At 70.7% G+C, this 54,623-nt stretch carries 57 protein-coding genes (2 of these 57 only partly in view); 35 read left to right on the top strand and 22 right to left on the bottom strand.

The annotated features are described in order from the left end of the window. The 5 genes from ACFZCY_RS13640 to ACFZCY_RS13620 form a co-directional block, all read left to right on the top strand. Positions 1-594, top strand: the 3' portion of a protein-coding gene (locus ACFZCY_RS13640; RefSeq protein ID WP_391172075.1) for a phosphatase. Its footprint begins 222 nt before the window's first position; 594 of the gene's 816 nt are visible here — the last part of the coding sequence; the start codon falls outside the window, past its left edge; its stop codon occupies positions 592-594. A 131-nt stretch (positions 595-725) separates the two neighbouring features. Then, complete coding sequence (locus tag ACFZCY_RS13635; protein ID WP_014053989.1) at positions 726-935, top strand: helix-turn-helix domain-containing protein; 210 nt, start codon at positions 726-728, stop codon at positions 933-935. 113 nt (positions 936-1,048) lie between these two features. Further along, positions 1,049-1,147 carry a 30S ribosomal protein bS22 gene (locus ACFZCY_RS13630; protein ID WP_003948845.1) on the top strand — a complete coding sequence of 33 codons (99 nt, stop codon included), beginning with the start codon at positions 1,049-1,051 and terminating at the stop codon, positions 1,145-1,147. A 186-nt stretch (positions 1,148-1,333) separates the two neighbouring features. Beyond that, positions 1,334-2,377, top strand: coding sequence for an NAD-dependent epimerase/dehydratase family protein (locus tag ACFZCY_RS13625; protein WP_391172072.1), 1,044 nt, complete (start codon positions 1,334-1,336; stop codon positions 2,375-2,377). A 14-nt stretch (positions 2,378-2,391) separates the two neighbouring features. Then, on the top strand, positions 2,392-3,435 hold the full coding sequence (locus ACFZCY_RS13620; RefSeq protein ID WP_391172070.1) for a 1-acyl-sn-glycerol-3-phosphate acyltransferase: 1,044 nt from the start codon (positions 2,392-2,394) through the stop codon (positions 3,433-3,435). Between the two features lie 46 nt (positions 3,436-3,481). Here the strand turns inward: ACFZCY_RS13620 and ACFZCY_RS13615 are convergent, their stop codons facing one another. The 4 genes from ACFZCY_RS13615 to ACFZCY_RS13600 all read right to left on the bottom strand — a co-directional run bounded on the left by ACFZCY_RS13615 (position 3,482) and on the right by ACFZCY_RS13600 (position 7,611). Next, positions 3,482-4,732, bottom strand: coding sequence for a DUF5667 domain-containing protein (locus ACFZCY_RS13615; RefSeq protein ID WP_391172068.1), 1,251 nt, complete (start codon positions 4,730-4,732; stop codon positions 3,482-3,484). 213 nt (positions 4,733-4,945) lie between these two features. Next, positions 4,946-5,776 (bottom strand): ECF subfamily RNA polymerase sigma factor, BldN family, encoded by an 831-nt coding sequence (locus tag ACFZCY_RS13610; RefSeq protein ID WP_391172065.1) that lies wholly within the window; start codon positions 5,774-5,776, stop codon positions 4,946-4,948. Positions 5,777-6,292: 516 nt separating this feature from the next. After that, positions 6,293-7,216 (bottom strand): HAD family phosphatase, encoded by a 924-nt coding sequence (locus tag ACFZCY_RS13605; RefSeq protein ID WP_055555871.1) that lies wholly within the window; start codon positions 7,214-7,216, stop codon positions 6,293-6,295. A gap of 116 nt (positions 7,217-7,332) precedes the next feature. Beyond that, entirely contained in the window at positions 7,333-7,611 is a 279-nt protein-coding gene (locus ACFZCY_RS13600; protein WP_391172063.1) for a glutaredoxin family protein, read from the bottom strand. Between the two features lie 349 nt (positions 7,612-7,960). Between ACFZCY_RS13600 and ACFZCY_RS13595 the strand changes: the two genes are divergently transcribed. From ACFZCY_RS13595 to hemB, 5 genes are read left to right on the top strand one after another with little or no spacing between them, the layout of a single operon-like run. Further along, a complete protein-coding gene (locus tag ACFZCY_RS13595) occupies positions 7,961-8,788 on the top strand; it encodes a redox-sensing transcriptional repressor Rex (RefSeq protein WP_361485167.1) in 828 nt (275 codons plus the stop codon). Next, the gene (hemA, locus tag ACFZCY_RS13590; protein ID WP_391172060.1) at positions 8,785-10,287 is read left to right on the top strand and encodes a glutamyl-tRNA reductase; all 1,503 of its coding nucleotides are present in this window, start codon (positions 8,785-8,787) and stop codon (positions 10,285-10,287) included. The genes ACFZCY_RS13595 and hemA overlap by 4 nt, the downstream gene beginning before the upstream one ends. Then, the gene (hemC, locus tag ACFZCY_RS13585; RefSeq protein WP_391172058.1) at positions 10,284-11,249 is read left to right on the top strand and encodes a hydroxymethylbilane synthase; all 966 of its coding nucleotides are present in this window, start codon (positions 10,284-10,286) and stop codon (positions 11,247-11,249) included. The genes hemA and hemC overlap by 4 nt, the downstream gene beginning before the upstream one ends. Then, positions 11,246-12,907 carry a uroporphyrinogen-III synthase gene (locus ACFZCY_RS13580; RefSeq protein ID WP_391172056.1) on the top strand — a complete coding sequence of 554 codons (1,662 nt, stop codon included), beginning with the start codon at positions 11,246-11,248 and terminating at the stop codon, positions 12,905-12,907. Before hemC ends, ACFZCY_RS13580 begins: the two co-directional genes overlap by 4 nt. Then, positions 12,904-13,908 carry a porphobilinogen synthase gene (gene hemB / locus ACFZCY_RS13575; RefSeq protein ID WP_391172054.1) on the top strand — a complete coding sequence of 335 codons (1,005 nt, stop codon included), beginning with the start codon at positions 12,904-12,906 and terminating at the stop codon, positions 13,906-13,908. The genes ACFZCY_RS13580 and hemB overlap by 4 nt, the downstream gene beginning before the upstream one ends. Positions 13,909-14,015: 107 nt before the next feature. Here the strand turns inward: hemB and ACFZCY_RS13570 are convergent, their stop codons facing one another. Beyond that, positions 14,016-14,681 (bottom strand): nucleoside/nucleotide kinase family protein, encoded by a 666-nt coding sequence (locus ACFZCY_RS13570; protein WP_391172052.1) that lies wholly within the window; start codon positions 14,679-14,681, stop codon positions 14,016-14,018. Positions 14,682-14,791: 110 nt separating this feature from the next. Continuing rightward, positions 14,792-15,379, bottom strand: a complete 588-nt coding sequence (locus ACFZCY_RS13565) for a hypothetical protein (protein ID WP_391172050.1) — start codon at positions 15,377-15,379, stop codon at positions 14,792-14,794. 196 nt (positions 15,380-15,575) lie between these two features. On the opposite strand from ACFZCY_RS13565, the gene ACFZCY_RS13560 reads away from it, so the two are divergent. Beyond that, entirely contained in the window at positions 15,576-17,087 is a 1,512-nt protein-coding gene (locus ACFZCY_RS13560; protein WP_391172048.1) for an alpha/beta fold hydrolase, read from the top strand. A 63-nt stretch (positions 17,088-17,150) separates the two neighbouring features. On the opposite strand, the gene argS is transcribed toward ACFZCY_RS13560, so the two are convergent. Next, on the bottom strand, positions 17,151-18,938 hold the full coding sequence (gene argS, locus ACFZCY_RS13555; RefSeq protein ID WP_391172046.1) for an arginine--tRNA ligase: 1,788 nt from the start codon (positions 18,936-18,938) through the stop codon (positions 17,151-17,153). Between the two features lie 167 nt (positions 18,939-19,105). On the opposite strand from argS, the gene lysS reads away from it, so the two are divergent. Further along, positions 19,106-20,857 (top strand): lysine--tRNA ligase, encoded by a 1,752-nt coding sequence (gene lysS / locus ACFZCY_RS13550; protein ID WP_391172044.1) that lies wholly within the window; start codon positions 19,106-19,108, stop codon positions 20,855-20,857. A gap of 61 nt (positions 20,858-20,918) precedes the next feature. Here the strand turns inward: lysS and ACFZCY_RS13545 are convergent, their stop codons facing one another. The 3 genes from ACFZCY_RS13545 to ACFZCY_RS13535 all read right to left on the bottom strand — a co-directional run bounded on the left by ACFZCY_RS13545 (position 20,919) and on the right by ACFZCY_RS13535 (position 24,293). Then, on the bottom strand, positions 20,919-22,316 hold the full coding sequence (locus ACFZCY_RS13545) for a DUF2637 domain-containing protein (RefSeq protein ID WP_391172042.1): 1,398 nt from the start codon (positions 22,314-22,316) through the stop codon (positions 20,919-20,921). A 102-nt stretch (positions 22,317-22,418) separates the two neighbouring features. After that, positions 22,419-23,231: a hypothetical protein gene (locus tag ACFZCY_RS13540; RefSeq protein ID WP_391172040.1), complete on the bottom strand. Its 813-nt coding sequence runs from the start codon at positions 23,229-23,231 to the stop codon at positions 22,419-22,421. A gap of 123 nt (positions 23,232-23,354) precedes the next feature. Beyond that, a complete protein-coding gene (locus ACFZCY_RS13535; protein ID WP_391172038.1) occupies positions 23,355-24,293 on the bottom strand; it encodes a DUF3558 domain-containing protein in 939 nt (312 codons plus the stop codon). 160 nt (positions 24,294-24,453) lie between these two features. Between ACFZCY_RS13535 and ACFZCY_RS13530 the strand changes: the two genes are divergently transcribed. Beyond that, the gene (locus tag ACFZCY_RS13530) at positions 24,454-25,647 is read left to right on the top strand and encodes an RtcB family protein (RefSeq protein WP_391172036.1); all 1,194 of its coding nucleotides are present in this window, start codon (positions 24,454-24,456) and stop codon (positions 25,645-25,647) included. A gap of 42 nt (positions 25,648-25,689) precedes the next feature. Here the strand turns inward: ACFZCY_RS13530 and ACFZCY_RS13525 are convergent, their stop codons facing one another. After that, on the bottom strand, positions 25,690-26,445 hold the full coding sequence (locus ACFZCY_RS13525; protein ID WP_391172034.1) for an SDR family NAD(P)-dependent oxidoreductase: 756 nt from the start codon (positions 26,443-26,445) through the stop codon (positions 25,690-25,692). 207 nt (positions 26,446-26,652) lie between these two features. Here ACFZCY_RS13525 and ACFZCY_RS13520 point away from each other — a divergent pair, with 207 nt between their 5' ends. Further along, the gene (locus tag ACFZCY_RS13520; protein ID WP_391172032.1) at positions 26,653-28,062 is read left to right on the top strand and encodes a hypothetical protein; all 1,410 of its coding nucleotides are present in this window, start codon (positions 26,653-26,655) and stop codon (positions 28,060-28,062) included. On the opposite strand, the gene ACFZCY_RS13515 is transcribed toward ACFZCY_RS13520, so the two are convergent. Then, positions 28,052-28,384, bottom strand: coding sequence for a YnfA family protein (locus ACFZCY_RS13515; RefSeq protein WP_391172030.1), 333 nt, complete (start codon positions 28,382-28,384; stop codon positions 28,052-28,054). The genes ACFZCY_RS13520 and ACFZCY_RS13515 overlap by 11 nt on opposite strands. Positions 28,385-28,434: 50 nt before the next feature. Further along, on the bottom strand, positions 28,435-28,983 hold the full coding sequence (locus ACFZCY_RS13510; protein WP_078510346.1) for a hypothetical protein: 549 nt from the start codon (positions 28,981-28,983) through the stop codon (positions 28,435-28,437). 138 nt (positions 28,984-29,121) lie between these two features. Here ACFZCY_RS13510 and hemL point away from each other — a divergent pair, with 138 nt between their 5' ends. The 7 genes from hemL to ccsB all read left to right on the top strand — a co-directional run bounded on the left by hemL (position 29,122) and on the right by ccsB (position 36,872). Then, positions 29,122-30,438 (top strand): glutamate-1-semialdehyde 2,1-aminomutase, encoded by a 1,317-nt coding sequence (gene hemL / locus ACFZCY_RS13505; RefSeq protein ID WP_391172028.1) that lies wholly within the window; start codon positions 29,122-29,124, stop codon positions 30,436-30,438. A gap of 8 nt (positions 30,439-30,446) precedes the next feature. After that, positions 30,447-31,133: a histidine phosphatase family protein gene (locus ACFZCY_RS13500; RefSeq protein WP_199831076.1), complete on the top strand. Its 687-nt coding sequence runs from the start codon at positions 30,447-30,449 to the stop codon at positions 31,131-31,133. Between the two features lie 163 nt (positions 31,134-31,296). Next, entirely contained in the window at positions 31,297-32,481 is a 1,185-nt protein-coding gene (locus tag ACFZCY_RS13495) for a hypothetical protein (protein WP_391172025.1), read from the top strand. Positions 32,482-32,595: 114 nt separating this feature from the next. After that, the gene (locus ACFZCY_RS13490) at positions 32,596-33,213 is read left to right on the top strand and encodes a redoxin domain-containing protein (RefSeq protein ID WP_391172023.1); all 618 of its coding nucleotides are present in this window, start codon (positions 32,596-32,598) and stop codon (positions 33,211-33,213) included. Between the two features lie 45 nt (positions 33,214-33,258). After that, positions 33,259-33,981: a cytochrome c biogenesis protein CcdA gene (locus ACFZCY_RS13485; RefSeq protein WP_391172021.1), complete on the top strand. Its 723-nt coding sequence runs from the start codon at positions 33,259-33,261 to the stop codon at positions 33,979-33,981. 3 nt (positions 33,982-33,984) lie between these two features. Further along, the gene (locus ACFZCY_RS13480) at positions 33,985-35,781 is read left to right on the top strand and encodes a cytochrome c biogenesis protein ResB (RefSeq protein ID WP_391172019.1); all 1,797 of its coding nucleotides are present in this window, start codon (positions 33,985-33,987) and stop codon (positions 35,779-35,781) included. After that, the gene (ccsB, locus tag ACFZCY_RS13475) at positions 35,778-36,872 is read left to right on the top strand and encodes a c-type cytochrome biogenesis protein CcsB (RefSeq protein ID WP_361485125.1); all 1,095 of its coding nucleotides are present in this window, start codon (positions 35,778-35,780) and stop codon (positions 36,870-36,872) included. The genes ACFZCY_RS13480 and ccsB overlap by 4 nt, the downstream gene beginning before the upstream one ends. A 42-nt stretch (positions 36,873-36,914) precedes the next feature. On the opposite strand, the gene ACFZCY_RS13470 is transcribed toward ccsB, so the two are convergent. After that, a complete protein-coding gene (locus tag ACFZCY_RS13470) occupies positions 36,915-37,340 on the bottom strand; it encodes a PLDc N-terminal domain-containing protein (RefSeq protein ID WP_391172016.1) in 426 nt (141 codons plus the stop codon). Between the two features lie 90 nt (positions 37,341-37,430). Between ACFZCY_RS13470 and ACFZCY_RS13465 the strand changes: the two genes are divergently transcribed. The 3 genes from ACFZCY_RS13465 (at position 37,431) to ACFZCY_RS13455 (ending at position 40,518) form a co-directional block, all read left to right on the top strand. Beyond that, the gene (locus ACFZCY_RS13465; RefSeq protein WP_391172013.1) at positions 37,431-38,882 is read left to right on the top strand and encodes a menaquinone biosynthesis decarboxylase; all 1,452 of its coding nucleotides are present in this window, start codon (positions 37,431-37,433) and stop codon (positions 38,880-38,882) included. Then, positions 38,879-39,781 (top strand): menaquinone biosynthesis prenyltransferase MqnP, encoded by a 903-nt coding sequence (gene mqnP / locus ACFZCY_RS13460; protein WP_361485119.1) that lies wholly within the window; start codon positions 38,879-38,881, stop codon positions 39,779-39,781. The genes ACFZCY_RS13465 and mqnP overlap by 4 nt, the downstream gene beginning before the upstream one ends. A 62-nt stretch (positions 39,782-39,843) precedes the next feature. After that, a complete protein-coding gene (locus ACFZCY_RS13455; RefSeq protein ID WP_391172010.1) occupies positions 39,844-40,518 on the top strand; it encodes a UbiX family flavin prenyltransferase in 675 nt (224 codons plus the stop codon). Between the two features lie 11 nt (positions 40,519-40,529). On the opposite strand, the gene ACFZCY_RS13450 is transcribed toward ACFZCY_RS13455, so the two are convergent. Beyond that, positions 40,530-40,697 (bottom strand): hypothetical protein, encoded by a 168-nt coding sequence (locus tag ACFZCY_RS13450; RefSeq protein ID WP_184503272.1) that lies wholly within the window; start codon positions 40,695-40,697, stop codon positions 40,530-40,532. 126 nt (positions 40,698-40,823) lie between these two features. Between ACFZCY_RS13450 and ACFZCY_RS13445 the strand changes: the two genes are divergently transcribed. From ACFZCY_RS13445 to ACFZCY_RS13420, 6 genes are all read left to right on the top strand, one after another. Further along, complete coding sequence (locus ACFZCY_RS13445; protein WP_391172007.1) at positions 40,824-41,285, top strand: Lrp/AsnC ligand binding domain-containing protein; 462 nt, start codon at positions 40,824-40,826, stop codon at positions 41,283-41,285. A 63-nt stretch (positions 41,286-41,348) separates the two neighbouring features. Continuing rightward, entirely contained in the window at positions 41,349-42,530 is a 1,182-nt protein-coding gene (gene mqnE / locus ACFZCY_RS13440) for an aminofutalosine synthase MqnE (RefSeq protein WP_361485113.1), read from the top strand. 42 nt (positions 42,531-42,572) lie between these two features. Next, positions 42,573-43,223 (top strand): UdgX family uracil-DNA binding protein, encoded by a 651-nt coding sequence (locus ACFZCY_RS13435; protein ID WP_391172004.1) that lies wholly within the window; start codon positions 42,573-42,575, stop codon positions 43,221-43,223. Positions 43,224-43,257: 34 nt separating this feature from the next. Further along, the gene (locus ACFZCY_RS13430) at positions 43,258-43,782 is read left to right on the top strand and encodes a GNAT family N-acetyltransferase (protein WP_391172002.1); all 525 of its coding nucleotides are present in this window, start codon (positions 43,258-43,260) and stop codon (positions 43,780-43,782) included. Between the two features lie 91 nt (positions 43,783-43,873). Continuing rightward, positions 43,874-44,197, top strand: a complete 324-nt coding sequence (locus ACFZCY_RS13425) for a DUF4229 domain-containing protein (RefSeq protein ID WP_391171999.1) — start codon at positions 43,874-43,876, stop codon at positions 44,195-44,197. 353 nt (positions 44,198-44,550) lie between these two features. Continuing rightward, the gene (locus ACFZCY_RS13420; RefSeq protein ID WP_391171997.1) at positions 44,551-45,894 is read left to right on the top strand and encodes a cation:dicarboxylate symporter family transporter; all 1,344 of its coding nucleotides are present in this window, start codon (positions 44,551-44,553) and stop codon (positions 45,892-45,894) included. Positions 45,895-46,011: 117 nt separating this feature from the next. On the opposite strand, the gene ACFZCY_RS13415 is transcribed toward ACFZCY_RS13420, so the two are convergent. Then, entirely contained in the window at positions 46,012-46,326 is a 315-nt protein-coding gene (locus ACFZCY_RS13415; protein ID WP_391171995.1) for a hypothetical protein, read from the bottom strand. Positions 46,327-46,489: 163 nt separating this feature from the next. After that, positions 46,490-47,128: a hypothetical protein gene (locus tag ACFZCY_RS13410; RefSeq protein ID WP_391171993.1), complete on the bottom strand. Its 639-nt coding sequence runs from the start codon at positions 47,126-47,128 to the stop codon at positions 46,490-46,492. 227 nt (positions 47,129-47,355) lie between these two features. Between ACFZCY_RS13410 and ACFZCY_RS13405 the strand changes: the two genes are divergently transcribed. Genes ACFZCY_RS13405 through ACFZCY_RS13390 form a run of 4 tightly spaced genes read left to right on the top strand, consistent with a single transcriptional unit; the run spans position 47,356 to position 49,913 of the window. Further along, on the top strand, positions 47,356-47,937 hold the full coding sequence (locus ACFZCY_RS13405; RefSeq protein ID WP_391171991.1) for a hypothetical protein: 582 nt from the start codon (positions 47,356-47,358) through the stop codon (positions 47,935-47,937). Then, a complete protein-coding gene (locus ACFZCY_RS13400) occupies positions 47,937-48,389 on the top strand; it encodes a hypothetical protein (protein WP_391171989.1) in 453 nt (150 codons plus the stop codon). The genes ACFZCY_RS13405 and ACFZCY_RS13400 overlap by 1 nt, the downstream gene beginning before the upstream one ends. Further along, positions 48,386-48,853: a hypothetical protein gene (locus ACFZCY_RS13395; protein ID WP_391171987.1), complete on the top strand. Its 468-nt coding sequence runs from the start codon at positions 48,386-48,388 to the stop codon at positions 48,851-48,853. The genes ACFZCY_RS13400 and ACFZCY_RS13395 overlap by 4 nt, the downstream gene beginning before the upstream one ends. Before the next feature lie 25 nt (positions 48,854-48,878). Further along, entirely contained in the window at positions 48,879-49,913 is a 1,035-nt protein-coding gene (locus ACFZCY_RS13390) for an AAA family ATPase (RefSeq protein ID WP_391171985.1), read from the top strand. On the opposite strand, the gene ACFZCY_RS13385 is transcribed toward ACFZCY_RS13390, so the two are convergent. Beyond that, on the bottom strand, positions 49,878-50,849 hold the full coding sequence (locus ACFZCY_RS13385) for an alpha/beta hydrolase-fold protein (RefSeq protein WP_391171983.1): 972 nt from the start codon (positions 50,847-50,849) through the stop codon (positions 49,878-49,880). The genes ACFZCY_RS13390 and ACFZCY_RS13385 overlap by 36 nt on opposite strands. A 243-nt stretch (positions 50,850-51,092) precedes the next feature. Between ACFZCY_RS13385 and ACFZCY_RS13380 the strand changes: the two genes are divergently transcribed. Next, positions 51,093-51,698: a TetR family transcriptional regulator gene (locus tag ACFZCY_RS13380; RefSeq protein ID WP_391172145.1), complete on the top strand. Its 606-nt coding sequence runs from the start codon at positions 51,093-51,095 to the stop codon at positions 51,696-51,698. A gap of 15 nt (positions 51,699-51,713) precedes the next feature. Here the strand turns inward: ACFZCY_RS13380 and ACFZCY_RS13375 are convergent, their stop codons facing one another. The 4 genes from ACFZCY_RS13375 to ACFZCY_RS13360 form a co-directional block, all read right to left on the bottom strand. Next, positions 51,714-52,313 carry a hypothetical protein gene (locus tag ACFZCY_RS13375; protein ID WP_391171981.1) on the bottom strand — a complete coding sequence of 200 codons (600 nt, stop codon included), beginning with the start codon at positions 52,311-52,313 and terminating at the stop codon, positions 51,714-51,716. After that, positions 52,310-52,810 carry a hypothetical protein gene (locus ACFZCY_RS13370; protein WP_391171979.1) on the bottom strand — a complete coding sequence of 167 codons (501 nt, stop codon included), beginning with the start codon at positions 52,808-52,810 and terminating at the stop codon, positions 52,310-52,312. Before ACFZCY_RS13370 ends, ACFZCY_RS13375 begins: the two co-directional genes overlap by 4 nt. 169 nt (positions 52,811-52,979) lie before the next feature. Beyond that, positions 52,980-54,158 carry a lipase family protein gene (locus ACFZCY_RS13365; RefSeq protein ID WP_391171977.1) on the bottom strand — a complete coding sequence of 393 codons (1,179 nt, stop codon included), beginning with the start codon at positions 54,156-54,158 and terminating at the stop codon, positions 52,980-52,982. Between the two features lie 207 nt (positions 54,159-54,365). Continuing rightward, on the bottom strand, positions 54,366-54,623 hold the final stretch of the coding sequence (locus ACFZCY_RS13360; protein ID WP_391171975.1) for an AraC family transcriptional regulator ligand-binding domain-containing protein. 810 nt of this gene lie beyond the right edge of the window; the window shows 258 of its 1,068 coding nt (coding positions 811-1,068); its start codon lies beyond the right edge, outside the window; the stop codon is at positions 54,366-54,368.

The following is a 54,623-nucleotide window of genomic DNA, read 5'->3' as shown; positions in this document are numbered from 1 at the left end:
GGTCACGATGTGATCGACCCGGAGCGTACGATCGCCGCCCTGCAGATCTTCGCGGACCGGCTCCGGGTGGCCGCCGAGACGCGGGCGCCGGTGCTCCTGGGCACCGGCCACCCCCACCGTCTCCTGGGTTTCTACGCCGCGTTGGCGTCGGCCCTCTCGGCGGCCGGATGCCCGATCCTCACCCCGGCGGACGGTAGATGTGTCGACATAACGACCCGCTTTGGCGTACGTACGTACCAGCTCACCTACGTACGGGGAGTCGCGATGGTGCGGGAACCCGGCGCCCGGCCGACCGCGAGTGAGCCGGGCGCCCACAGTCACTCGCCCCTCCCGGTTCGCGTTGCCCTCGCCTGTGCCGCGGAGTCCGGGGGGCCACTTCCGGGGCTGGTGATCGGGGACCACGGATGGGTCTGCGGAGCAGGTCAACTGGGGTTTGCCGCCATCGGGCTTGCCGACACCGACGACCCCGCGCTGTTCGTCGGGGAAGCCGAGGGGCAGGTGTCCGTGGCCGTTCCACTTGATGACGCTGTGCGGTCTGGTTACTACCGGCCGCTTACTCGCTATGTACTCAATCGAGCGTGTCTGTCACAGTAGGCGTGCGATCGCTACTCCTCTTCCCCACTCGCATCACCCGCCCCTAACCTGGGGATGAGCGCGCATGCGAGCAGGAGTCACCGGAGGGGAAGCCGGTGCCCGACATGTGCGGAAGGTTCAGGTGGTGTGTCATGGCTGCTGGCGAACGGCCTCTGAATGAGGTTCAGTTTCTGACCGTGGCGGAAGTCGCCTCGGTGATGCGAGTCTCCAAGATGACCGTGTACCGCTTGGTGCACAGCGGTCATCTGCCGGCGATCAGGGTGGGCAGGTCCTTCCGGGTCCCGGAGCAAGCGGTGCATGAGTACCTCCGCGAGTCCTATGTGGGGGTGGAGTCCGCTTAGCTCGACGACCCTCGGATTACGTGGTTCGCCCGGTGGCGGGTAGGCTGGCCCGATGTAGGTCGTGTGGGCTCGGACGCCCCGCACCGAGTGATTCGAAGTGAGCGAGGGTAGTCGTGGGCTCTGTTATCAAGAAGCGGCGCAAGCGGATGGCGAAGAAGAAGCACCGCAAGCTGCTCAAGCGCACGCGCGTCCAGCGTCGTAACAAGAAGTAACACCAGCGACGCTGTGTTCGTCCCGCAGCCCTTCCACCCATGGTGGAAGGGCTGCGGTGCGTGCGGCTGAGGCCCCGGCTCAAAACGTCGCACCGCGCGGCGAGTGGTCATCACAGCGCAACATCGACCAGTTACGGTGGTCCGCACAGCCCAGCTCGGACGAGGGTGGGAAGGAAGGCGCTGATCTTGGGAAAGGTCGTGCTCGTCACCGGAGTCGCCCGCCGGCTGGGGGGCCGCTTCGTACGGCGCATACAGCGCGAGCCGGACGTCGACCGGGTCATCGGGGTGGACGCGGTCGCTCCCGAACACCAGCTGGGCGGAGCCGATTTCGTCCGGGCCGACATCCGCCATCCCACGATCGGAAAGCTGCTCGCCGAATTCGGCGTCGACACGGTCGTCCATATGGACATCAACGGCACCCCGCTCGGCGCCCGCGGCAATCGCACCTCGGTCAAGGAAACCAACGTCATCGGCACCATGCAGCTGCTCGGTGCCTGCCAGAAGGCGCCGTCGGTCCAGCGGCTGGTGGTGAAGTCCAGCACCAGCGTGTACGGCTCCGCGCCCCGCGACCCCGCCGTCTTCGGCGAGACCACCCCGCCCAAGTCGCTGCCGAGCGGTGGCTTCGCCAAGGACACCGTCGAGGTCGAGGGGTACGTACGCGGCTTCGCCCGGCGCCGCCCCGACGTCGCGGTGTGCGTGCTGCGCTTCGCCAACATCCTCGGACCGTGCGCGGACTCCCCGCTCGCCGAGTACTTCGCGCTGCCGGTGCTGCCCACCGTCATCGGTTACGACCCGCGGCTCCAGTTCGTCCACGAGAAGGACGCCCTGGAGGTGCTGCGGATCGCCGCCTCCGCGCCGCGCCGCGGCACGCTCAACAGCGGCACGTTCAACATCGCGGGCGACGGGGTGCTGCTGCTCTCCCAGGCCGCCCGGCGGCTGGGCCGCCCCACCCTGCCGCTGCTGCTGCCGACCCTCCGATGGGCCCGCACCGCGCTGCGGTCCCTCGGCATCACCGACTTCTCGCCCGAGCAGATCCGGCTGCTCACCCACGGCCGGGTGGTGGCCACGACCCAGATGCGCGAGACCCTGGGATTCGAACCCGAATACACCACCGCCGGCGCCTTCGCGGACTACGCGCACAGCCGCGGTCCCGGGCTGCTCCCGCCCGAGACCCTCGCCCGTACCATCGACCGGCTCGGCGCCCTGCTGCCCGCCGGCGCCCAGAAATGAGGAGCGCGACCACCATGGCGGATGCCAAGGTCATTCCGTTCGGTGAGGAACCCCGGTCCCGGCGGAAGGGACTGCGCACGGGCCGTTCGAACCGGTCCCAGGGTCCGCTGAAGCCCGTACCGCAGCAGCGCGACGAGGAGCTGGAGCACCACCCCGAGACCTCCGCGGCCTCCGCCCCGCCACCGCCCCCGCACCCGCCGAAGCGGGCGCCGGGCGGCGGCGACTGGGAGCGCAAGCTCGCCCACGGGCTGAGCTTCCTGCGCCGCCGGATCACCGGTGAGTACGAGGTCGACGACTTCGGCTACGACGAGGACCTGACCGACCAGGTGCTGATGTCGATGCTCCGCCCGATGTACGAGAAGTACTTCCGGGTCGAGGTGAAGGGCATCGAGAACATCCCGGAGAAGGGCGGCGCGCTCGTGGTCGCCAACCACTCCGGGGTGCTGCCGCTGGACGGGCTGATGCTCCAGGTCGCGGTGCACGACAACCACCCGGCCCAGCGCCATCTGCGGCTGCTCGCCGCCGACCTGGTTTTCGTGCTGCCCGTCATCAACGAACTGGCGCGCAAGGCCGGTCACACCCTCGCCTGCTCCGAGGACGCCCAGCTGCTGCTGGAGCGCGGCGAGGTCGTCGGGGTGATGCCGGAGGGCTTCAAGGGCATCGGCAAGCCGTTCGCCGACCGGTACAAGCTGCAGCGGTTCGGGCGGGGCGGCTTCGTCTCGACGGCGCTGCGCGCCGGGGCGCCGATCGTGCCGTGCTCGATCGTGGGCGCCGAGGAGATCTATCCGATGGTCGGGAACGCGAAGACGCTGGCCCGGCTGCTGGGAATCCCGTACTTCCCGATCACGCCGACGTTCCCGCTGCTCGGACCGCTGGGGGCCGTGCCGCTGCCGACGAAGTGGACGATCCAGTTCGGTGAGCCCATCCCGACGGACGGGCACCCGCCGGAGGCCGCGGACGATCCGATGCTGATGTTCAACCTGACGGACCAGGTAAGGGAAACGATCCAGCACACGCTGTACAAGCTGCTGGTGCAGCGCCGCTCGGTGTTCTTTTGAGGGACGGCCTTCGGGTCCGGCGGCGGGGCCGCCGGACCCGGTTCGGCTACCTCGTGCCGTCGCCGTCGAGATCGAGGCCCGGCAGCAGGTCGGGCAGCAGCGGCGGGATGGTGATGTCCGGCTGGGACGGCTTGCCGCCGCCCGCTTCGCCCTTGCCCGCGGACGGGCTCGGCGTCGCCGCGCCGGTCGGCGGGTCCAGCAGACCGCCGACGCCGCCCACCAGACCCTGCTCCTCGGGGTCGGCCGACGCCGACGGGTGCGGCCGGGCGGAGGCGTCACCGGGGCGGCTGTGGCTCGGGGCGGCCGAGGAGGACGCCGCCTGGCCGTGCTCCGGCTCCACCGCGCCGGGGCGCGACGGCAGCTCACCGCCCGACTGGCCGGACGGCCCGTGCTGGTCCCGGGTGGTGGGCAGCAGCGAGCGCAGCGGACCGACCTCATCGTCTATGGCGTCGAAGACCGAGCTGACCTGCTGGCCGACGTCCATGAGCTGGACCGGCAGCTGCTCGCGCAACCGGCTCCAGCCCTCGCGGTGCGCCGTGGCGAAGGTGGACAGCTCCCGCATCGCGCCGAGCGAACCGTCCCGCTTGTAGACCTGGCGCAGCAGCCGGTGGCCCTCGGAGGCGTCATGGCGCATCCCGGACAGGGCCCGGCGGATCTCGCCGAGCTGCTCGTGGTCGAGGTCGCCGGAGCGGGTCCGCTCCATCAGCCGACGGGCCTCGCTCAGCCGGGTGGACGCCTGGTCCAGATAGATCCGGCCGCGGTCGGCGTCGCCGTCGGCCATCTCCAGCTTCAGGTCCTCCATGCCCCGCTTGACCCCGTAGAGGGTGTCGCCCGGGAGCGCGTCGGAGCTGGCCGCGGCGACGCCGCCGAACGCGCCCGCCGCGACTCCCACGGTGAGCCCCCCGGCCGCGAGCCCCTTGGACCAGCGGGAGCGGGGCCGGAGTCTGGACACCGGGGGTTTCGCCCGGTGGGCACCGCTGCTGCGGCGGCGCTGCTCGGGGACGCGGGATGCGCCGTCCGCGAAGGCGGCCTCCATGGCGGCGATCAGCTGGGCCCGCTGGGCCGTTTTGACGTCGGCGGACAGTGTCGGCTTCGGCAGCTCGCCGAGCTGCCGGGTCAGGCCCATCAGCCGCTGCTGGCCGGGGCTGTCCGCGGTGGGGCCGGACGGTTCGGCCCCGGTCGCGGTCGCCCCGGTCGTGTCCTGGGACGCCTGGTGCCGGCTCTCCAGCGCCTCCAGGGCCTCCAGCGCCTCGGCGAAGGCGTTCGCCCGCCGGTGCGCCGATACGTTCGCGATCACGGGCGGCACCTCCTCTTCTCGTGACGGTCGACTCCCCAGGACACCTGGAGGTTCCGTGCCATGCGCGCGTCCACCCGATCGAGTGAGGGGACTACGGGCAGGGTACGACCGCGAGGCGCCTGCACCTCCCACAACGAGCGGCGCGGCACAGGGGTTACGCCCTCCCGATGATCGGACCACACGCCGCGACCGCGCTTCCGGGGTTCCAGCGGGTCAGCGGGCGTCGTCCGGCAGCAGCCGCGCCAGGGTGCGCACGGCCCGGTACTGCAGGGTTTTGATCGCCCCCTCGTTCTTCCCCATGACGCGGGCGGTCTCGGCGACCGAGAGGCCCTGGAGGAAGCGGAGTGTCACGCACTCCTGCTGCTGCGGGTTGAGTTTTCGCACCGCCTGCAGCAGCGCCGCGTTGGAGAGGGACTCCAGGACGGAGTCCTCCGGGCTGCGCTCGACCTCGTTGGCGTCGAGCATCTCGCCGGTGGTGACCTCCAGCCGGAAGCGGCTGGACTTGAAGTGGTCGGCGACGAGGTTGCGGGCGATCGTCACCAGCCAGGCGCCGAAGTCGCGGCCCTGCCAGGTGAAGGTCCCGATGCGGCGCAGGGCGCGCAGGAACGTCTCGCTGGTGAGGTCCTCGGCCGTGGCCCGGCCGCCGACCCGGTAGTAGATATAGCGGTACACCGTGTCGGCGTACTGGTCGTAGAGGCGCCCGAAGGCCTCGGCCTCGCCCGCCTGGGCGCGCTCCACGAGGTCCATCATCCGGCGGCTGTCGCTGTCGGCGCTGGGCCGGCGGGCGGTGGAGGTGGAGCCGCGGGAACGTCTGCCGACCGCCGCCCCGCCGTCGGTGAGGGCATAGCAGGGACTGGCGGCGCCGGACCGGCCGACCGTGCCGTCGGCGGTACCGGCGGCACCGGCCGGGCCGGCGGGCACGGGCGAGGCGAGGGCGAGGGCGGGGACGGCATACGCGGTGGGGACGAAGCCGCGCAGACAGTCGAGGACCGTTGCGCGCAGCGTAGCCAGGCCCGAGGCGTCAACCCCGACGTGTGGGTACACGGGACTCCCAGAGGCAGAGCTTCCATCACGTGCAGTACGGGACCGTTCACCCGCCGTAGGGACGCGTGGGTACCGGTTTGCGTCTAAGGAGAATAACGCTTCGTATAGGCGGCGCTACACCCAGTTGCTCAAATCATCGTTTCCGTCTGCTTCGTTATGGATTGATGACCGATCAAGTGACGAATGCAGTATGGGAGTTGATCGAAAAGCTTCGCTGCTTGTGCGCTGGTATGGCGTGTTGTGACAAAGCGGCGGTAAGGGGACTGGCGGGGGCGCTATGGGCCAGCAAACGCGGATTGACTGAAACGGGACGGAGGCGGTCGTTCGATGACCCTCCGCATCGCTGCCCATGCCGTCACGCAGCGCGACGATCAGTCAAGCGCGGGCATGCCCGGTCACCCTCGTTCGGCGACGGTCGGTCACGGTGCCGGGCACCTCCCGGCGACGGCCGGGGCGCATCCGGTTCTGCCGCGCGGGTGACGGGCCGGCGACCGGGCCGGTGCCCCGGGAGTGTCCCTAGCGCCTGCGGCGGTGGAGGGCCACGGCGGCGGCCGTGCCGCCCGCCACCGCGCCGACGCCGGCCGCGGCCGGGATGCCGATGCGGGCCGCCTTGCGGCCGGTGCGGTAGTCGCGCAGCCGCCAGCCGCGCTCGCGGGCGTGTTTGCGCAGCTGCCCGTCGGGGTTCACGGCGTACGGGTGGCCGACGATCGACAGCATGGGGATGTCGTTGGAGGAGTCGCTGTACGCCGCGCAGCGGCTCAGGTCGAGCCCCTCGGCCGCCGCCAGCGCCCGTACGGCCTCCGCCTTCGCCGGGCCGTGCAGCGGTTCGCCGACCAGTTTGCCGGTGTACACGCCGCCGACGGACTCGGCCACCGTCCCCAGGGCCCCGGTCAGCCCGAGCCGCCGGGCGATGATCGTGGCGGTCTCGACGGGGGCCGCGGTCACCAGCCACACCCGCTGCCCGGCGTCCAGGTGGGCCTGGGCGAGAGCGCGGGTGCCGGGCCAGATGCGGTCGGCCATGTACTCGTCGTAGATCTCCTCGCCGATCGACATCAGCTCGGCGACCCGATGGCCCTTGACGATCGACAGCGCGCTGCTGCGCACGTCCTCCATGTGGGCCGGGTCCTCGACTCCGGCCATCCGGAACCACGTCTGCTGCCAGGCGAAGCGGGCCAGTTCGCGTTTGCGGAAGAAATGCCGCTTGTAGAGGCCGCGGCCGAAGTGGAAGAGCGCGGCGCCCTGCATGACCGTGTTGTCCAGGTCGAAGAAGGCGGCCGCCTGCTCGTCCCCGACCACGGGGAACTCCGGCTCGGCGGCGGTCTGTGGCGGGGGAGTCTCGGCCGACGACTTGCGCGCCGCCTCGGCCGATGCCTCTCCGGCGAGGACGCTCCGCTCCGTGGCGGATTGTCGACGTCGGGTGAACCATCCCAGTGCGGCCATGGAGCGAGCATAGCCACGCCCGCGGTGCTTCCCGTTACGCCCGGGTGTCGCGCGGATTCAGGTTACGCGAAAGGGGGGCCGGGCGCGGACGGCCTGCGGCGGGCCGGTGGCCGTCCTCAGCCGCCGAGGGCGCCGCGCAGCCGCTTCGGGTCGACCCGCCAGAAGTCGTGCTGGGCGCCGTCGACGAGGATCACCGGGATCTGTTCCCAGTACTTCCGGTACAGCTCCTCGTCCTGGGTGATGTCCTTCTTCTCCCAGGGGGTGCCCAGCTCGCCGCAGACCTTCTCGATCACGGCCTCGGCGTCCTCGCAGAGGTGACAGTCGGGCTTGCCGATCAGCGTCACCGTGCGCTCGCTGGGCTTCTTGCGGGGACTACGGCGCAACAGCGGACTCATGGCCCCATTGTGCGCTCCCTCTCCTTTACCCCTTCCGGCAAGTTCGGCGGTGGGGCCCGGGTCGGTTTACGATCGTGGGCGATTTGTTGCTGTCCGGGGGGAAAGCGGTGAGGAGTGAGGGCCCGTGCTCCCCTCGGCGTCCCAGCGGTGCGTGCGCTTCCATGGGGAACGGTGCGACGCTGGTGGTGGTTCCGTGGCCAGGTCGAAAAGGTGCGTGACACCGGTCACTTTGCTCGGACAAAGCGGACACCATCTTTGTGCACGCGTTCACAAAGACATAGCCTGGCGTCGATGGGGCGGCCTCACGCCATTCGGCCGCCTGCAGCCCCGCTCTACCCGCAGGAGCACCGTGGCAACTGGCCGAACTCACCGACCGGCGACCCGAAGCCGAGGAATCCCCGAGGCCACCGTCGCCCGGCTACCGCTGTATCTGCGCGCCCTGACCGCGCTCTCCGAGCGTTCGGTGCCCACGGTGTCCTCCGAGGAACTCGCGACCGCCGCCGGGGTCAATTCGGCCAAGCTGCGCAAGGACTTCTCGTACCTCGGCTCGTACGGCACCCGGGGTGTCGGCTACGACGTGGAGTACCTCGTCTATCAGATCTCGCGGGAGCTCGGCCTCACCCAGGACTGGCCGGTCGTGATCGTCGGTATCGGTAACCTCGGCGCCGCGCTCGCCAACTACGGCGGCTTCGCCTCCCGTGGCTTCCGGGTCGCCGCGCTGATCGACGCCGATCCGGCGATGGCGGGGAAGCCGGTCGCGGGGATCGCGGTGCAGCACACCGACGAGCTGGAAAAGATCATCGACGACAACGGGGTCTCGATCGGCGTGATCGCCACCCCGGCCGGTGCCGCCCAGCAGGTCTGTGACCGCCTCGTCGCGGCCGGGATCACCTCGATCCTGAACTTCGCGCCCACCGTGCTGTCCGTTCCGGAGGGTGTGGACGTCCGTAAGGTCGACCTCTCGATCGAGCTGCAGATCCTCGCCTTCCACGAGCAGCGCAAGGCGGGCGAGGAGGCCACCCCGCCCGAGCGGGAGACGGCCGGAACCGGTGAGCCGGGTGTGGCGACGACGCCCAAGCGGCCCTCCGCCGCCACGGACCGCCCCGCCGCCGGTGCGTCCGGCGACGGCAGTCGGCAGGGACCTGACGGGGATGTGCCCGCCGTGATGCCGGCATGAGTCTCCTCGTCGTCGGAATGAGTCACCGCAGCGCGCCCGTGAGCGTGCTGGAGCGCGCCGCCCTGGTGGGGGACGAGCAGGCGAAGCTGCTGCAGGACACGCTCGCCGCCGATCCCGCCACCGAGGCCGCGGTGCTGGCCACCTGCAACCGGATCGAGCTGTACGCCGATGTGGACAAGTTCCACGCCGGAGTGGCCGAACTGTCCACCCTGATCGCCCAGCACACCGGCGTCGGCCTGGACGAGCTGACCCCGTATCTCTACGTCCACTACGAGGACCGGGCCGTCCACCACCTCTTCTCGGTGGCCTGCGGGCTGGACTCGATGGTCGTCGGTGAGGGCCAGATCCTCGGCCAGATCAAGGACGCGCTCGCGCTCGGCCAGGAGCTGCACACCGCGGGCCGGATGCTGAACGACCTCTTCCAGCAGGCGCTGCGGGTCGGCAAGCGGGCGCACAGCGAGACCGGGATCGACAAGGCCGGGCAGTCGCTGGTGACCTTCGGCCTGGAGCAGCTGGCCGGGGGCGAGCCGGTGGCGGCGTGGGCGGCCGGGAAGCGTGCGCTGGTGATCGGCGCCGGATCGATGTCCTCGCTGGCCGCGACGACCCTCGCGCGCGCCGGTGTGGCAGAACTGGTGATCGCCAACAGGACGTTGGAGCGGGCCCTGCGGCTCGCCGAGTCCCTCGCGGGCCAGCACGCCGGGCTCGGCGCCGATGTCGCCGTCGCCGACCGGGCGGCCGACGCCGCGCGGGAGGCCGCGGCGGAGCGGCGGCCCGGGCTGATCGCCCGCGCCGTGCCGCGCGACCGGGTCGGGGGCGAGCTGCCGCACGCCGACATCGTCGTCTCCTGTACCGGCGCGACCGGCCTGGTGCTGACCGAGGACGATCTGCGCACCGCCCTCACCCGGCGGGCGGGCTGCCCCTCCGGCGGGCGTGCCGCCACCGTCTCGCTGCTGGATCTGGCGATGCCGCGCGACATAGACGCGGCGGCGCACCGGATCGAGGGACTGCGGCTGGTCGACATCGAGTCCCTCGCCGAGGCGGCCGCCACCCCTGACGACGATTCGGGCTCCTCCGCGGGCGCGCTGGCCGCCGATGTCGACAAGGTCCGCGGAATCGTCTCCGCCGAGGTATCCGCCTTCGGGGCCGCCCAGCGCGCCGCGCACATCACGCCGACGGTGGTCGCGCTGCGTACCATGGCGGCAGATGTCGTCGCGAGTGAGATCGCCCGGCTCGACGGACGCCTGCCCGATCTGGACGACAAGCAGCGCTCGGAGATCACCCAGACCGTGCGCCGGGTCGTCGACAAGCTGCTGCACGCGCCCACCGTGCGGGTCAAGGAGCTGGCGAGCACTCCGGGCGGCGCGGGCTACGCGGACGCGCTGCGCGAGCTCTTCGACCTCGACCCTCAGGCGGTTGCCGCCGTCAGCCGGGCCGACACCAGCGGCTCGGGCCCGGCGGCCGCCGCCGAACCGAACGACCCGAAGGGAGGCCGGGCATGACCGCCCCCGCCACCCCGCTGCGGCTGGGTACCCGCCGCAGCGCGCTCGCCAAGGCCCAGTCCGGCCTGATAGCCGACGCGGTGCGCGAGCTGACCGGCCGCCCCGTCGAGCTGGTCGAGATCACGACGTACGGGGACGTCTCGCGCGAGCAGCTGGCGCAGATCGGCGGCACCGGCGTCTTCGTCTCGGCGCTGCGCGAGGCGCTGCTGGGCGGCAAGATCGACTTCGCCGTCCACTCGCTGAAGGACCTGCCGACCGCCGAGCCCGAGGGCCTGACGCCGGCCGCGATCCCGCGGCGCGAGGACCCGCGGGACGCGCTCATCGCGCGCGACGGCCTCACTTTCGAACAGCTGCCGCCCGGCGCCCGGATAGGCACCGGATCGCCGCGCCGCGCCGCGCAGCTCAACGCCTGGGCGCGCTCGTGCGGGCTCGATGTCGAGACGGTGCCGATCCGCGGCAACGTCGACACCCGGATCGGCTACGTCCGCTCCGGTGAACTGGACGCCGTGGTGCTCGCCGCCGCCGGGCTGATCCGCCTCGGGCGGATCGGCGAGGCGACCGAGCTCCTCGACGCCGACCATGTTTTGCCCGCCCCCGGCCAGGGGGCCCTGGCAGTCGAATGTGCCGCGGCCGACGCGGAGATGACTGCCCTGCTCGCCGGACTCGACGACCCGCACACGCGGGCCGCCGTGACCGCCGAGCGTTCCCTGCTCGCCGCCCTGGAGGCCGGCTGCAGCGCACCTGTGGGGGCGCTGGCCGACCTGTTGGGCGACGGTCAGGTTGTCACCGAAATGCGCCTGCGCGGCGTCGTCGGCACGACCGACGGCTCGACGCTGGTGCAGCTGTCCACCACCGGTCCCGTACCCGCGTCGCCCGACAAGGCCGCGGACCTCGGTCGCGAACTCGCCACCGAGATGCTTGCCAAGGGTGCGGCCGGTCTTATGGGGGAGCGAGCACTTTGAACCCCAACGCCCCTAATCACCCCGGCTGCGGGCACGTCACCTTCCTCGGTGCCGGCCCAGGAGATCCGGGCCTACTGACGCTGCGTGCCGTGGAGGCACTGGCCGCCGCGGACGTGCTGATCGCCGACCCGCAGGTGCTCGACGTGGTGCGTACGCACGTCAGGCCGGGCGTGGCCGCGGAGGCTCAAGGCACGCCGGGGCAGGCCCCTGATGCGTCGTCAGGAACCGCCGAGGTCCCGGTACTCCGGGACAGCACCAATCTTGTCATGGCGGCCGCGCGCGGCGGCAAGCGGGTCGTCCGCGCGGTCGCGGGCGATCCCGGCCTCGACGGGAACGCCGCCGACGAGATGCGCGCGTGCGCCGCCGAGGGCATCGTCTTCGAGGTGGTCCCCGGTGTCGCGTCCGCGGTGGGCGTGCCCGCCTACGCGGGTGTGCCGCTGCGGGACTCCCAGGGCGCCGACGTGCGCTTCGTGGACGCCCGCAGCGCCGATGAGCGCTGCTGGAGCGAGGTCGGCTCGTCCGATGGGACGGCCGTCGTCTCCGCCACCCTGGAGACGGTCGCGGCCGCCGCGGGCGAGCTGGTGTCCGCGGGCCGCAAGCCGGACACCCCGCTGACGGTCACCGTCGCCGGTACCACCACCCGGCAGCGCACCTGGACGGCGACGCTCGGCACCATCGCGCAGGTGCTGAAGTCCGCGAAGGTGCTGCCGTCGCCGCAGGGCTCGCAGCCCGTGATAGCGGTCGTCGGCGAGAGCGGCGCGGCCGAGCGGCGCGATCAGCTGTCCTGGTTCGAGTCCAAGCCGCTGTTCGGCTGGAAGGTCCTGGTGCCGCGCACCAAGGAGCAGGCCGCCTCGCTCTCGGACCAGCTGCGCAGCTACGGCGCGGTGCCCAGCGAGGTGCCGACGATCGCCGTCGAGCCGCCGCGTACTCCGCAGCAGATGGAGCGCGCGGTCAAGGGCCTGGTCACCGGGCGCTACGAGTGGATCGCCTTCACCTCGGTCAACGCGGTCAAGGCGGTGCGCGAGAAGTTCGAGGAGTACGGGCTCGACGCCCGCGCGTTCGCCGGGATCAAGGTCGCGGCGGTGGGCGAGCAGACCGCCAAGTCGCTGATCGAGTTCGGTGTGAAGCCGGATCTGGTGCCCAGCGGTGAGCAGTCCGCGGCCGGGCTGCTGGAGGACTGGCCGCCGTACGATCCGGTCTTCGACCCGATCGACCGGGTGTTCCTGCCGCGTGCCGACATCGCCACCGAGACCCTGGTCGCCGGGCTGATCGAGCTGGGCTGGGAGGTCGACGACGTCACCGCGTACCGCACCGTGCGCGCCTCGCCGCCGCCGGCCGAGACCCGTGAGGCGATCAAGGGCGGCGGGTTCGACGCGGTGCTGTTCACCTCGTCGTCCACCGTGCGGAACCTCGTCGGCATCGCGGGCAAGCCGCACAATGTCACTGTCATCGCCTGTATCGGCCCGGCCACCGCGAAGACCGCGGAGGAGCACGGCCTGCGGGTGGACGTGCTGTCGCCCGAGCCCTCGGTGCTCAAGCTGGCCGAGGCGCTCGCGGACTTCGGCGCGGCGCGGCGCCAGGCCGCGGTCGAGGCCGGGGACCCGGTCACGCGCCCGAGCGAGCGACGGCCCGGATCGCGAAGGAGGGCACGCTCTTGAGCACGAGGTACGGCAGCTTCCCGGACGCCCGGCCGCGCCGGCTGCGCACCACGCCGGCGATGCGGCGCATGGTCGCCGAGACCCGGCTGCACCCGGCCGAGCTGATCCTGCCCGCGTTCGTGCGGGAGGGCGTGAGCGAGCCGGTGCCGCTGCAGTCGATGCCGGGCGTTCTCCAGCACACCCGGGACTCCCTGCGGAAGGCCGCCGCCGAGGCGGTCGCGGCGGGCATCGGCGGGATCATGCTGTTCGGGGTGCCGGAGGACGCCAAGAAGGACGCCGTCGGCACCTCCGGCACCGACCCGGACGGCATCCTCCAGGTCGCCATCCGGGACGTGCGCGCCGAGGTCGGCGACGACCTGGTGATCATGTCCGACCTGTGCCTGGACGAGCACACCGACCACGGCCACTGCGGCGTCCTGGACGCCGAGGGCCGGATCGACAACGACGCCACCCTGGAGCGCTACGCCGAGATGGCCCGCGCCCAGGCCGACGCGGGCGTCCACACGGTCGGCCCGAGCGGCATGATGGACGGCCAGGTCGGCGTGGTCCGCGAGGCCCTGGACGGCGCCGGGTACCAGGACGTGTCGATCCTCGCCTACACCGCCAAGTACGCCTCCGCCTTCTACGGCCCGTTCCGCGAGGCCGTCGGCTCGTCGCTGAAGGGCGACCGCAAGACGTACCAGCAGGACCCGCCGAACGCCCGCGAGTCCCTGCGCGAGCTGGAGCTGGACCTGGCCGAGGGCGCCGACATGGTCATGGTCAAGCCCGCGCTGCCGTACCTGGACATCCTGCGGCAGATCGCGGACGCGGTGGACGTGCCGGTGGCCGCGTACCAGATCTCCGGCGAGTACGCGATGGTCGAGTCGGCCGCCGCCAACGGCTGGATCGACCGCGACCGCGCCATCATGGAGACCCTGACCTCCATCCGCCGCGCGGGCGCGGGGATGATCCTCACCTACTGGGCAACGGAGGTCGCGCAGCGGCTGAACCGCGGCGAGTAGTTCATCGAGCACAGCAGGACGGGCCGGACGCGCATACCGCATCCGGCCCGTCCGCGTTCTCGAACCGTACGACTTCTGACGGCCCGCCGGGCGGTGACGCGTTCAGCTCATGCCGGTGAGCCCGGCCCGTCCGCGGGGCGCGGGGCGTGGCCCGCGGCGAAGGTGATGACGAGGTCGGCGGTGGTGCGGCCCGGGGTGACGCGGCGGGCGTTGGCCTCGTCGGAGGTGAGGACCCAGCGTTCGGCCTCGGCGGGGGCCTTGCCGAAGCGCTCGTGGCGGTCGATCAGCCGCCGTACGCGCTCCTCGGTGTCCAGCTCGACCCACCAGGTCTCGTCCAGCAGGTCGCGGACCGGGCGCCAGGGCGCGTCGTCCAGCAGCAGGTAATTGCCCTCGGTGACGACGAGCGGGACCTCGGGAGCCACCGGGATGGAGCCCGCGATGGGCTGCTCCAGCTCGCGTTCGAAGCCCGGCGCGTACACCGGTTCGCCGGGGCGCGGGTCCGTGAGGCGCCGCAGCAGGGCGGTGTAGCCGTACGCGTCGAACGTCTCCGGGGCGCCCTTGCGGTCCAGCAGGCCGACGCGGCGCAGCTCGATGTCGGCGAGGTGGAAGCCGTCCATCGGGACCAGGACCGCGCGGTCGGGGCCGAGGGCGTCGACCAGGTACTCGGCAAGGGTGGTCTTTCCGGCCCCGGGCGGTCCGGCGATGCCGAGCAGCCGGCGGTGGCCTGAGCCGGCCAGGCGGCGGGCGCGCTCGAGGAGCTGCTCAGGAGTCATGGCGGGCGCTTTCGGGGAGTCCGGGTCGGGTGGGGCCGCTGTGTGAGCGTACGCGGCCGTGGGCGGCGGTGGACGAGGGGCCACCGCCGGACCGGGCTCCCCGCCGTGGCTCAGCGGGCGGCGGTCCAGGAGTGGGCCACGTCCAGGATCACCTTGCCGTCCGACTGGAAGACCCGGAACGGCAGCCGCGCCCGCACCCCGAGGCCGACCTGGGTGTCGCCCTCGAAGCTGGCGGCGTAGCGGGTGTCCCGGAAGGTCCGGTAGCCGGTGACGTCCACGCCCGGCAACTGCTGCCTGGCCTTGCCCGGGTACGTCCGTTGGCCCGCCTCGTAGTCGTAGCTGGGCGCGCCCACCCGGATGTCGAGGATCGCCCCGCCGTTCACCGGGATCGGGTCCCCGGAGCCGTCCTGGTGCAGCGCGTCGACGTACCGCACGTCGAAGCGCACCCGGTCGGTGGCGGTGGCGCCCTTCACGTCGAAGACCATGCGGTCGAAGCACTCGTGCCGGCCGGTCCTGATGTTCTCCAGCGGCTTGTGGCTGCCCGAGGGGGCCGTCTTCTCGCCGCTGCCCCAGCCCGTCGCGCATGCCGCGGCCGTGCCCGCACCGGTGGCCCGCGCCGCTTCGGCTGTTCCGGCTGTCACCGCCAGTCCGGCGCCTGCCAGCACGAGCGCCGCGAGCGAGGTTCCCCACCGTCGCATGTCCTACCCCCAAGTGTCTCGATTGACGGATGTGCATGAGGTTTGACGGGCCGTGGGGGCCGGGGGTTGTCCTCCATCGGAGAATCTGTCGCAAAGGGTACGGTCGGGGCCGTCCCCTACGGGTGGGGATATCCGCAGCGCCCACCGGCCGGGTGACCGGATGGGCACGCGCGTCCGGTTCGGACAGGCTCGTCCCATGCCACTGATGACCGGCAAGACCGCCGCGCTGGCGCTCGCCATCGCCGCCACCGCCTCCGTCCTGGCCACCGTGTCCTCCGCCGACGCGAGCGAGGGGAAGGCCGTCACGCCGTCCCTCGCCTGGGGGACGTGCGACGGCGAGGACCACGACGCCCGCCAGGAGTGCGCCACGCTCTCGGTGCCGCTGGACTACCGCGACCCGGACGGGAAGCGGATTACGCTCGCCGTCTCCCACATTCGCAGCGAGCGGCCCGGCGCCCGCCGAGGCACGCTGCTGCTGATCCCCGGCGGCCCCGGGGGGTCCGGCCTGAACCGGCCCACCACCTACGGCAAGCGGCTTCCCCAGTCGGTCCGGGACGCCTACGACCTGGTCGGCTTCGACCCGCGCGGATTGGGCGGGTCCACACACGCGGACTGCGGTCTGGCGGACGAGGACCTGTCCCTGGCCACGTCCCGCCCCTGGCCCGCCGCCGACGGTGGCATCACCGGGAACGTCACCACCGCCCGCCGCATCGCCGACGCCTGCGCCCGAAACGGCGGCGATCTGGTGCGCAGCCTCAGCACCGTCAACGAGGCGCGGGACATCGACCGCATCCGCCAGGCGCTCGGCGAGCGGAAGCTGTCCGCCTGGAACACCTCGTACGGGACGTACGTGGGATCCGTGTACGCGCAGCTGTACCCGGAGCGCACCGACCGCTGGGTGCTGGACAGCAACGACGACCCGGACCCGACGCGGGTGGAGCGCGGCTGGCTGGCGAACCTCGCGGTCGGCGTCGAGGACAGCTTCCCCGCCTTCGCGGAGTTCGCGTCCTCACTTCCCGAGGCCGAACGCCTTGCCGACACCCCGGCCGGGGTGCGCCGCGTCGTCCTGGACCTCGCCGCCCGTCTGGACGCCGAGCCGCTGCCCCGGGACGGGGCCGCCCAGCCCGTGCTGGACGGCAACATGTTCCGCCAGAGCGTGCTGACAGCCCTGTACTCCCAGAAGAACTTCAAGGACCTCGCCCCCTTCATCAAGGGCGTGCGGGACGGCCACGCGCCTGCCGAGACGCCGGGACGGATGACGCAGGACGCCGCGGCGGTGTCGTACGCGACCCTCTGCAACGACGTGGAGTGGCCGAGGTCGGTCTCGGCTTACGCCCGCGACGTGGCCGCCGGCCGCGCATCCCACCCGCTCACCGCGGGCATGCCGGGGAACATCACGCCGTGTGCCTTCTGGCCGGACAAGCCCCAGGACAAGCCGGTCCGCGTCACCGACCGGGGCCCGTCCAATGTGCTGCTCGTCCAGAACCGCCACGACGTGGCCACCCCCTACAGCGGGGCGCTCAATCTGCGCCGCGCCTTCGGTGACCGGGCGCGGATGGTCAGCGTCGACTCCACGGGGCACGGCGCGGCCTACGTCCCCGCCCCGTACACCAGCTCCTGCGCGGACCGCGCGGTGACGGACTACCTGGTGCGCGGCGAGCGGCCCGCGGGCGATGTGTCCTGTCCGGCGCCGGAGGAAGCGCCGTAAACGGCCGCGCGGCGGTCCCGGTCATGACGACCGGGAGCGCCGCGCAGGGCTGTGCGGGAGCGCTCAGAGGCGCTCGGGCGTGCGGATGCCCAGCAGCGACATGCCCTGCCGCAGGGTGCGGGCGGTCAGGTCGCACAGGAAGAGCCGGTTCTCGACCTCGGCCGGGCCGCCCTCCGCCTTCAGGACCGGGCACTGGTCGTAGAAGGTCGTGAAGAGCGAGGCCAGCTGGTAGAGATACGCGGCCAGCTTGTGCGGCTCGTACGACGCGGACACCTCGGCCAGCGTCTCCGCGAACTGGTCCGCGTGCAGCCCGAGGGCCCGCTCGGCGGGGGCGAGGAGCAGCTCCGGATGCGGGACCGGGGCCTGCGTCTCGTCGGCGCGGCGCAGGATCGACTGGATGCGGGCGTACGCGTACTGGAGGTAGACGGAGGTGTCGCCGTTGAGCGAGACCATCTGGTCGAGGTCGAACTTGTAGTCGCGGGAGGCGGAGGTGGACAGGTCGGCGTACTTCACCGCGCCGATGCCCACCTGGCCGCCGCGCTCCAGGATCTCCTGCTCGGTCAGGCCGAGCTTCTCGCTCTTCTCCCGGACCACGGCCGTGGCCCGCTCGGTCGCCTCGTCGAGCAGGTCCTCCAGCCGGACCGTCTCGCCCTCACGGGTCTTGAACGGCTTGCCGTCCTTGCCGAGGACCGTGCCGAAGGCGAGCTGGACGGCGTGCGTCTTCTCGTTCAGCCAGCCGATCCGGCGGGCGGTCTCGAAGACCATCCTGAAGTGCAGCGACTGCCGGGCGTCCACCACGTACAGCAGGGTGTCGGCCTGGAGGTTCTGCACCCGGTCGCGGATCGCGGACAGGTCGGTGGCGGCGTAGCCGAAGCCGCCGTCGGACTTCTGGACGATCAGCGGCACCGGGTTTCCGTCCGGGCCCTTGACGTCGTCGAAGAAGACGCACAGCGCGCCCTCGGAGCGGACCGCGACGCCGGACTCCTCCAGCAGGCGGCAGGTCTCGGCCAGCATGTCGTTGTAACCGGACTCGCCGACCACGTCGGGGTCGTGGATCTCGATGTCGAGCTTGTCGAAGACCGAGTAGAAGTAGATCTTCGACTCGTCCACGAACTTCCGCCACAGGGCGATCGTCTCCGCGTCCCCGGCCTGCAGGTCCACCACCCGCCGCCGGGACCGCTCCTTGAACTCCGGGTCGGAGTCGAAGAGGCCGCGCGCCGCCTTGTAGAGCCGGTTCAGATTGGACATCGCCTCTTCGCCGGAGGCGGCGTCCCGGTGGTCCAGCTCGTGCGGATGCTCGATCAGGTACTGGATGAGCATGCCGAACTGGGTGCCCCAGTCGCCGATGTGATGGCGCCGGACCACCTTCTCGCCGGTGAACTCCAGGATCCTGACCACCGCGTCGCCGATCACCGCCGAGCGCAGATGGCCGACGTGCATCTCCTTCGCCACGTTCGGCTGGGCGTAGTCGATCACGGTCGTGCCCGCGTCCGCCGCGAACGGAACGCCGAGCCGGTCGTCGGCGGCGCGCGCGGCGAGGGTCGCGGTGATGGCGGAGTCCGCGACGGTGATGTTGAGGAAGCCGGGGCCGGAGACCTTGATGTCGGCGATCACCGAGTCGGGGTCGGCGGAGGACGGGGCGACCGGAAGGCGCTCCACGACCTTGGCGGCCAGCTCGCGCGGATTGCCCTTGAGCTGCTTCGCCAGCGCCAGCAGCCCGTTGGCCTGGAAGTCGGCCCGGTCGCTTCGTCGCAGCAGCGGGTCCGCGGAAGCGGCCTCCGGCAGGGCAGCCGTGAGGGCGTTCGCGACGCGCTGGTGGACCGAAGCGGCAAGGGAGGGGACCGAGGCCATGGGTGAGGTGCCGTTCCTATAGAGGGCTGGGTTACCAATCTGGCCACCCCAGTATTTCATGGGCCGTCCAACCCTTTTCCCGGGCTGTGGATAACTCCGCCGTGGATTCCGACAACCTGTGGGCAACCCCGAAGGCGCCTCCTCCGTCTGGGACAATGGTCGGTGCCATGACCGCAAGGAAGGAAGTGCCGACCGTGGCTCAGAGCACCGAGACCGACTGGGTCTCCCGTTTCGCGGACGAGGTCATTGCCGAGGCGGAGCGACGCGCGCCCGGCAAACCGATCGTCTGCGCCTCGGGCCTCAGCCCGTCCGGCCCGATCCACCTCGGCAATCTGCGCGAGGTCATGACGCCGCACCTGGTCGCCGACGAGATCCGGCGCCGTGGATACGACTGCGTCCACATCCTGTCCTGGGACGACTACGACCGGTACCGGAAGGTCCCGGCCGGGATCGACCCGTCCTGGTCCGAGCACATCGGCAAGCCGCTGACCTCCGTCCCGGCCCCGCCCGGCTCCGCGTACGCGAACTGGGCCGAGCACTTCAAGGCGCCGATGATCGAGGCCCTGCGCGCGATGGGCATCGAGTTCCACGGCATCAGCCAGACCGAGAAGTACACCTCGGGCGCCTACCGCGAGCAGATCCTGCACGCGATGCGCCACCGCGAGCAGATCGACGCCGTGCTCGACCGGTACCGCACGAAGGACAAGCCGGCCCCGAAGAAGCAGCAGCAGAAGCAGCAGAAGCCGGTCGACGAGGCCGAGCTGGAGGCCGCCGAGGGCTCGGGCGCGGCCGCCGAGGACGACGGCAGCGCGGGCGCCGCCGGGTACTACCCGTACAAGCCGTACTGCTCGGTCTGCGAGCGCGATCTGACGACCGTGACCTCGTACGACGACGAGACCACCGAGCTGGCCTACACCTGCGCCTGCGGCCACGGCGAGACCGTCCTGCTCAGCGAGCACAACCGCGGCAAGCTGGTCTGGAAGGTCGACTGGCCGATGCGCTGGGCGTACGAGGGCGTCGTCTTCGAGCCCTCCGGCGTCGACCACTCCTCGCCGGGCTCGTCCTATGTGGTCGGCGGGCAGATCGTGCGCGAGGTCTTCGGCGGCGACCAGCCGATCGGCCCGATGTACGCGTTCGTCGGCATCAGCGGCATGGCCAAGATGTCCTCCTCCAAGGGCGGCGTGCCGACCCCGGCCGACGCGCTGGAGATCATGGAAGCGCCGCTGCTGCGCTGGCTGTACGCGCGCCGCAGGCCGAACCAGTCCTTCAAGATCGCCTTCGATCAGGAGATCCAGCGCACCTACGACGAGTGGGACGCCCTGGAGCGCAAGATCAACGACGGTTCGGCGCAGCCCGCGGACGCCGCCGCGTACAGCCGGGCGACCGGCACCGCCACCGGTGAGCTGCCCCGCACCCCGCGCCCGCTGCCGTACCGGATGCTCGCCTCCGTGGTGGACATCACCACCGGGCACGACGAGCAGACGCTGCGCATCCTCAGCGAGCTGGACCCGGCGAACCCGGTGAAGTCCCTGGACGAGACGCGGCCGCGGCTCGACCGGGCCGAGCGCTGGATCACCACCCAGGTCCCGGCCGAGCAGCGCACCCGGGTCCGGGACGAGCCGGACACCGAGCTGCTGGCCTCGCTCGGCGAGACCGAGCGCGCGTCGCTGCGGCTGCTGCTCGACGGGCTGGACGAGCACTGGTCGCTCGACGGGCTGACGACGCTGGTGTACGGCGTGCCGAAGCTCCAGGCGGGGCTGTCGGCGGACGCCAAGCCGACGCCGGAGCTGAAGGTCGCGCAGCGGGCGTTCTTCGCGCTGCTCTACCAGCTGCTGGTCGGGCGGGACACCGGGCCGCGGCTGCCCACCCTGCTGCTCGCGGTGGGGGCGGACCGGGTGCGCAAGCTGCTCGCGGCCTGAGCCGGGAGATCCCCCAGCCGGGCGGGCCGGACGCCCGCCCGGCCTCCAGGGAGCGAAGGGCCTACGGGATGTGCTCCGCCTGCATCTCCGTGCGGTAGCGGTCCTTGTAGTCGTTCACGTAGCCGGAAAGCTCGGCGTTGCTGAGGTCGGCGACGCCGTACGCCTCCCGCAGCCGCTGCCCGAACTGGTACGCCGAGGGGAAGCGCCCGTTGTCGGCGAGGTACTGGCGGTAGGTCGCGTAGAACACGTCGTCGCGCGGCACGTCGTCCGGCATCGCCGCGGCGGCGGGCGCCTCCGGCTGCTCGTGCTCGACGTACGGCTGCTCCTGGCCGCGCTGCTCCGGGACGTACGCGCCCTGCGCGGTCCCCACGCCCTGCCCGCCGAGCTGGCGGACCCGGCCGGGCCCGACCGGGACGGTGACCTGCGGCTGCCCGGGCTGCTCGGGTTGCCCGGGCTGTTCGTGCTGCGCCGGATGGTGGCTGGCGGCGGGGTCGAACGGGACGGCGCCCCGGCCGTCGTGGTCCTGAGCCGTCGGCTGCTGGTACACCGGCAGCGGCAGCGACAGGGGCAGCTCCTGCGGCTGCTGGGGCTGTGCTTGTGGCGGCTGCTGCTGCCCGGGACCGGCGGCGAAGCCGGTGCCGTCGGGCGCCCCGTAGCCGCCCTGCGGCATCCCCGGGTACGCCATGTCCGGCGTCCGCCCGGCCCCGCTCCCGGGGGCACCCGGCATGCCCGGTGTGCCCGAGGGCAGCGCGGCCGGGGAGAAGGCGCTCGCTTCCAGCCCGGCCGCCTCGAGGCCCGCCGGGGCGGTGTCGGACAGCGGCACCCCGTAGCGCGCCAGCCGCAGCGGCATCAGCGCCTCCACCGGGGCCTTACGGCGCCACTGCCTCCCGTAGCGGGCCTGCAGCCGGGTCTGGTAGACCAGCCGGTCCTGTTCCAGCTGGATGACCTCGTCGTAGCTGCGCAGCTCCCACAGCTTCATCCGGCGCCACAGCCGGAAGGTCGGGAGCGGCGCCAGCAGCCAGCGGACGAGGCGGACCGACTCCATGTGCCGGTCGGCGGTGATGTCGGCGATCCGGCCGATCGCGTGCCGGGCGGCCTCGACGGAGACCACGAAGAGCACCGGGATGACGGCGTGCATGCCGACGCCGATCGGGTCCGGCCAGGCGGCGGCGCCGTTGAAGGCGATGGTGGCCGCGGTCAGCATCCACGCCGTCTGGCGCAGCAGGGGGAAGGGGATGCGGATCCAGGTCAGCAGCAGATCCAGGGCCAGCAGGACGCAGATCCCGGCGTCGATCCCGATGGGGAAGACGTTGGAGAAGGCGCCGAAGCCCTTCTTCTCGGCGAGGTCGCGGACCGCGGAGTAGGACCCCGCGAAACCGATCGCGGCGATCACCACCGCCCCGGCGACGACCACGCCGACGAGTATTCGATGCGTTCGTGTCAGTTGCATCGCGGCCACCCGCGATCCCTCCCCGTCCTTGGCGACAAGCCTTGGCATGCAGCGCGCCCAGGGTCGCATACACGTCAAGCACCACGGACGGGAAGGGTGCGGCGGGGACGGCTAGGCGCCGCCCTTGGAGTCCTTCGAGTCCTTCGAGTCCTTCGAGTCCTTCGAGTCCTTGGAATCCTTGGACGGGTCCGCGGACTTGGAGCCGCCGGAAGCCGGGGATTCCTGGCCGCCGCCGGCGCCCTTGGTGCCCTTCGCGACGGAGTCGACGACCTCCTTGGCCGCGGACTTGGCGTCCTCCATCAGCTTGGTGGCGTCCGGCGTCTTCTCGGTCTCGTAGCCGGCGCCGTCGTACTCGATGGTGATCACGACGTTGGCGGTCCGGGCGACGACCGTCTGGTTCCGGAAGTCGTCGCCGTCCTTCTTCTCCTCGGTACGCACGGTGGTCGCCGCGTCACCGACGGCCGCCTGCTCGGTCTTGGGGTTCTTCACCCCGTCCGCGGAGGAGGCCTTGCTCGCCTGCTGGGTGGCGTACTCCTGGGCGCGCTTGTCGCCGGTGCCGAGCCCCGCGTCGGAGGGGAAGAGCTTCAGGGAGAGGGACAGCGAGCGGTACTTGAAGCCGTCGAGGCCGCTCCACAGGCAGGTGGCGGAGGTGTTGGTGTCGGACGAGGGGAGGGCCTTGCCCTTCTTGGTCTTCGCCTTGGGCACCAGCTTCTCGATGGTCTTGCCCGACAGGGCCGAGCACACATCGGGGAGCTTGCTGAACTTTGCCGCCGCGACGGACGGCGAGGCACTGGGCGAGGAGGGTCTCGACGAGCCCTCCGCGTCCTTTTTGTCCTCGGAGCCGGAGGAGCAGCCGGCGACGAGCATGACCGGTACGGTCGCGCAGGCGAGTATTCGGGCGAGTCGCGGGGCTGAACGGTGCATGGTTCCTTCGCTCAATCTCTGTCGATGGGCGGTGGTACCGCCCGCGTCATTACCGGCACGGTACGCGGCCGATCGCGGGCGGCCCAATCCCCGAGGTCTCCCGCCGGGGGGCGGTCCGGCTCGCTATTCGGTGAGACGCCCGGTGAGCTCGTGGGCCAAGTCTTCGGCGTTCCCCTGGAGTTCTTCGCTTTCGGGAATGTCCTTTTTGTTGGTCGACCACTCGTCGTACTCAATGGTGGCGATCACATTCGAGGAGCGGAAAACGACCGTGATGTCGCGGTGGATTCCGGAGTCCTTGGTGATCAGCTGGTCGTCGAGAAACGCGTCGTCGGCGAGGTCGTCGAGGCGGCGCGGGGCGGTGGCGTCCGGGTTCTCCGACGCGCTCCCGTCGCTTGAGCTGCTCTCATCGTCGCCCGTGCCCGGACTGCTCGTGCGGCCCTTGTCGCCGGTGTTGCCCTTCTCACTTCCGGCGCTGCTCCTGCCGCCGTCCGGGCTCGCGCCGCCCTTGCCGCTCGATCCGCTCGACGCGCTTGCCCCGGCGTCGGGGGACGAGGAGGCGGACGCGTCGTCGTCCGACGCGCCCGCGGAGGGCGAGGCCGGGGCGTCCGGAATGTCCGCGGCGGCCGCCTTCTTCTCGTACAGCTCCAGCGCCCGGTCGTCATCGCTCACGGACGGGTCGTACGAGACCACGCGCTCGAAGTCCAGCGTCAGATAGCGGGTGCCGCTCGGCGTCGCGAGCTTCCAGCGGCAGCCGTCGCGCCGGTCTATGTCGTACGTCACGGTCGCCTGGCCGTCGTACGCCTTGTCGTCCTGGGTGCCGCCGGGCAGTAGCCTGCGCAGGGTCTTGGCGCTCACGGCGCCGCACGCCTCGGGGAGGGAGTTGTAGCGGCCGGGCTCGGCCGAGACCGACGTACCGGAGTCGTCGGAGGCGCTGTCGTCGGCCCCGGGCTTGGAGCCGGAGCCGGTGCATCCGCTGAGTCCCGCGGCGGCGAGCACGGCGATGAGCAGGGCGGCGGCCGGGGTGGCGCGCCGTCCACGGGCCGTTCGCTGCGCTGGCTGCACTATCCGTGTCCCTTCGAGCGAAAACTGCTTGCCGTCCGTAGGCGATGACTGAAGACAATGTGTACCGCACGGCCCGCCGCGTCTGCCGGTCGGCCGTCGCGAATGGGGCCGTGGGCCCGGTTTTTGCGTTTTCAGTCTTTCGCGGGGGAATGAGTAAAACATGTCGTATGTAGAGGTGCCCGGGGCGAAAGTCCCGATCCGGATGTGGGCGGACCCCGCGACGGTCGAGGGCGTGGCCATGCAGCAGCTGCGGAACGTGGCCACGCTGCCGTGGATCAAGGGCCTGGCCGTGATGCCGGACGTGCACTACGGGAAGGGCGCCACCGTCGGCTCGGTGATCGCGATGCAGGGGGCCGTGTGTCCGGCCGCGGTCGGCGTGGACATCGGCTGCGGGATGTCGGCGGTCAAGTCGTCGCTCACCGCGGACGATCTGCCGGGCGATCTGTCGCGGCTGCGGTCCAGGATCGAGCAGGCGATTCCGGTGGGCCGGGGGATGCACGACGACCAGGTCGACCCGGGGCGGCTGCACGGGTTCGGTACCGCCGGGTGGGACGACTTCTGGGAGCGGTTCGGGGGAGTGGCCGAGGCGGTCAAGTTCCGCCAGGAGCGGGCCACGAAGCAGATGGGGTCGCTCGGATCGGGCAACCACTTCATCGAGTTCTGTCTCGATGACGAGGGTTCGGTCTGGCTGATGCTGCACTCCGGTTCCCGGAACATCGGCAAGGAACTGGCCGAGTACCACATCGGCCAGGCCCGCGGACTGCCGCACAACCAGGATCTGATCGACCGCGACCTGGCCGTCTTCATCGCTGACACCCCGCAGATGGCCGCCTACCGGCACGATCTGTTCTGGGCGCAGGAGTACGCCAAGTACAACCGCGCGATCATGATGTCGCTCTTCCAGGACGTCGTGCGCAAGGAGTTCGCCAAGGCCCGGCCGGTCTTCGAGCCGGTCATCTCCTGTCACCACAACTACGTGGCCGAGGAGCGGTACGAGGACATGGACCTGCTGGTGACCCGCAAGGGCGCCATCCGGGCGGGCAGCGGGGACTACGGGATCATCCCCGGCTCCATGGGCACCGGTTCGTACATCGTCCGCGGCCTGGGCAACGAGGCGTCGTTCAACTCGGCCTCGCACGGCGCCGGCCGGAAGATGAGCCGGAACGCGGCGAAGAAGCGTTTCTCGACGCGGGACCTGGAGGAGCAGACGCGGGGCGTGGAGTGCCGTAAGGACTCCGGCGTCGTGGACGAGATCCCGGGGGCGTACAAGCCCATCGAGAAGGTCATCGACCAGCAGCGGGATCTCGTCGAGGTGGTGGCCCGGCTCAAGCAGGTCGTCTGCGTCAAGGGGTGATACGCGCGGGGCCGTGGCCGTGCGCGACCGACGGCCCCGGCCTCAGCGCTCCCGGTGGACCTTGTGCTGGGCGGCCTGGGCGCGGGGGCGGATCACCATCAGGTCGACGTTGACGTGGGAGGGCCGGGTGACCGTCCAGGCGACGGTGTCGGCGACGTCGTCGGCGGTCAGGGGCTCGGCCACGCCCTCGTAGACGGCGGCGGCCCGGCCCTCGTCCCCGCGGAACCGGTTCACCGCGAACTCGTCCGTCATGACCATGCCCGGCGCGATCTCGATCACCCGCACCGGCTCGCCGCACAGCTCCAGCCGCAGCGTGCCCGCGATCGCGTGCGCGCCGTGCTTGGCGGCCACGTAGCCGCCGCCGCCCTCGTACTGGATGTGGCCCGCCGTGGAGGACAGCACCACGATCGTGCCGTCGCCGGAGGCGACGAGGGCGGGCAGCAGGGCCTGCGTCACATGGAGCACGCCCATCACGTTGACCTCGTACATCGCGCGCCAGTCGGCCGGGTCGGAGGTCGCGACGCTCTCGGCGCCGATGGCTCCGCCCGCGTTGTTGACCAGCACGTCACAGCGGTCGAAGTGATCGGCGAAGGTGGCGACGGCGTCGCGGTCGGTGACGTCCAGGACGTACGGCACGGCCTCGTACCCCGCCTCCGTCAGCTCCGCCGCCAGCGCCTCGATGCGGTCCTTGCGGCGCGCGGCGAGGACGACGCGAAATCCGGCCGCGGCGAGCCTGCGGGCGGTGGCCGCCCCGATCCCACTGCTGGCCCCGGTGATGACTGCGGTACGGGTGGTCATCGGCCCTCCTGCGGCGACGTGGCATGCCTGATCGCGGTACGGAAATCGCACTGTGATCCATACGCAGGATATGACCTTCTGATTTGCGGCCGATCGGGGGACTGGAGATCGCAAACCGCTATCCGGCCCTGGCCCCGGGGAAGGGTGCACTGCGTCCGGCGCGCCGCCGGTCTCGAGTGACCCATGCCCAAGGAGTGAATTCAGGTCATGACCCATCAGAACAGAACGCTGTACCGGTCCCGTCGGTCCTTCCGCCGCTGGGGCGTCGCCTCCGCCGGAGCCCTCGCGGCGGCGGCGCTGGTGGCCGGCGCGCCGTCGGTCGCTTGGGCCGCGGGCAGCCCGCCGAACCCGTCGTCGGCCTCCGTATGCCCCCAGGACCAGGAGCGGCACGGGGACCGCAACCATGGGGATGGCCAGCAGCACGGCAACAACAACCACCAGCAGCACAACAACGGCCAGCACGACAACGGGCAGCAGCAGGGCAACAACCACCAGCAGCACAACAACGGCCAGCAGCAGGGCAACAACCACCAGCAGCACAACAACGGCCAGCACGACAACGGGCAGCAGCAGGGGAACAACCACCAGCAGCAGGGCAACGGCCAGCAGCAGCACAACAACGGGCAGCACGACAACGGGCAGCAGCAGGGGAACAACCACCAGCAGCAGGGCAACGGCCAGCAGCAGGGCAACAACCACCAGCAGCACAACAACGGGCAGCACGACAACGGCCAGCAGCAGGGCAACAACCACCAGCAGCAGGGCAACGGCCAGCAGCAGGGGAACAACCACCAGCAGCACAACAACGGGCAGCAGCAGGGCAACGGCCAGTCCGGCAACGGCCAGGCGGCCCATGGCCAGTACGGGAACGGCCAGTCCGGCAACGGTCAGCACGGCAACGGCCAGATGACCCACGGCCAGATGACCAACGCCCAAGCGGCCAACGGCCAGGCCGCCCAGAACGGCCGCCAGGACGGCCGTCCGCAGCGCTGGCAGCGCGAGAACAGCGCCCCGCAGGGCCACGGCTACCAGCAGCGCGCCATGGGCCAGTACGGCGAGTCGGCCCAGGCCGAGATGGCCCAGCAGGAGACGGCTCAGCAGGCCGCCGACGTGAGGCCGCAGGACCGTTTCGGCGCCCCGTCCGCCCACGGTGACCACCAGGACGACCACGCCCGCATGGACCACCAGGCCCAGCAGAACCACCAGTCCGGCACCAACAACGCGCAGAGCACGAGCGGACCGGTGACGCTGGAGCGGGCCGTGGAGATCGCCGAGTGCGAGGTCGGCGGCCAGGCCATCAGCGCCGAGCTGGTGGACGACTGCCCCGAGGACGACCAACAGCAGAACAACCAGCGCAAGGACGACCACCGCAAGGACCAGCAGCACCGGGAACCGCACCACAACGACAAGCAGCGCGACGAGAAGCGGCACGGCGACCACAAGCAGCAGGAGCCGCGCCACAAGGACGACGACCACAAGGTGTGGGCCGTGGACGTCGAGTGCGGCGACACCGTCACCCGGGTGCTGATCGACCCGGACACCGGCTGCGTCATCAGCTCAACTCAGCAGGAGGACGACGAGGAGCACGGGCACCACGGGCGTCCGCTCACCTTCTAGGCGCGTACATGATCACGGCGACACCGGCCAGGCAGATGAACGCACCGAGCACATCGAATCGGTCGGGCCGGTAGCCGTCGGCGACCATGCCCCAGGCGAGTGATCCGGCGACGAAGACGCCGCCGTACGCCGCGAGGATGCGGCCGAACTCCGCGTCCGGCTGGAGCGTGGCGACGAAACCGTAGGCGCCGAGGGCGACGATCCCGGCGCCGATCCAGGCCCATCCCCTGTGCTCGCGCACACCCTGCCAGACCAGCCAGGCGCCTCCGATTTCCAGGAGGGCGGCCAGGACGAACAGGCTGACGGAGCGTGCGATGAGCATGGGGGAAAGGCTAGGTCACGCCCCGGGGCGGACCGGCGGCCGAGGCCCGCTCAGGGCCAGACCAGGCAGTACGGCTGGTGGCCCGCCTCGTGCAGCCGGTGGCTGAAGTCCTGCCACTCGTGGAGCAGTTGGTAGACCAGGAACGCGTCGCGCGGACCGCCGCGGTCCGGGACCGTGGACCAGATGAAGGCGGCGGCTCCCACCGCCTCCTCACCGACGCCGCGCAGCGGGTCGACGGCGGTCATCGGCAGCTTGACGACGGCGTAGTCCGGGTGCAGGACGACCAGTTCGAGCGGGGGCACCTTGTGCAGGGGGACGCCCTCGATGCCGGTGAGGACCATCGCGGCCACCGTCTCCGGCTTGATCTTGGTGAACATGCCGTGGCCCAGCTCGTCACCGCCGAGCTCCTCGGGGCGCATCGAGATGGGGACCCGGGCGGCGGTGGCCCCGTCGGGCGCGCCGAAGTACTTGTAGGTCACCCCCATGCGGCCCCCGCTCCTGCTTGCCCTGCCCGCGTCTTCTCGCCGATGGCGTCCGGGGCGGGCACGCTCGGGGCCTCGATCGTCAGTCCCTTCACCCAGTTCGCCACCGCGATGCATATCTCCACCCGACCACTCGCGGCCGCCGCCGCGCAACCCGAACATTGCGACTGATCAAACTGATCAATATGACTGAGACCTCCCCCGCGTCGGCGTTGTGAAACTCCCGGCGGCAGGACTCCGTCACCCTCTGACAACATGGCTTGCGTGAGCTATCCGTACGCAGCCCCAGTTTCGCAGACGCTTTTCGATCGTGCGGCCGTCGTGACGCCCGGCGGCGTGAACTCTCCGGTCCGGGCTTTCCGCGCCGTCGGAGGTACGCCCCGCTTTATGGTGTCCGGTGACGGTCCGTACCTCACCGATGCCGACGGCCGCGAGTACGTCGACCTCGTGTGTTCGTGGGGACCGATGATCCTCGGCCATTCGCACCCCGAGGTGATCGCGGCCGTGCAGGCCGCCGTCGCACGTGGTACGTCGTTCGGTACGCCGGGCGAGGGCGAGGTCGAACTCGCCGAGGAGATCGTGGCCCGGATCGGCCCCGTCGAGCAGGTGCGCCTGGTGTCGTCCGGCACCGAGGCGACGATGTCGGCGATCCGGCTGGCCCGCGGGTTCACCGGCCGCCCCAAGGTGATCAAGTTCGCGGGTTGTTACCACGGCCATGTGGACGCCCTGCTGGCCGCGGCCGGGTCCGGGGTGGCGACCTTCGGGCTGCCGGACACCCCCGGGGTGACGGGCGCGCAGGCGGGGGAGACCCTCGTGCTGCCGTACAACGACCTGGAGGCGGTGCGGGCGGCGTTCGCCGCGCACCCGGGCGAGATCGCCTGTGTGATCACCGAGGCGTCGGCGGGCAACATGGGCGTGGTGCCGCCGCTGCCCGGGTTCAACGCGGGCCTGAAGGAGCTGTGCTCCGACAACGGCGCGCTCTACATCTCCGACGAGGTCATGACCGGCTTCCGGGTCTCCAGGGCCGGCTGGTTCGGGCTCGACGGGGTCGTACCCGATCTGATGACCTTCGGCAAGGTCATGGGCGGCGGCTTCCCGGCCGCGGCCTTCGGCGGCCGCGCCGATGTGATGGCGCAGCTCGCCCCGGCGGGCCCGGTCTACCAGGCGGGCACGCTGTCCGGGAACCCGATCGCGACGGCCGCCGGTGTGGCGCAGCTGCGGCTGCTGGACGACGCGGCGTACGAAAAGGTCGACGCGGCCTCCGCGCGGCTGCGGGCGCTGGTGACCGAGGCGCTGGACAAGGCGGGCGTCGCCCACCGGCTTCAGGTCGCGGGCAACATGTTCTCCGTCTTCTTCACCGACGAGGACGTCACGGACTACGCCAAGGCGAAGGCGCAGCAGGCGTTCCGCTTCACCCCCTTCTTCCACTCGATGCTGTCCCAGGGTGTCTATCTGCCGCCGTCGGCCTTCGAGTCGTGGTTCGTCTCGACGACCCATGACGAGCGGGCGCTGGAGCGGGTGGCGGAGGCGTTGCCGGGGGCGGCGCGGGCAGCCGCCGAGGCGGCTGAATGATGGGTGACATGACACAGAGCGAGAACGACATCACCGTCGTCCATGTGATGCGCCACGGCGAGGTGGAGAACCCGGAGGGCGTGCTGTACGGGCGCCTGCCCGGCTACCACCTGTCCGAGCTGGGCCGCCGCATGGCCGACCGGGTCGCCGAGCACCTCGCTGAGCGGGACATCACCCATGTGGTCGCCTCCCCGCTGGAGCGGGCCCAGGAGACGGCCGCGCCGATCGGCAAGGCGCACGGTCTGGACGTGGCCGTCGACCAGCGGCTGATCGAGGCGGCAAACGCCTTCCAGGGGAAGACCTTCGGGGTCGGCGACGGCGCGCTGCGCAGGCCGTCCAACTGGCGTCATCTCACCAATCCCTTCCGTCCCTCCTGGGGCGAGCCGTACATCGACCAGGTGGTGCGGATGATGGGGGCGCTGGGCGCGGCGCGTGACGCCGCCCGTGGGCATGAGGCGGTCTGCGTCAGCCATCAGCTGCCGATCTGGATCGTGCGCAGCTTCGTGGAGCGGCGGCGGCTGTGGCACGACCCGCGCAAGCGGCAGTGCACCCTGGCCAGCCTCACCAGCTTCACGTACCGCGGCGACAAGATCGTGTCCGTCGGGTACAGCGAACCGGCCCGTGATCTGGTCCCGGCCCATCTCCTCGCGGGTGCGAAGAAGGTGAAGGGGGCCTCCAAGGGGGTCGGTGCGTGACCAGCACGCTGTAGGCGCATCATCGCATGGGGTAATCGATCCCGGGCTATTGTGCCGGGACTGTAATTGAGCGCGTCCGTTCGGAACCCCGCTATTCGTCTCGCCATCTCAAAGGTCGTCCGTGCCCGGACAACCAGTACGGCGAGTGCGAATTGAGGACGCTATGCGTGAGGTCAGCCGGAGGGGGATCCTCGGTCTTGGTATGGGGGCGGTCGCGTCACTGACCGCTGTCGGCTGCTCGTCATCGGGGTCGGGTAAGGCAGCGCCGAAGAGGACGGCGCAGGCAAAGCCGATAGGTGATGGTTCAACTTCCCGTGGGGTGAGCCGGCCGAAGGATCCCAAGCCGGAGCGTCTTGAGCGGGGGCAGAAGCCGCCGCAGTTCGTGGTGTTCTCCTGGGACGGCGCGGGAGAGGTCGGCAACGGCCTCTTCCCGCGTTTCCGGAAGCTCGCCAAGGATCACGGCGCGACCATGACGTTCTTCCTCTCCGGCCTTTACTGCCTGCCGGAGTCGAAGAAGTCGCTCTACAAGCCGCCGAACAACCCGGTGGGCGCCTCCGACATCGGCTATCTCTCCGACGACCACATCAAGGCGACGCTGCGGAACGTGCGTCTGGCCTGGCTGGAGGGGCATGAGATAGGGACCCACTTCAACGGTCACTTCTGCTCCGGCCGCGGCAGCGTCGCCGACTGGACGTCCGCCCAGTGGGAGTCCGAGGTCGAGCAGGCCGTGTCGTTCGTCACGCAGTGGCGTACGAACACCGGATTCAAGGACGTCGATCCGCTGCCCTTCGATTATCGCGAGGAACTGGTCGGCGGGCGCACCCCCTGTCTGCTGGGACAGCAGAATCTGCTGCCGACCGCCCGCAAGCTCGGCTGGCGCTATGACGCGAGTTCGCCCGGCGGCCGCCAGGTGTGGCCGTCGAAGAAGCAGGGGCTGTGGGACTATCCGCTGCAGCAGATTCCCTTCCCCGGCCATTCCTTCGAAGTGCTGTCGATGGATTACAACATCCTGGCCAACCAGTCGCGGAATTCCACCAATGCGCCGCCCGCCAACTACCCGGGCTGGCGCAAGCAGGCCACCGACGCCTACATAGCCGGTTTCCAGCGGGCGTACGAGACCAATCGCGCCCCGTTCTTCATCGGCAACCACTTCGAGAAGTGGAACGGCGGCATCTATATGGACGCCGTCGAGGAAGCGCTGAAGCACATGGCCGACGAGAAGCACAAGGACGTGCGGCTGGTGTCCTTCAAACAGCTCACGGACTGGATGGACGCGCAGGACCCGGCGGTGCTCGCGGATCTTCAGCGGTTCGGTGTGGGCGAGGCGTGGAGCGCGAGCGGCCGCTGACCGCCCCGCCCCGGACCGGCGGTGCCCCCGGCGTCCGGGTTCGTGATGCCGGGGTCGGGGAGGTGCCGAGGGGGGTGGGGAAGATCCCCAAAAGGGCCATGCGAAACTTTTCACATGAGTGCCTGCCGCGCCCCTCGGCGCCTCGCGACCTTCCGTCGCGCAACCGTGCTGGCCACCGGGGCCGCGGTTGCCGCGCTGTCCCTCTCCGCCTGTGGTAGCGGTGGCACCTCGGGCGGCTCGGCCGATACCAAGTTCGTGCAGGGCAAGGGCGGCGTCGACACCGTGCCCAAGAAGGACCGCCAGGACGCTCCCGAGCTGTCCGGCAAGACTCTCGAGGGCAAGCCGCTCGACGTGGCCGACTACAAGGGCAAGATCGTCGTCCTGAACGTATGGGGTTCCTGGTGCGCGCCCTGCCGGGCCGAGGCCCCGAACCTCGCGAAGGTCGCCAAGGACACCAAGGCCAAGGGCGTCCAGTTCATCGGGATCAACACGCGTGACGGCAACCGAGCCCCCGCGCTCAGGTTCGAGAAGGCGTTCAAGGTCGAGTACCCGAGCCTGTACGACCCGATCGGCAAGCTGATGCTGCGCTTCCCCAAGGGGAGCCTCAACCCGCAGGCCATCCCGTCGACCATCGTGCTGGACCGGAACGGCAAGATCGCGGCCCGGGCGCTCACCCCGCTCAGCGAGGACAGCATGCGCAAGATGGTCGACCCGCTCATCGCGGAGAAGTGACCTCTTGTGACTACGCTCGCCGCCGCAGGCGCGAATGAGACCGTGATGACCGGCGCGCTGCTGCTCGCGCTGCCGATCGCCGTCCTCGGCGGACTGGTCTCCTTCTTCTCCCCTTGTGTGCTGCCCCTGGTGCCGGGCTACATGTCGTACGTCACCGGGATCACCGGTACGGATCTGGCGGAGGCCAGACGCGGCCGGATGGTCGCGGGTGCCTCGCTCTTCGTGCTCGGCTTCACGGCCGTCTTCGTCTCCGGTGGCGCCCTCTTCGGCCACTTCGGCTGGACCCTCCAGGAGCACAAGGAGACCCTCTCCAAGATCCTCGGGGCCGTCACGATCCTGATGGGCCTGGCCTTCATGGGGCTGCTGAAGGGCTTCGGCCAGCGGGAGTTCCGCTTTCACATCACGCCCACGATGGGGCTGGCGGGCGCGCCCGTGCTGGGCGCCCTGTTCGGCGTGGGCTGGACGCCGTGCCTGGGGCCCACCCTCACCGCCGTCCAGGCGCTGGCGTTCAATGAGGGGAGCGCCGGTCGCGGCGCTCTGCTGACCGTCGCGTACTGCGTCGGGCTCGGGCTGCCGTTCGTCGCCGTCGCGGTGGCCTACCGGCGCGCGCTGGGCGCCTTCGCTTGGGTCAAGCAGCACTACGTGTGGGTGATGCGGACCGGCGGCGGTCTGCTCATCGCCCTGGGGGTGCTGCTGCTCACAGGTGTCTGGGACAGCATCATGAGCGACACGCAGAGCTGGGCTCAGGGCTTCAACGTTGGGATCTGATCCATGTCCACCACCGATACCGACTCCGCGGCCGGGAAGGCGGCCGAGAACGCGGCCGAGCAGACGGCCGACGGCGGCGCGGGCGCCGAGGAGCGCGAGCTGGGCGCCGCGGGCTCGCAGCTTTCCACCGCGCCCGCCGAGGAGGTCAGCGTCCCCTCGCTGGGGCCGCTCGGCTGGGCCAGGTGGTTCTGGCGGCAGCTGACCTCGATGCGGGTCGCGCTGCTGCTGCTCTTCCTGCTCTCGCTGGGCTCGATCCCGGGCTCGCTGATCCCGCAGACCAGCATCGACCAGCTCAAGGTCCAGGACTTCAAGGACAAGCACCCGACGCTCACCCCGGTCTACGAGAAGCTCCAGCTCTTCCACGTCTACAGCTCGGTGTGGTTCTCGGCGATCTACATCCTGCTGTTCATCTCGCTCATCGGCTGCATCGTGCCGCGCACCTGGCAGTTCGTGGGCCAGCTGCGCGGCCTCCCGCCGGCCGCCCCGCGCCGGCTCACCCGGCTTCCCGCGTACACCACCTGGCGCAGCGACGCCGAGCCGGAGAAGGTGCTGGAAGCCGCGCAGCGGATCATGAAGCGGAGGCGCTTCCGGAGCCGGATCGCGGGGAACGCGGTCGCCGCCGAGAAGGGCTACCTGCGTGAGGTCGGCAATCTGCTGTTCCACACCGCGCTGATCGTGCTGCTGGTCTCCTTCGCCGCGGGCCAGCTGTGGAAGACCGAGGGCAGCAGCCTGATCACCGAGGGCGGCGGCTTCTCCAACAGCCTGACCCAGTACGACGACATCAAGACGGGGCAGCTGTTCAAGAGCGACGACCTGGCGCCCTTCAGCTTCCAGCTGGACCGCTTCCACGCGACCTACGAGCGCAGCGGCCCCCAGATGCGCACGCCGCGCACCTTCCGTGCCGATGTCACCTACTGGGACGGGGTGGACGGGTCCGCCCGCAAGACCTCGATCAAGGTGAACGAGCCGCTGGAGATCCAGAACTACAAGGTCTTCCTGCTGAACCACGGCTACTCGCCGGTCGTCACGGTCCGGGACGGCCAGGGCAACGTGGTCCACAAGGGGCCGGTGGTCGGGCTGCCGATCGACGGGGCCAACCTCACCGAGAGCATGGTGATCAAGCTCGGTGACTACCGCGACAAGAACGGCAAGCGTGACCAGGTCGCGTACCAGGGGCAGTTCCTGCCGACCTGGGTGCGCAGCAAGGGCATGTTCTCCCAGTTCCCGGCGCTGGACAATCCGGCACTGGTGCTGACGGCTTACCACGGCAGCCTCGGCATCGACGGCGGTACCCCGCAGAGCGTGTACCAGCTCGACAAGTCGCGGATGAAGCAGTACCGGGAGTCCGACGGGAAGACCAAGTTCGCCCGGGCGCTCGCGCCCGGCGACACGATGAAGCTGCCGGGCGGCGAGGGCTCGCTGACCTTCGACGGCGTCAAGAGCTGGGCCAGCTTCCAGGTCTCGCACAAGCCGGGTGACCAGACCGCCCTGCTGGGCGCCGTGGGCGCCCTGGTGGGCCTGGTCGGCTCGCTGTTCATCCAGCGCCGCCGGATCTGGGTCCGGGCGGTGAAGGGCTCGGACGGCGCGACCGTCGTCGAGATGGCCGGGCTCGGCCGCAGCGAATACGCCAAGCTCCCTGAGGAGCTGGGTGATCTGGCCGTCCGGCTGCAGACGGACGCGCCCCCCTCGGCAGAACCGGAAGACGGCCCTGATGAGGACGGCCCGAAGGCCGCGTCGACCCCCGGAGACACCGAAGAGCCTGCACACTCCGCAGATCCCGCAGAAGGAGCGAGCGCGTGAACCTCGCGGCCGCAGTCAACGAGAATCTCGCCCATTACAGCAATGTGCTGATCTACACGGCGATGGCGATCTACACCCTCGCCTTCCTCGCCCATATCGCCGAGTGGGTCTTCGGCAGCCGCAGCGCCGTGGGCCGCACCGCCGCCGCGCTCACCACCGAGACCGGGGCCGCCAACCGCGCCTCGGTCACGGTGCGGACCGCCGAGAAGGGCGGCGGCACCGCCGTGCTGGAGCGCCCGAAGGTCATCACCCGGTCCGCCGCGGGCAGCCGCGACGTCCCGGACGGGCCGGGCGCCGCGGGCGGCACCGAGCAGGGCGATGTCTACGGCCGGATCGCGGTGGGCCTCACCGTGCTGGCGTTCCTCACTCATGCCGGTGGTGTCCTCACCCGCGCGCTGTCCGTGGAGCGCGCGCCCTGGGGCAACATGTACGAGTTCTCCACGACCTTCGCCATGGTCGCGGTCGCCACATACCTCGTGCTGCTCGCGCTGAAGAAGAACGTGCGCTGGATCGGTCTGCCCCTGGTCACCACGGTCCTCCTCGACCTCGGACTCGCTGTCTCTGTCTTGTACACCGACAGCGACCAATTGGTTCCGGCCCTGCACTCGTACTGGCTGTGGATCCACGTCAGCTGCGCGATCATCTCCGGCGCCGCGCTGTACATGGGAGCCGTCTCCACGCTGCTCTACCTCTTCCGCGACCGGTACGAGGCGCAGCTGGAGAACCCGGAGGGCAAGCAGTTCCGCCAGGGCGTCAAGTCCGTGCTGGCGCGGGTGCCGTCGGCGGCGTCGCTGGACAAGTTCGCGTACCGCATCAACGCCACGGTCTTCCCGCTGTGGACCTTCACGATCATCGCGGGCGCGATCTGGGCCGAGGCCGCCTGGGGCCGTTACTGGGGCTGGGACCCCAAGGAGGTCTGGTCGTTCATCACCTGGGTCGCCTACGCCTGCTACCTGCACGCCCGGGCCACCGCGGGCTGGAAGGGCCGCAAGGCCGCGTACCTCGCGCTGATCGCCTTCGCCTGCTACCTGTTCAACTACTACGGCGTCAACATCTTCATCACCGGCAAGCACTCCTACGCCGGAGTCTGACCCCGGCGTTCAGCCCCCGACGCCCTCGCCGCCCGCGCCGTCTCAGGACGCCGTGGGCGGCGTGCTGTCGTCAGGACCGCCCTCGCCGCCCTTGCGGCGCAGCTCCTCCTCGCGGCGGCGCAGATCCGCCTCCCAGCTCTTGAGCAGCTCCTCGTTGCGGCCCTCGGGCGCCTCCGCGCCGCGTGCCTCCGGAGCGTCATCCGGGGACTTCGGCGCGTCCCCCAGGGACTTCAGGAACTCCGGGTTGTCGTCCGGTGCGACCCACTCGCGCCGCGCCTCGGCCGTCGTGGCCCGCTTGCCTCCCACCAGCAGCCAGGAGATCGAGCCCACCACCGGGAACAGCAGTACGAGGATCGCCCAGAGCGGCTTGGGGATATAGCGGACGTCCTGCTCTTCGGTGGTGATGCAGTCGATGAACGCGTAGATGCTGAGTGCCAGCGGCACCAGGATCATCAGCACCCGGAGCATGAGGCGATCCCCCTGCGTGTGGTGTTCGGGGCCGGTTCACGCGGGCCCCAGTTACGGGACCAGGGTAGTGCGTACCGGATACTGGGACGCATGGCTTATGACGATCTTCGTTCCTTTCTGCGGGCGCTCGACAGGGAAGGCGACCTCAAGCGCGTCAAGGCCGAAGTCGATCCGTATCTGGAGATCGGCGAGATCGTCGACCGCGTCAACAAGGCGGGCGGTCCCGCGCTGCTCTTCGAGAACGTCAAGGGCGCGGCGATGCCGCTGGCCATGAACGTGTTCGGCACGGATCGCCGGCTCCTCAAGGCCCTGGGCCTGCGCTCGTACGACGAGATCAGCGAGAAGATCGGCGGGCTGGTCAAGCCCGAGCTGCCGCAGGGCTTCGGCGGGCTGCGCGAGGCGTTCGGGAAGCTCGGCTCCATGGCGCACGTGCCGCCGAAGAAGGTGAAGGAGGCGCCGGTCCAGGAGACCGTGCTGACCGGCGACGACGTCGATCTCGACGCGCTTCCGGCACTGTTCACCTGGCCCGAGGACGGCGGCTCCTTCTTCAACCTCGGCCTGACCCACACCAAGCATCCGGAGACCGGGGTGCGCAACCTCGGCCTCTACCGCCTCCAGCGCCATGACCGCCGCACCATCGGCATGCACTGGCAGATCCACAAGGACAGCCGCAACCACTACCAGGTGGCGGCCCGGCGCGGGGAGAGGCTGCCGGTCGCGATCGCCTTCGGCGCGCCGCCCGCCGTGACGTACGCGTCGACCGCCCCGCTCCCCGGCGACATCGACGAGTACCTGTTCGCGGGGTTCGTGCAGGGCCGGCGGATCGAGATGGTCGACTGCAAGACGGTGCCGCTCCAGGTCCCGGCCGCCGCCGAGGTCGTCATCGAGGGCTGGCTGGAGCCCGGGGAGATGCTGCCGGAGGGGCCGTTCGGCGACCACACCGGCTTCTACACGCCCCAGGAGCCGTTCCCGGCGCTGACCATCGACTGTGTGACGATGCGGTCCCGGCCGCTGCTGCAGTCGATCGTGGTGGGCCGTCCGCCGACCGAGGACGGGCCGCTGGGACGGGCGACCGAGCGGTTCTTCCTCCCGCTCCTCAAGATCATCATCCCGGACATCGTGGACTACCACCTCCCCGAGTCCGGCGGCTTCCACAACTGTGCGATCGTCTCGATCGACAAGAAGTACCCCAAGCACGCGCAGAAGGTCATGCACGCCATCTGGGGTGCCCACATGATGTCGCTGACCAAGCTGATCGTCGTAGTCGACGCGGACTGTGACGTACACGATCTGCACGAGGTGTCCTGGCGCGCGCTGGGGAACACCGACTACGCCCGCGATCTGACCGTGGTCGAGGGCCCGGTCGACCATCTCGACCACGCCTCGTACCAGCAGTTCTGGGGCGGCAAGGCGGGCATCGACGCCACCGCCAAGTGGCCCGAGGAGGGCTACACGCGCGACGGCGGCTGGCCGCACATGGTCGAGTCCGATCCGGAGGTAGCCGATCGGGTGACCCGACGCTGGAAGGAATACGGACTGTGACCTCCGCTGCCGCCGCCGTACCGCAGCCCGGCCGGACCAGGTCGTTCCTGCGCCTGGTGATGATCGAGCATTCCGTCTTCGCGCTGCCCTTCGCGTACACCGCCGCGCTGACCGCGATGCAGCTGTGGGACGGCGGCGTCCACTGGATCAAGCTGCTGCTGATCACGGTCGCGATGGTGGGGCTGCGCACCTTCGCGATGGCCGCCAACCGGATCATCGACCGCGAGATCGACGCGCGGAACCCCCGGACCGCCTCCCGCGAGCTGGTCACCGGCGCGGTCTCGGTGCGCACCGCCTGGACCGGGGCGCTGGTCGCGCTCGTCGTCTTCCTGGGCGCCGCCGCGCTGCTCAACCCGCTGTGCCTGGCGCTGGCGCCGGTCGCGGTCGTCCCGATGGTGGTCTATCCGTACGGCAAGCGGTTCACCGACTTCCCGCACGCCATCCTGGGCCTCGCCCAGGCCATGGGCCCGATCGGGGCCTGGATCGGGGTCACCGGGGAGTGGTCGTGGGACGCGGTGATCCTGGGCCTCGCGATCGGCATCTGGATCGGCGGGTTCGACCTGATCTACGCCTGCCAGGACGTGGCCGCCGACCGGGCGCACGGGGTGCGGTCGGTACCGGCGCGTTTCGGCATCGCGGGGGCGCTCCACGGGGCGCGCGCCTGCCATGTGATCACCACGCTGCTGCTGGTCTGGTACGCGCTGGCCACCGGCGCCGGGGTCTTCTTCTGGCTGGGGCTGGTGATCGTGGCGGCGGCGTTCGCGTATGAGCACACGATCGTGCGCCCGGACGATCTCTCCCGCCTGAACCGCGCCTTCTTCACGGTGAACGGCTTCATCGGAATCGCCCTCTTCTGCTGCGCTCTGCTCGACCTGGTGGTGCGGGGCCTCGGCCCGTGAGACCCGCCGGATAGGCTCGGTGTGTGGAGCCGCCGCACGGGCCGAACAGGCCGCACGAAGAAGTGAGCAGACGCCGGCCCTGGGTGGTCGGTGTGTCCGGCGCGTCCGGGACGCCGTACGCCGCCTCGGTGCTGCGCGCGCTGCTGCACGCGGGGGAGGCCGTCGACCTCGTCATCAGCCGCTCCTCGCGGCTGACGCTGCTGGACGAGACGGGGATCGGCTTCCGGGACGCGCACTGGCGGGAGGATCTGCGCCGCTGGCTGGCGCGCGGCGCGGACGGTACGCGCGACGCCTTCGACGTACCCGTGGAATCGGCGGATGTACGGCACTGGGCGGCCGGGGATCTGGCCGCCGGGCCGTCATCGGGCAGTTACACCGTCAAGGGGATGCTGATCGTCCCCGCGAGCACCGCGTGTGTGGCGGGGGTCGCGCTGGGGCTGTCGAAGGATCTGCTGCAGCGGGCCGCGAGCGTGACGCTCAAGGAGCGGCGCCCGCTCGTGGTGACGGTGCGGGAGACCCCGCTGAACGGGCAGACGCTGCGGCATCTGGTGACGCTGGACGAGGCGGGCGCCGTGGTGCTGCCCGCCTCGCCGGCGTTCTACGCGGGGGCGACGCACATCCAGGATCTGGTGGACTTCGTCGCGGGGCGGGTGCTGGACGCGGCGGGGGTGCCGCACAAGCTGTACCGCCGGTGGGAGGGGGAACTCGGTGGAGACCGGGGACCGGAGAGCGGCTAGGTGCTCGTCTCCTAGCGCGTCCAGCGCTTCCTGGCGCGGGCGGCGCGGGCCGCGACGACGGCCGCGCGGCGGGCCGTGCGGGACACGGGACGGTCGGGGGTGCGGACCACGGCACGCGAGCGGCCGGCCAGTTCCCGCAGCTCCAGCATGCGGGCTTCAAGACCTTCGATCGTGTACACGGTGAGTTCTCATCTCCTGAGGTAACAGGCCGAACGCCTAGAGGATTTGCAGGACTTGTGGTCCTGATGCCTTAGATTCTACATGTAATGACGCTCTAACCCTGAATAATGGAAGGCGCACGGCATATGGACGCGGTGGACAGGCAGCTCATCCAGGCCCTGCGGGAGAATGGCAGGGCCTCGTACGCGGAGCTGGGCAGGCTCGTCGGCCTCTCCGGGCCCAGCGTCACGGACCGGATCAACCGCCTGGAGGCGGCCGGGGTGATCACCGGCTATCGCGCGACCGTGGACGCGGCCTCCCTCGGGCTCGGCGTCACCGCCCTGATCGGCATCCAGCTCTCCGACGCCACCGATCACGAGGAGTTGGCGCACCGGCTGCGCGACCTCCCCGAGATCGAGGACTGCTGGTTCATCGCGGGCGACGACTCGTACATGCTCAAGGTGCGCGCCTCGGACGTGGACGGTCTGGAGCGCACGATCCGCAGACTGTCCGGCACCAAGGGCGTCTCCCGGACGCGTAGCACGATCGTGCTGTCCACGAAGTGGGAGAACCGGGTCGGCGAACTTCCCGAGGACACCGAGGCGTAGTCTCGGCGGAGGCCGACACCGGCACGACGACGTAGGGCCAGACGTATGGGAGGCGGCCGTCGCATGAGCGCAGCGACACACGATGCGGGTTTCAAGCGGGAGTTGGAGCAGAAGGTTCTCGCGGGCGAGCGGCTCACCCGTGAGGACGGCCTCGCCCTGTACGAGTCCGACGACCTGGCCTGGCTGGGCGGGCTCGCCCACGAGGTGCGCACCCGCAAGAACGGCGACGTCGTCCACTTCAACGTCAACCGTCATCTCAACATGACGAACGTGTGCACCGCGTCCTGCGCCTACTGCTCCTTCCAGCGCAAGCCGGGGGAGAAGGACGCGTACACGATGCGCATCGAGGAGGCCGTCCGCCTCGCCAAGGCGATGGAGAACGACAAGCTCACCGAGCTGCACATCGTCAACGGACTGCACCCCACCCTGCCCTGGCGCTACTACCCGCGGTCGCTGAAGGCGCTCAAGGAGGCGCTGCCCGCCGAGGTGTCGCTGAAGGCCTTCACCGCCACCGAGATCCACCACTTCGAGAAGATCTCCGGGATGTCCGCGTCCGAGATCCTGGACGAGCTGATCGACGCTGGTCTGGAGTCGCTGACCGGTGGCGGCGCGGAGATCTTCGACTGGGAGGTCCGGCAGCACATCGTCGACCACGACACCCACTGGGAGGACTGGTCGCGCATCCACCGGCTGGCGCACGAGAAGGGGCTCAAGACCCCGTGCACCATGCTGTACGGGCACATCGAGGAGCCCCGGCACCGGGTGGACCACGTGCTGCGGCTGCGTGAGCTGCAGGACGAGACCGGCGGCTTCCAGGTCTTCATCCCGCTGCGCTACCAGCACGACTTCGTGGACATGCAGGACGGCAAGATCCGCAACCGGCTGCAGGCGCGCACCTCCATGGCGACCGGCGCGGAGGCGCTGAAGACCTTCGCGGTCTCCCGGCTGCTGTTCGACAACGTTCCGCACGTCAAGGTCTTCTGGGTGATGCACGGGGTGCAGACCGCGCAGCTCGCCCTCAACCACGGCGCGGACGACATGGACGGCTCGGTCGTCGAGTACAAGATCACGCACGACGCGGACAACTACGGCACGCCGAACAAGCTGACCCGCGACGATCTGCTGGACCTGATCCGGGACGCGGGCTTCCGCCCGGTGGAGCGGAACACCCGGTACGAGACCATCCGCGAGTACGAGGGCCCGGACCCGGCCCGGCGCGAGTCGCCGCAGCCGATGCGGGTGTGAGGTCCACCGTCTGAGGGGCGGCGCGGCGGGTACCCGGGGGCCATGAGCGCCCGTACCGCCCCGGAGGACGCGTACACGGCCGAGCCCTTCGTGCCCGGCGGCGCCGGTCTGGACGCGCTCCGGGAGGCGGCCGCCGGATGCCACGGCTGTCCGCTGCACCGCGAGGCCACCCAGACCGTGTTCGGCGCGGGCGCCCCGGACGCCCGCGTCATCCTCGTCGGCGAGCAGCCCGGCGACCAGGAGGACCGGCAGGGCAAGCCGTTCGTCGGGCCCGCGGGCAGGGTGCTGACCCGGGCGCTGGACGAGGCCGGGGTGGACCCGGACGAGACGTACATCACGAACGCCGTCAAGCACTTCAAGTTCACGGTCGTCCCCGAGCGCGGCAAGCGGCGCATTCACAAACCGCCGAGCCTGCGCGAGATGACCGCCTGCCGCCCCTGGCTGGTCGCGGAGGTGGCGGCGATCGACCCCGAGATGATCGTGGCGCTCGGCGCGACCGCCGGGAAGGCGCTGCTGGGGCCGTCGTTCCGGGTGACCGAGCAGCGCGGGATGCTGCTGCCGTGCCCGGCGCTGGACGACCACGAGATGGTCGCCACGATCCACCCGTCCGCCGTGCTGCGGGCCGACGACCGCGAGGCGGTCTACCAGGGGCTGGTGTCGGACCTGCGGGTCGTGGCGGAGGCCCTGGGCTGAGGACTCGGACAACTGCTCGGATATCGTCGTCCGCATGCCGCTGACGTTCGACCTCGACCCCGAGACCACCCCTGAGCTGCTCGACTCGATCCGTACCCTCTGGGCCGACGTCTCGAACGCGGGCGGGGCGGTCGGCTTCGTACCGCCGGTGACCACGGAGGACGTACGGCCCGAGCTGATCAAGCACCTGACCGCGATGGCCGAGGGGCGCACCCGGCTGCTCGTCGGCCGGGACGAGACCGGCGCGGCGGCCGCGACCGCCTTCTTCACCCTCAACACCCACCGGCTGATGCGGCACTGGTGCTGGCTCTACAGCGTGATGGTGCACCCCTCCCACCAGGGCAAGGGCTACGGCCGCGACCTGATGGCCGCCGCCGAGGAGGCCGCGCGCGGGATGGACGGCATCCGGGGGATACGGCTCACCTGCCGGGGCGGCACCGGGGTGGACCGGTTCTACGCCGGGTGCGGCTACAAGGAGGTCGGCCGGGTGCCGGGGGCGATCAAGGTCGCGGACGACGACTTCCGCGACGACATCACCATGTGGCTGCCGCTGACCTGAGCGCCGCCGAACCGGCTACCGCTGAATTGATCAGAAACCGGACGTGATTCACTGGGAGGGCAGGAACTTCCAGCAGAAAGAGGACCTCGCCGTGTCTCTCAAGCCGAGCGCCACGTTCCGCTACACCAGCATGCGCCTGGGGATCTTCGCCGGCTGCTTTCTGATCATGTGGGGCCTGGTCTACTTCCGCGTGGTCCCCGCCGGCCTCGGCGCCTCCAACCTGTTCTGGGTCGTCCTGCTCGCGCTGGTCGTGTCCGCCCCGCTCAGCTTCGTCCTGCTGCGCAAGCAGCGCGAGGCCATGGCGGTGCAGGTCGCCGAGCGCGTGGACCGGGCCAAGGAGCGGCTGGCGGCGAGCCAGAGCCAGGAGGACGGCACGCAGGACGGCGCACGGGCCGGCGCGCGGAACAGCGCGTAGGACGGCGTGTAAGGCTCCTCACACCCCGCACACGTTTCCGGCGCCCCCTGGGCCAGCAGCCGCTGGCCCAGGGGGCGTTGAGCTGTTTCCGGCCATCTCGACGGGGGCCCTGGCCGGTCCGATACGTCAAAGATTTTCTTTGGGCTCCCCAAAGACACGGTGTTAATGTACTTGTCATGAAGACAGCAGCCGCGCCCCGTAACGCAGCGAGCGTTCCGCTCGTGGCGCGCCTGCACATCGATCTTTGCCGCTGCCGGTCCGCGGCCTGTCAACGCCGCTGACCCCTCTCGTACAGCGGCCGGAGATCCCGTACGGACTCCTGGCTTTCTCTCGCCCTTCTTACCTCCCCCGGAGTGTGTCCGTTGTCGTCCCTCCCCGAGACGTCCGGCCGGACGTCGTCCTTCCGCCTGCCCAAGGTGCCGTTCTGGGCGCAGATCCTGCTGGGTCTCGTCCTCGGTGTGGTGCTCGGCTGGGTCGCCCGCAACGGCGACGTCGGCTGGCTGGTCACCACGCTCGACAAGATCGGCTCGATCTTCGTCCAGCTGCTGAAGCTCGCCGTCGCCCCGCTGGTCTTCTTCGCGATCCTGATATCGATCACGAACCTGCGGAACGTCAGCAACGCCGCCCGGCTGGCCACCCGCACGCTGCTGTGGTTCATGGCCACCTCGCTCATCGCGGTCGCCATCGGCCTGGCCATCGGCCTGCTCACCAACCCGGGCGCGGGCACCGGCCTGACCGCGAAGGACGGCGCCAAGCCGGACCACGCCGGGTCCTGGCTGGACTTCCTCACGGGCATCGTGCCGACGGACGTCATCACGCCGTTCACCGATCTGCAGGTGTTGCAGATCGTCTTCATGGCCGCCGTCGCGGGCGTCGCCGCCCTGCAGCTCGGCGAGAAGGCGCAGTCGATCCTCACCCTGAGCCAGTCGGTGCTGGAGCTGCTGCAGAAGGCCCTGTGGTGGGTCATCCGCCTCGCCCCGCTGGGCAGCCTGGGGCTCATCGGCTCCGCCATCGCCGAGTACGGCTGGAACCTCATCAGCAAGTACGCGACCTTCACCGCCGACGTCTACATCGGCTGCGCGCTGGTGATGTTCGGCGTCTACCCGCTGCTGCTGGCGACCGTCGCCAAGGTCAACCCGCTGAGCTTCTTCAAGGGCGCCTGGCCCGCGATCCAGCTGGCCTTCGTCTCCCGCTCCTCGGTCGGCACCATGCCGCTCACCCAGAAGGTCACCGAACGCCTGGGCGTGCCCAAGGAGTACGCGTCCTTCGCGGTGCCCTTCGGCTCGACCACCAAGATGGACGGCTGCGCCTCCATCTACCCGGCGCTCGCGGCGATCTTCATCGCCGAGATCTTCGGTGTGCACCTCGGTGTCGGTGACTACCTGCTGATCGCCTTCGTCTCGGTCATCGGGTCCGCCGCCACGGCCGGTCTCACGGGTGCGACGGTCATGCTCACCCTGACCCTCTCCACCCTCGGCCTCCCGCTGGAGGGCGTCGGCCTGCTGATGGCGATCGACCCGGTCCTGGACATGATGCGGACGGCCACCAACGTCGCCGGACAGGCCCTGGTGCCGGTCGTGGTCTCGGCCCGCGAGAAGATCCTCGACCACGACGCCTACACCCACGCCACCTCCTCGCCGCTGGACGACCGCGACGAGGCGGCCGCTGAGCCGGAGCGTCAGCTGGCCACCGCGTAGCGACAGTCGCCCCGTACTGCCTCGACATCGCCCCCGCTCTCGGCAGAGAGCGGGGGCGATGTGCTGCGGGTGGGCTGATCGTCTGTGGTGAGCCTCGGTGCCTTGGTGGCCACCAGCTCATGTCTGACTGCTGTCACGCCGCCGTAGGGCTGATACGGCTTCGTCCAGGGCCAGGTGCCACGGATAGTCCTCCGGTCGGCCCTGGCCGGGCTTGTTGGGTACGAATCCGCCTTCCCCGTACAGCACGCGCACCCCCATCGCGCGCAGCGTGGCGACGCTGGTGTCGAACTGCGTGTGCTGGACGTAGGCGGCTTCGGCTTTGGCGACGGGCCGCAAGAACAAGGGTGCTGCGGCCATCGATGTCGTGTTCGGCAACGGGGCAGCCCAGTCCTGGGTCGTGAAGCCTGATGCTGCGGACTTGAAGGCGGCCAATCAGTACGTGCACGCCTTCAATGCCCTTGCCCGGCAGCTGGCGGCTGAGGAGAGCGGGAACAGCCCGGATGCCGACGAGTGAACCTGGACTGTCGCATCGGGGTGGACGAGCTGGAGCGTCGGTTGGCCTTCGCGTAATCCTTCGTGCGGCCGTGGCGCCGTGCTATGCGTCGAGGCCGAGCTTCATGTAGATCGTTTCGTAGCCGTCGGCGATGCTCAGGTCGGAGTTGAGGAACGGGGTGCGGGGCGGGACGTTGACGCGCACCGTGGCCTCCATGCGCTCGTCGTCGGCGAGGCGGTCGGGCAGGGCTTCGCGCTTCATGCCGTCGACCTTCCAGGTGCCGTACACGATCGAGCCGTCGGGCAGGGACTGTCCTTCGTAGAGGCTCTCGTAGAGGTCGCTGCCGGCGAGGTCGAGGACCTTGCCGCTGCCGTTGACGATCAAGAGGGTGTATGTGTACGTGAGGTCACCGGGCTGGTGGTAGTCGTCACCCGGGACCGGGCGGACTCGCCGAGGCGTGCCGAAGGTCACGTCCACCCCGTTCTCGTACGGCTGCAGAATCCCGTCACGCTCCGGGTTTTCGCCGGTCACATCGATGCTGCCGTCGTGGGCCTCGATGTCACGCTCCACCGACCAGCTCAGGTAGAGGACCGCGCACACTCCGCACAGGACCAGGACGAGCAGCACGACCAGGACCGATGTGACCGCGCTGCGAGCGCTGGCGACCTCGGATTCGGGCGTCGGGCCCAGTTCCAGCTGTGGTGGGTCGGACCGGGGGGCGTGCTGGCGGGATGTGGGCATGACCGGAAGCTATGGCGCCGGACCGGGCCGCCACATCCGTGCGGAGGCGGAGGGCGCCTAAGTAGGGAGGCTCAGGTGACGTCCGGGTGCCTCAGTGATAGGAGAGGGTCCCCCTTCGATCAAAGGGTGCTGTATTTCTGTCAGTTCCTTTCACGGTATGTGTTATCTGGTGTTACGACGCTAATATGTGCTTCGTGTACATGCGGTTGTAACGGGGGGAAACGCGCATGCCTGACACCACGGCGGGGAAATCGCTGCGCTCCGCGCGCGACATGATCGAAAAAGCGCTCCGGGAGATGGCGGACAAGGCCGTCCTGCCGAAACCGGGCGCCGATCGGGGCGTTGTCGGCAAAATCGCGCTCCGCCACATCCTGAAGATGATCGATGTCGTGATCGCGGCCCTGGAGGCCCCGCCGGAATCCGACTCGATCGTCGTGTACGGGATCCTCGCCGAGGAGTGCGAGCCCGTTCTGGGGCTGCCGTCGAGCGATGTCTTCAGCGCGCTGGTGGAGCTGTGCGGTGAGCCGCACGGGTCGGCCATCCGGCCGGAACTGCCCCGGGCGAAGCGGTCGGTGATCGAGACGATCCGCCGGGAGATCGTCACGGTGACCGTCGAATACCGGGCCCGGCCCGGGGACACGGGGGTGCGGATCATCGAGATGCTGTACGGCGCCGACCGGCAGAAGGTGCGGCGCAAGCGCATCAAGCAGGAGATCGACTGGGGCGACATTCCCGAGGAAGTGCGCGCGCGGATCATTCGTGACGGCGACGAGGGCGTCACCTTGAGCCTTCCGCTGGGGAGGGCCTGATGGCCTTCTTCATTCCCTTGATCATCATGGCCATCGGGCTGGCCATGTGGAACCGGATCATGGTCTGGGCCCGGGATCAGCTTTTCCCTTGGGTGGCCGAGCACATTCCCTGGATGTCCGACACGGTGAGGCTCGCGTTCACCGCGTTGGACAAGTACGCCACCGCGATCCGCGGAAATGTGAAGGCGGCCTGGAAACAGCTGCGGTCCTATCTGCTCGAACAGGTCATCGAGTTCGAGAAGGGGCTGGCCCCGAATACCTATGTCCGGCGCATGACCGCGCTGATGAAGAACCAGCTGCGCGGTGACGCGCCGGTCAAGCGGATCGTGGTCGAGGAGGACGTCGCCTGGGACGACCTTCCCGAGAAATACCGTCAGTCGCTGCTGGCGGGCGACGGGGGCGGTTATCGCATGGACGTGACCAGGATGCGCGACCAGGAACTCGAAGAATGACCCGCACAGGAAGAAACGGGCAGATGTCGCTGTGGTGGTGGACGGGCGTCGGCGTCATGGTGGTGGCTGCGGCCCTGGTCGTGTCGCGGCGGTGGCCGCGGCCCGCCGGGCGGGAGCGGGGCGGCCGGCTCACCGCCGTCGTGCTGGGCGCCCTGGCCGAGGAGTGGGCGGCGTGCTTGGACGCGCGCCCCGATGACATCCGGGCCGCCGTTCTCGGCTCCGGATCCGCCGGACTGTACGCCCGGCTCGTATCCGAAGTGCGCGAGGTGGAGGTCGTGTTCATCAGGCCCGCGACCGGGCGGTCGGACGCGCACACCATCGTCCGCTGCGCCTTCGCCAATCCCCAAAGCGCCCTGGTGGCCGAGACCGTCACCGACTGGGACGACATTCCCGACGGTGTCCGCGCGGAGTTCATCCGCCAGGAAATCGACGAGGTCAGCCGCCGCTGGACCGTGGCGGGCTGACATCCACTGATACGGGGGGCAGTGAATGGACGAGGGACGCAACTCGGTGCCGCGGCGCTGGACGTTCACCGACGGGCACGGCGGCGCGGCCACAACGACGGCTGCGACGGTGACCGCGAAAGCCGGACCCGCCGAACGCGGCGGGGAATCGCCGGAACCGGGGTCGCCGGAGGCCGTCGACTTCCGGGTGGAACAGCCCGTGCGGACCTTCGGCGATCTCGTTCTCGCCGAGGTGGTGCGCAGACGTGTCGACACCGCGCTGAACCTGGTCGCGCACCGGGACGTGCTGTTCAGGGAATGGAATCTGGCCGCGATCTCCCCGCACCGGGGCGGCGCGGTGGTGAGCCTGCACGGCCCGCCCGGTACGGGGAAGTCCGCGTGCGCGGAGGCCATCGCGCACCGGCTCGGCCGTCCGTATCTCAGGGTCGGCTACGCCCAGATCGAATCCCGGTACGTCGGGGAGACGCCGAAGAACATCGTGCGCTGTTTCGCCGAGGCCCGCCGGAGCGATGCCGTGCTCATCTTCGACGAGGCGGACTCCATTCTCGGGCGGCGGCTGAGCCGGGTCACCCAGAGCGCCGACCACAGCGTCAATGTGTCCCGCTCGGTGATGCTCACCGAACTGGACCATTTCGACGGTGTCGTCGTCTTCACGACGAACTTCCCGGAAAACTACGACGTGGCGTTCGTCCGGCGGATCCTGGCGCATATCCGGCTGGAACTCCCCGACCTCGCCGCACGGCGCGATCTGTGGACGAAACTCCTCCCGAAGGAACTGCCGCTGCACCCCGAGGTCACCGCCGACATCCTGGCGGCGGAATCCGAGGGCATGGCCGGTGGCGACATCGTCAACGTCGTCATGGCCGCGGCCGCGGCGGCCGTCGCCCGCCGCGGGGAGCGGCGCGTGGTCGAACTCGCCGATCTGCGCGGCGAACTGGCCGCCACGGCCCGGGCGCGGCGCGAGGTCGGGAACCCGCCCGCGTCGCCGCGCCTGGTGGCCTGGGAGGACGTGCCCCGGTCCGGCTCAGGGACGGGCGAGGGCGGTGGCGAGAAGGGGTAGCGCACGGCCCAGTTCGCGCTCCCAGTACGGCCAGGTGTGGGTGCCGGGGCCGTAGAGGTGGGCGGTGAGGGCCAGGCCATGGGCCCGGGCGCGGCGTACGTAGTCCTGGGCCATCAGCCCGAGGCCCTGTTCGAGGGTGTCGACGGGACGGTCCGCGGGGTCCAGCGGCCCGGGGTTGCCGTCGCCGCAGGAGACGTACACCGGGTAGCCGCGGGGGAGCCGGGTGAGCTGGGTGTACGGGTCGTGGGCCGCCCACAGGGCGGACTGGGCCGTGGGATCGCCCCACAGGCCGGTGGGGTCGGCCCCGTACCGCTGCACGATGCCCTGGACGCCGGCCGGGTCCCGCAGCGGGTGGACGACGCCGCTGAACGACGCGGCGGCGCGGAAGAGGCGGGGGTGGCGGGCCGCGTAGGACAGGGCGCCGAAGCCGCCCATGGACAGGCCCGCGATCGCCCGGCGGCCGTTGCCGCGCAGCGCGCGCTCCAGCAGCGGGCGCAGCTCGGCGAGGTGGAAGGTCTCCCAGGCGGGCGGGCCATAGGCGCCGCCGTTCCACCAGTTCGAGTAGAACCCGGCGGGGCCGCCCTCCGGGGACACCACCAGGGCGGGGAGGGACGCGGTCAGCCCCTCGACGTCGGTGTTGAGGGTCCAGGCCTGCCAGCCCGGGCCGGGGTCGCAGCAGCCGTGCAGGAGGTAGAGGACCGGCCAGCGGTGGTGCGGCTTGCGGTCGTAGTCGCGGGGCAGCAGGACCCGGGCATGGCCGTCGCGGGCGAGGGCGGGGGAGTCGATCGTCAGGTCGAGGACGCGTTCGCTGACGCGCTCGGCGGCGGTGATGCGCGCGCGGTCGGCGGGCCGGGAGCGGGCCTCGGCGGGGGTGGGGAGCAGGGGCGCGGCGGCCAGTGCGGCGAGAGCGGCGGCGGCGCGGCGGCGGGAGGGCATCGTCCGTATCTCCTTCGCTTCGGTGCGTGCGGAGCTGAACGGGGCGTTGCGCATGTGTTGTTGACACTGTGAAGGGGACGGCGTGCCGTGACAAGAGTGGGGCGCCGACCACGTGATCTTCGTCCCGGTCCGCCGTAGGCTGATGGTCGTAAGAGTGTGCGGGGGCACTGTCGTAAGGGGGCGGTCCGCGTGGGCGGGGCGACGAGGAGCAAGCGCGTACCGCGGGTGGTGCGGGAGCAGCAGATGCTGGACGCGGCGGTGCGGGCCTTCGCGCGGCGCGGTTACAGCCACGCCTCGATGGACGACATCGCCGAGCTGGCCGGGGTGTCGAAACCGCTGGTCTATCTGTACCTCAACTCGAAGGAAGAGCTGTTCGCCGCGTGTGTCCGGCGCGAGGCGGCGGCGCTGGTGGCCGCGGTGCGGGGCGCGGTCGAGCGGGGCGCCCCAGCGGACCGTCAGCTGTGGAGCGGGCTGAGCGGCTTCTTCGCGCACACCGCACGCCACCCCGACGGATGGGCGCTGCTGCACCTCCAGGCGCGGACGCACGGGCACCCTTACGCGCACGAAGTAGCCGCGATGCGGGCGGAGATCGTGACGTTCGTGACCCAGCTGATCGCGGCGGCGGCGCGGAAGGGCGCGCGGGAGCGGCGGCTGGCGGCCGCCGAGGTGTCCGGGCTCGCGCACGCGCTGGTCGGGGCGGCCGAGTCGCTGGCGGACTGGGCGGGCGAGGCGGCGGACCGGGACGGCCCCTCGGCCCAGGAGGCGGCGGCCACCCTCATGAACTTCGCCTGGGCCGGGCTCGGGAACCTGCTGCGCGGTCAGGGCTGGTCGCCCGCCCAGCAGCTCTGACGGCCCGGGCGCGGATCAGCCGATCCGCGCCCGCTCGTACAGCGCCGCCGGGTCCGCCGCGCGGGACACCGCCGAGGGGTGCAGATCCCGCTGGGACGCCGGATGCCGGACGCCCTCCCGCCAGGCCGCGGACGGGTCCGTTCCGCTGTCCGAGCCCGCCTTGTCCGGCGCCAGGTCAAGGGGCAGGAAGTTGGACGGGGCGGTGTGCCAGCCGTCCGGCGCCACCCGGGTGGCCAGCAGGTACGTCCGCCCGGGCAGCAGCGCCGGGGCGTCGCCCACGACGATCCGTTGCCGCCGCAGCGGGTCGTCGCCGCCCTCCTGGGCGACCCGTACGTTTCCGGCCACCTTCCCCTTGAGGGTGGACTGGACCTCGACCCGGTACGTCGTCCACAGCAGCCGGTCGCCGTCGGTGTGCCGCACCCCCTCGCGGGCGGTGACCTTGCCGACGAAGACGTCGTCGGCCCAGCCCGCGGCCAGCCCCGGCGTGTCCAGCCGGACCGCGTAGGTGGGGTGGTAGTGCGTACTGCCGTAGGGGACCTCGAACCAGGCCAGTGCGGCGCCGCCCACCGCCGCCAGGGCCGTGGCCAGTGCGATCGTCCCGGTACGGAGGCTCATGAGCCCCACACGGCCCGGTACGCGGCGATGTCGGCGGCGGCGGGGGCGAAGGCGGTGCGGGTGTCGCTGCAGTACATGACCGCGCCGCGGGCCGAACGGTGGCCCAGCCGGAGGGCGTGGCCCAGCTCATGGGTGACGATGCCGCGCTTCACGTCGGCCGGGTACGAGCCGAGGAAGTGGTCGTTGAGGACGATGTCGTCGGAGCCCAGCTCATGGGATTCCCACAGCCCCGACCAGCCGATGTCGGCACGGTCGACGTCGGTCGCGTCGACGTCCGCGTAGGCCGCTCCGGTGTGCGGCTTGATGTCGACCTTGCCCAGGGCGTTCCAGTCGGCCCGGGCCCGCGCCCACTCCGCGGTGTACTTGGTGTGCAGGCTGTACGTCAGCTCCGAACCGTCCACCGATCCGATCGTGTTGGGGTCGTCCGGGCAGGCGGCGGCGAGCGCCGGGGGCGCGGGCAGCCCCGCGAACAGCCCGGCGGTCAGGGACGCGCTCACCGCGACGCGTATACACCGCCGGGCGAAACGGGCGCCATGACATCGACCCACGTCCGCAAACCCCTCGTTCGTGTGAGGCCCGAGAGCTTCAACGTACGAGGGGCCGCGGGGTGCCGCATGCGCACGGGGGCCTCCCGGGGGAACCGGAGGCCCCCGGGGCGCCGATGGCTCAGGTGCCGCAGTTGCCGCCGGCCGGCTCGTCGGCGAGCCGCGCGCCGAGCCAGGCCAGCGCCGGGGGGATCCCGCTGATCGCGGTCGTCACATGGTCGGTCGGATAGCTCTTCCACTCCACCGGCGTGCCCCGCTCGCACCACCGGGTGCGCAGGTCCGCACCGACCTGGTACGGGATCAGCTCGTCCGTGAGGCCGTGGTAGAGGTAGACCGGATGGTCGGGGGCGTCGTCGCCCAGCTTGGAGGTGCGCAGCGCGAGCTGCCAGAGCGGCGAGGCCAGCGGATCGCGGACGGTCACGTCGGACAGGTTCTGGAAGAGCCCGGCGATGGTGCTGATCGAGACGCAGTTGTTCCGCATGAAGGCGACATCGTCCTTGCCCTTCTGGTTGAGGTAGGAGTCGAGCGCCAGTTCGGGGAAGGCGGCGTCCTGCCCGGCGAGCGCCATCAGGGCCAGTCCGGCGCCCACGCCGCCGTCGTTGTACTCCAGGGTGGCGGGCAGATCGGCGGGGACGCCCCCGGCGACCGTGCCCTTCACGCGCAGCTCGGGCGCGTACGAGGAGCGCAGCTGGGCGGCCCAGCCGGCCGCCTGGCCGCCCTGCGAGTACCCCATGATCCCGACCGGGCCGTCCGGTGAGAGGCCCGCCTCGGGGAGCCGCTGCGCGGCGCGCGCCGCGTCCAGCAGGGCGTGCCCCTCGGACCGGCCGACCGTGTAGGTGTGTTCCTCCGGGGTGCCCAGGCCCTCGTAGTCGGAGACGGCGACGGCCCAGCCGCGGCGCAGCGCGAGGTCGATCAGCTGGCCCTCGGAGCTGGTGCCCTGCGGGAAGCGGCCGGAGGCGGCGCAGTCGTCGGCGAGGCCGACGGCGCCCATGCCCCAGGTGACGAGCGGACGGGGGCCGGTCTTGCCGTCGTCGGGGACGATGACGGTGCCGGAGACGACGTTGCCGTCGCCCCGGGCGGTGGTCGAGCGGTAGGTGATGTGCCAGGAGCGGGTGGTGACCGGCGCGCCGGGCACTGCGCGGAACGAGGTGGGGGACTTGGTGACGATGTCGCCGGGCCTGCCCTGGGTGTCGGCGGTCCGGTTGGTGTCGGTCGTGGCCATGGCCGGTGGTGCGGTGGGCAGCGCGGCGGCCAGGGTCAGGGCGGCGAGGGTGGCGAGCACGGTGGTGCGGGTGCGCATACGGCTCTCCCAACGGTGCGGATGGTGCTGCGGTGCTGTGTGGGGGACCGTAGAGACGTGTGGTTTGTCTGTTGCTGACCGGAGCGCTCAGATTCGCTGGCCTTATGTCTCACCGGGTGCGTCTCACCCGGCATGTCTCACTCGCCGGCTCTCACCTGCCGGCTCTCACTCGCCGGCTCTCACCTGCCGGCTCTCATGCGCCGGCTCTCATTCGGCCGTGCGGCCGTACGTCAGCCGGTACGCGCCCGGTGTCATCCCCGTCCAGCGCCGGAACGCCCGGTGGAACGCGGCGCCTTCGGAGAAGCCCAGCCGCACCGCCAGCTCCTCGAGCGGCTCACCGGTAGCGCGCAGGCTGCCGATCGCCGCGTCCCGCCGCACCTGGTCCTTGAGCCGCTGGAAGGAGGTGCCCTCCTCGTCCAGCCGCCGGCGCAGCGTCGCGGGGCTGACCGCGAGCCGGGCCGCGAC

This window comes from Streptomyces sp. NPDC007983 (genome assembly GCF_042958345.1).
In the GTDB taxonomy this organism is placed as follows: domain Bacteria; phylum Actinomycetota; class Actinomycetes; order Streptomycetales; family Streptomycetaceae; genus Streptomyces.
This window is presented reverse-complemented; position numbering and strand designations above follow the sequence as displayed.

Excerpts from the sequence above, each read along its gene's own strand:
- ACFZCY_RS13540 (WP_391172040.1), bottom strand. The coding sequence starts at position 23,231 with ATGCACCGTTCAGCCCCGCGACTCGCCCGAATACTCGCCTGCGCGACC.
- ACFZCY_RS13515 (WP_391172030.1), bottom strand. The coding sequence starts at position 28,384 with ATGCTCATCGCACGCTCCGTCAGCCTGTTCGTCCTGGCCGCCCTCCTG.
- argS (WP_391172046.1), bottom strand. The coding sequence starts at position 18,938 with ATGGCCTCGGTCCCCTCCCTTGCCGCTTCGGTCCACCAGCGCGTCGCG.
- ACFZCY_RS13375 (WP_391171981.1), bottom strand. The coding sequence starts at position 52,313 with ATGAGCCTCCGTACCGGGACGATCGCACTGGCCACGGCCCTGGCGGCG.
- ACFZCY_RS13525 (WP_391172034.1), bottom strand. The coding sequence starts at position 26,445 with ATGACCACCCGTACCGCAGTCATCACCGGGGCCAGCAGTGGGATCGGG.
- ACFZCY_RS13490 (WP_391172023.1), top strand. The coding sequence starts at position 32,596 with ATGAGTGCCTGCCGCGCCCCTCGGCGCCTCGCGACCTTCCGTCGCGCA.
- ACFZCY_RS13385 (WP_391171983.1), bottom strand. The coding sequence starts at position 50,849 with ATGCCCTCCCGCCGCCGCGCCGCCGCCGCTCTCGCCGCACTGGCCGCC.
- ACFZCY_RS13635 (WP_014053989.1), top strand. The coding sequence starts at position 726 with ATGGCTGCTGGCGAACGGCCTCTGAATGAGGTTCAGTTTCTGACCGTG.
- lysS (WP_391172044.1), top strand. The coding sequence starts at position 19,106 with ATGACCGCAAGGAAGGAAGTGCCGACCGTGGCTCAGAGCACCGAGACC.
- ACFZCY_RS13390 (WP_391171985.1), top strand. The coding sequence starts at position 48,879 with ATGGACGAGGGACGCAACTCGGTGCCGCGGCGCTGGACGTTCACCGAC.
- ACFZCY_RS13400 (WP_391171989.1), top strand. The coding sequence starts at position 47,937 with ATGGCCTTCTTCATTCCCTTGATCATCATGGCCATCGGGCTGGCCATG.
- ACFZCY_RS13395 (WP_391171987.1), top strand. The coding sequence starts at position 48,386 with ATGACCCGCACAGGAAGAAACGGGCAGATGTCGCTGTGGTGGTGGACG.
- hemC (WP_391172058.1), top strand. The coding sequence starts at position 10,284 with ATGACCGCCCCCGCCACCCCGCTGCGGCTGGGTACCCGCCGCAGCGCG.
- ACFZCY_RS13495 (WP_391172025.1), top strand. The coding sequence starts at position 31,297 with ATGCGTGAGGTCAGCCGGAGGGGGATCCTCGGTCTTGGTATGGGGGCG.
- ACFZCY_RS13565 (WP_391172050.1), bottom strand. The coding sequence starts at position 15,379 with ATGCGACGGTGGGGAACCTCGCTCGCGGCGCTCGTGCTGGCAGGCGCC.
- ACFZCY_RS13510 (WP_078510346.1), bottom strand. The coding sequence starts at position 28,983 with ATGCATCGCGGTGGCGAACTGGGTGAAGGGACTGACGATCGAGGCCCC.
- ACFZCY_RS13435 (WP_391172004.1), top strand. The coding sequence starts at position 42,573 with ATGAGCGCCCGTACCGCCCCGGAGGACGCGTACACGGCCGAGCCCTTC.
- ACFZCY_RS13600 (WP_391172063.1), bottom strand. The coding sequence starts at position 7,611 with ATGAGTCCGCTGTTGCGCCGTAGTCCCCGCAAGAAGCCCAGCGAGCGC.
- ACFZCY_RS13500 (WP_199831076.1), top strand. The coding sequence starts at position 30,447 with ATGACACAGAGCGAGAACGACATCACCGTCGTCCATGTGATGCGCCAC.
- ACFZCY_RS13530 (WP_391172036.1), top strand. The coding sequence starts at position 24,454 with ATGTCGTATGTAGAGGTGCCCGGGGCGAAAGTCCCGATCCGGATGTGG.
- ACFZCY_RS13485 (WP_391172021.1), top strand. The coding sequence starts at position 33,259 with ATGACCGGCGCGCTGCTGCTCGCGCTGCCGATCGCCGTCCTCGGCGGA.
- ACFZCY_RS13365 (WP_391171977.1), bottom strand. The coding sequence starts at position 54,158 with ATGCGCACCCGCACCACCGTGCTCGCCACCCTCGCCGCCCTGACCCTG.
- ACFZCY_RS13405 (WP_391171991.1), top strand. The coding sequence starts at position 47,356 with ATGCCTGACACCACGGCGGGGAAATCGCTGCGCTCCGCGCGCGACATG.
- hemA (WP_391172060.1), top strand. The coding sequence starts at position 8,785 with ATGAGTCTCCTCGTCGTCGGAATGAGTCACCGCAGCGCGCCCGTGAGC.
- ACFZCY_RS13430 (WP_391172002.1), top strand. The coding sequence starts at position 43,258 with ATGCCGCTGACGTTCGACCTCGACCCCGAGACCACCCCTGAGCTGCTC.
- ACFZCY_RS13465 (WP_391172013.1), top strand. The coding sequence starts at position 37,431 with ATGGCTTATGACGATCTTCGTTCCTTTCTGCGGGCGCTCGACAGGGAA.
- ACFZCY_RS13560 (WP_391172048.1), top strand. The coding sequence starts at position 15,576 with ATGCCACTGATGACCGGCAAGACCGCCGCGCTGGCGCTCGCCATCGCC.
- mqnE (WP_361485113.1), top strand. The coding sequence starts at position 41,349 with ATGAGCGCAGCGACACACGATGCGGGTTTCAAGCGGGAGTTGGAGCAG.
- ACFZCY_RS13520 (WP_391172032.1), top strand. The coding sequence starts at position 26,653 with ATGACCCATCAGAACAGAACGCTGTACCGGTCCCGTCGGTCCTTCCGC.
- ACFZCY_RS13570 (WP_391172052.1), bottom strand. The coding sequence starts at position 14,681 with ATGACTCCTGAGCAGCTCCTCGAGCGCGCCCGCCGCCTGGCCGGCTCA.
- ACFZCY_RS13480 (WP_391172019.1), top strand. The coding sequence starts at position 33,985 with ATGTCCACCACCGATACCGACTCCGCGGCCGGGAAGGCGGCCGAGAAC.
- ACFZCY_RS13605 (WP_055555871.1), bottom strand. The coding sequence starts at position 7,216 with ATGGCCGCACTGGGATGGTTCACCCGACGTCGACAATCCGCCACGGAG.
- ACFZCY_RS13620 (WP_391172070.1), top strand. The coding sequence starts at position 2,392 with ATGGCGGATGCCAAGGTCATTCCGTTCGGTGAGGAACCCCGGTCCCGG.
- ACFZCY_RS13410 (WP_391171993.1), bottom strand. The coding sequence starts at position 47,128 with ATGCCCACATCCCGCCAGCACGCCCCCCGGTCCGACCCACCACAGCTG.
- ACFZCY_RS13380 (WP_391172145.1), top strand. The coding sequence starts at position 51,093 with ATGCTGGACGCGGCGGTGCGGGCCTTCGCGCGGCGCGGTTACAGCCAC.
- ACFZCY_RS13470 (WP_391172016.1), bottom strand. The coding sequence starts at position 37,340 with ATGCTCCGGGTGCTGATGATCCTGGTGCCGCTGGCACTCAGCATCTAC.
- hemL (WP_391172028.1), top strand. The coding sequence starts at position 29,122 with ATGGCTTGCGTGAGCTATCCGTACGCAGCCCCAGTTTCGCAGACGCTT.
- ACFZCY_RS13445 (WP_391172007.1), top strand. The coding sequence starts at position 40,824 with ATGGACGCGGTGGACAGGCAGCTCATCCAGGCCCTGCGGGAGAATGGC.